At 31.7% G+C, this 57,671-nt stretch carries 49 protein-coding genes, 3 tRNA genes and 1 pseudogene (2 of these 53 cut by a window edge); 21 read left to right on the plus strand and 32 right to left on the minus strand.

Annotated elements, in window-relative coordinates; genetic code table 11:
• Both N5D46_RS01265 and N5D46_RS01270 read left to right on the plus strand, forming a co-directional pair.
• Positions 1-173, plus strand: the 3' portion of a protein-coding gene (locus tag N5D46_RS01265) for a hypothetical protein (protein ID WP_038333573.1). 22 nt of this gene lie to the left of the window's left edge; 173 of the gene's 195 nt are visible here — the last part of the coding sequence; its start codon lies beyond the left edge, outside the window; it ends in the stop codon at positions 171-173.
• Positions 157-1,098 carry a substrate-binding domain-containing protein gene (locus N5D46_RS01270; protein ID WP_280048964.1) on the plus strand — a complete coding sequence of 314 codons (942 nt, stop codon included), beginning with the start codon at positions 157-159 and terminating at the stop codon, positions 1,096-1,098. The genes N5D46_RS01265 and N5D46_RS01270 overlap by 17 nt, the downstream gene beginning before the upstream one ends.
• A gap of 37 nt (positions 1,099-1,135) precedes the next feature.
• Here the strand turns inward: N5D46_RS01270 and N5D46_RS01275 are convergent, their stop codons facing one another.
• From N5D46_RS01275 to N5D46_RS01285, 3 genes are read right to left on the minus strand one after another with little or no spacing between them, the layout of a single operon-like run.
• On the minus strand, positions 1,136-1,780 hold the full coding sequence (locus tag N5D46_RS01275; RefSeq protein WP_280037650.1) for a hypothetical protein: 645 nt from the start codon (positions 1,778-1,780) through the stop codon (positions 1,136-1,138).
• Positions 1,781-1,791: 11 nt separating this feature from the next.
• Entirely contained in the window at positions 1,792-2,751 is a 960-nt protein-coding gene (locus N5D46_RS01280) for a PorP/SprF family type IX secretion system membrane protein (RefSeq protein ID WP_221854572.1), read from the minus strand.
• A gap of 17 nt (positions 2,752-2,768) precedes the next feature.
• On the minus strand, positions 2,769-5,954 hold the full coding sequence (locus N5D46_RS01285; RefSeq protein WP_280048965.1) for a T9SS type B sorting domain-containing protein: 3,186 nt from the start codon (positions 5,952-5,954) through the stop codon (positions 2,769-2,771).
• 117 nt (positions 5,955-6,071) lie between these two features.
• On the opposite strand from N5D46_RS01285, the gene N5D46_RS01290 reads away from it, so the two are divergent.
• Positions 6,072-7,658, plus strand: a complete 1,587-nt coding sequence (locus tag N5D46_RS01290; protein WP_280048966.1) for a peptide chain release factor 3 — start codon at positions 6,072-6,074, stop codon at positions 7,656-7,658.
• Between the two features lie 55 nt (positions 7,659-7,713).
• Entirely contained in the window at positions 7,714-8,556 is an 843-nt protein-coding gene (locus tag N5D46_RS01295) for a DUF4197 domain-containing protein (protein ID WP_280048967.1), read from the plus strand.
• Positions 8,557-8,650: 94 nt separating this feature from the next.
• Here the strand turns inward: N5D46_RS01295 and N5D46_RS01300 are convergent, their stop codons facing one another.
• The 6 genes from N5D46_RS01300 to N5D46_RS01325 form a co-directional block, all read right to left on the minus strand.
• The gene (locus tag N5D46_RS01300) at positions 8,651-10,351 is read right to left on the minus strand and encodes a ribonucleoside-diphosphate reductase subunit alpha (protein WP_038335663.1); all 1,701 of its coding nucleotides are present in this window, start codon (positions 10,349-10,351) and stop codon (positions 8,651-8,653) included.
• 79 nt (positions 10,352-10,430) lie between these two features.
• A complete protein-coding gene (locus N5D46_RS01305) occupies positions 10,431-11,390 on the minus strand; it encodes a ribonucleotide-diphosphate reductase subunit beta (protein ID WP_280048968.1) in 960 nt (319 codons plus the stop codon).
• A 383-nt stretch (positions 11,391-11,773) separates the two neighbouring features.
• Positions 11,774-13,348, minus strand: a complete 1,575-nt coding sequence (rny, locus tag N5D46_RS01310) for a ribonuclease Y (RefSeq protein WP_115001244.1) — start codon at positions 13,346-13,348, stop codon at positions 11,774-11,776.
• 251 nt (positions 13,349-13,599) lie between these two features.
• Positions 13,600-13,890, minus strand: a complete 291-nt coding sequence (locus N5D46_RS01315; RefSeq protein ID WP_280048969.1) for a cell division protein ZapA — start codon at positions 13,888-13,890, stop codon at positions 13,600-13,602.
• Positions 13,891-13,897: 7 nt separating this feature from the next.
• Entirely contained in the window at positions 13,898-14,242 is a 345-nt protein-coding gene (locus tag N5D46_RS01320) for a hypothetical protein (protein ID WP_019975371.1), read from the minus strand.
• 121 nt (positions 14,243-14,363) lie between these two features.
• Positions 14,364-15,188: a hypothetical protein gene (locus N5D46_RS01325; RefSeq protein WP_147280015.1), complete on the minus strand. Its 825-nt coding sequence runs from the start codon at positions 15,186-15,188 to the stop codon at positions 14,364-14,366.
• Between the two features lie 237 nt (positions 15,189-15,425).
• On the opposite strand from N5D46_RS01325, the gene N5D46_RS01330 reads away from it, so the two are divergent.
• The 4 genes from N5D46_RS01330 to dnaJ all read left to right on the plus strand — a co-directional run bounded on the left by N5D46_RS01330 (position 15,426) and on the right by dnaJ (position 21,538).
• Positions 15,426-17,117, plus strand: coding sequence for a M23 family metallopeptidase (locus N5D46_RS01330; RefSeq protein WP_280048970.1), 1,692 nt, complete (start codon positions 15,426-15,428; stop codon positions 17,115-17,117).
• Positions 17,065-19,503 carry a carboxypeptidase-like regulatory domain-containing protein gene (locus N5D46_RS01335; RefSeq protein ID WP_280048971.1) on the plus strand — a complete coding sequence of 813 codons (2,439 nt, stop codon included), beginning with the start codon at positions 17,065-17,067 and terminating at the stop codon, positions 19,501-19,503. The genes N5D46_RS01330 and N5D46_RS01335 overlap by 53 nt, the downstream gene beginning before the upstream one ends.
• A 338-nt stretch (positions 19,504-19,841) precedes the next feature.
• The gene (locus N5D46_RS01340; protein WP_260391935.1) at positions 19,842-20,399 is read left to right on the plus strand and encodes a nucleotide exchange factor GrpE; all 558 of its coding nucleotides are present in this window, start codon (positions 19,842-19,844) and stop codon (positions 20,397-20,399) included.
• Positions 20,400-20,413: 14 nt separating this feature from the next.
• Positions 20,414-21,538: a molecular chaperone DnaJ gene (dnaJ, locus tag N5D46_RS01345; protein ID WP_280048972.1), complete on the plus strand. Its 1,125-nt coding sequence runs from the start codon at positions 20,414-20,416 to the stop codon at positions 21,536-21,538.
• 75 nt (positions 21,539-21,613) lie between these two features.
• On the opposite strand, the gene N5D46_RS01350 is transcribed toward dnaJ, so the two are convergent.
• The 6 genes from N5D46_RS01350 to N5D46_RS01375 all read right to left on the minus strand — a co-directional run bounded on the left by N5D46_RS01350 (position 21,614) and on the right by N5D46_RS01375 (position 27,930).
• Positions 21,614-23,398: an endonuclease gene (locus tag N5D46_RS01350; RefSeq protein WP_280048973.1), complete on the minus strand. Its 1,785-nt coding sequence runs from the start codon at positions 23,396-23,398 to the stop codon at positions 21,614-21,616.
• Between the two features lie 11 nt (positions 23,399-23,409).
• Positions 23,410-23,979 carry a tRNA methyl transferase PRC-barrel domain-containing protein gene (locus N5D46_RS01355; RefSeq protein ID WP_115001257.1) on the minus strand — a complete coding sequence of 190 codons (570 nt, stop codon included), beginning with the start codon at positions 23,977-23,979 and terminating at the stop codon, positions 23,410-23,412.
• Between the two features lie 122 nt (positions 23,980-24,101).
• Positions 24,102-24,467 carry a cation transporter gene (locus N5D46_RS01360; RefSeq protein ID WP_115001258.1) on the minus strand — a complete coding sequence of 122 codons (366 nt, stop codon included), beginning with the start codon at positions 24,465-24,467 and terminating at the stop codon, positions 24,102-24,104.
• 22 nt (positions 24,468-24,489) lie between these two features.
• On the minus strand, positions 24,490-26,739 hold the full coding sequence (locus N5D46_RS01365) for a carboxypeptidase-like regulatory domain-containing protein (protein WP_115001260.1): 2,250 nt from the start codon (positions 26,737-26,739) through the stop codon (positions 24,490-24,492).
• A gap of 128 nt (positions 26,740-26,867) precedes the next feature.
• Complete coding sequence (locus tag N5D46_RS01370; protein WP_280048974.1) at positions 26,868-27,314, minus strand: hypothetical protein; 447 nt, start codon at positions 27,312-27,314, stop codon at positions 26,868-26,870.
• Positions 27,315-27,411: 97 nt separating this feature from the next.
• Entirely contained in the window at positions 27,412-27,930 is a 519-nt protein-coding gene (locus N5D46_RS01375; RefSeq protein WP_280048975.1) for a hypothetical protein, read from the minus strand.
• Positions 27,931-28,135: 205 nt separating this feature from the next.
• On the opposite strand from N5D46_RS01375, the gene N5D46_RS01380 reads away from it, so the two are divergent.
• A complete protein-coding gene (locus N5D46_RS01380) occupies positions 28,136-29,671 on the plus strand; it encodes a glycine--tRNA ligase (protein WP_115001265.1) in 1,536 nt (511 codons plus the stop codon).
• 134 nt (positions 29,672-29,805) lie between these two features.
• Positions 29,806-30,147: a phage holin family protein gene (locus N5D46_RS01385; RefSeq protein ID WP_115001266.1), complete on the plus strand. Its 342-nt coding sequence runs from the start codon at positions 29,806-29,808 to the stop codon at positions 30,145-30,147.
• A 66-nt stretch (positions 30,148-30,213) separates the two neighbouring features.
• Here the strand turns inward: N5D46_RS01385 and N5D46_RS01390 are convergent, their stop codons facing one another.
• Both N5D46_RS01390 and N5D46_RS01395 read right to left on the minus strand, forming a co-directional pair.
• On the minus strand, positions 30,214-30,963 hold the full coding sequence (locus tag N5D46_RS01390) for a polysaccharide deacetylase family protein (protein WP_115001267.1): 750 nt from the start codon (positions 30,961-30,963) through the stop codon (positions 30,214-30,216).
• Positions 30,964-31,003: 40 nt separating this feature from the next.
• Complete coding sequence (locus N5D46_RS01395; RefSeq protein ID WP_115001268.1) at positions 31,004-32,023, minus strand: WYL domain-containing protein; 1,020 nt, start codon at positions 32,021-32,023, stop codon at positions 31,004-31,006.
• 944 nt (positions 32,024-32,967) lie between these two features.
• Here N5D46_RS01395 and N5D46_RS01400 point away from each other — a divergent pair.
• The 4 genes and pseudogenes from N5D46_RS01400 (at position 32,968) to N5D46_RS01415 (ending at position 37,307) form a co-directional block, all read left to right on the plus strand.
• Positions 32,968-34,059, plus strand: a complete 1,092-nt coding sequence (locus tag N5D46_RS01400; protein WP_115001269.1) for a slipin family protein — start codon at positions 32,968-32,970, stop codon at positions 34,057-34,059.
• Positions 34,056-34,811 (plus strand): annotated as a pseudogene (locus N5D46_RS01405) (nucleotidyltransferase domain-containing protein). Before N5D46_RS01400 ends, N5D46_RS01405 begins: the two are co-directional and overlap by 4 nt.
• Positions 34,808-35,875 (plus strand): nucleotidyltransferase domain-containing protein, encoded by a 1,068-nt coding sequence (locus N5D46_RS01410; protein WP_280048976.1) that lies wholly within the window; start codon positions 34,808-34,810, stop codon positions 35,873-35,875. Before N5D46_RS01405 ends, N5D46_RS01410 begins: the two are co-directional and overlap by 4 nt.
• The gene (locus N5D46_RS01415) at positions 35,862-37,307 is read left to right on the plus strand and encodes an RtcB family protein (protein ID WP_280048977.1); all 1,446 of its coding nucleotides are present in this window, start codon (positions 35,862-35,864) and stop codon (positions 37,305-37,307) included. The genes N5D46_RS01410 and N5D46_RS01415 overlap by 14 nt, the downstream gene beginning before the upstream one ends.
• A 43-nt stretch (positions 37,308-37,350) precedes the next feature.
• On the opposite strand, the gene hemF is transcribed toward N5D46_RS01415, so the two are convergent.
• Together hemF and N5D46_RS01425 are read right to left on the minus strand one after the other, a co-directional pair.
• Complete coding sequence (gene hemF, locus N5D46_RS01420) at positions 37,351-38,253, minus strand: oxygen-dependent coproporphyrinogen oxidase (RefSeq protein WP_280048978.1); 903 nt, start codon at positions 38,251-38,253, stop codon at positions 37,351-37,353.
• 76 nt (positions 38,254-38,329) lie between these two features.
• Positions 38,330-38,761, minus strand: coding sequence for a hypothetical protein (locus N5D46_RS01425; RefSeq protein WP_038334655.1), 432 nt, complete (start codon positions 38,759-38,761; stop codon positions 38,330-38,332).
• 290 nt (positions 38,762-39,051) lie between these two features.
• Here N5D46_RS01425 and N5D46_RS01430 point away from each other — a divergent pair, with 290 nt between their 5' ends.
• A complete protein-coding gene (locus N5D46_RS01430) occupies positions 39,052-40,005 on the plus strand; it encodes a 2-oxoglutarate and iron-dependent oxygenase domain-containing protein (RefSeq protein WP_280048979.1) in 954 nt (317 codons plus the stop codon).
• 61 nt (positions 40,006-40,066) lie between these two features.
• On the opposite strand, the gene N5D46_RS01435 is transcribed toward N5D46_RS01430, so the two are convergent.
• From N5D46_RS01435 to N5D46_RS01445, 3 genes are all read right to left on the minus strand, one after another.
• On the minus strand, positions 40,067-40,513 hold the full coding sequence (locus N5D46_RS01435; RefSeq protein ID WP_125349042.1) for a hypothetical protein: 447 nt from the start codon (positions 40,511-40,513) through the stop codon (positions 40,067-40,069).
• Between the two features lie 117 nt (positions 40,514-40,630).
• Positions 40,631-41,203, minus strand: coding sequence for a hypothetical protein (locus tag N5D46_RS01440; protein WP_125349041.1), 573 nt, complete (start codon positions 41,201-41,203; stop codon positions 40,631-40,633).
• A gap of 463 nt (positions 41,204-41,666) precedes the next feature.
• On the minus strand, positions 41,667-42,971 hold the full coding sequence (locus N5D46_RS01445) for a M28 family peptidase (RefSeq protein WP_280048980.1): 1,305 nt from the start codon (positions 42,969-42,971) through the stop codon (positions 41,667-41,669).
• Between the two features lie 193 nt (positions 42,972-43,164).
• On the opposite strand from N5D46_RS01445, the gene N5D46_RS01450 reads away from it, so the two are divergent.
• The 4 genes from N5D46_RS01450 (at position 43,165) to N5D46_RS01465 (ending at position 48,898) form a co-directional block, all read left to right on the plus strand.
• A complete protein-coding gene (locus N5D46_RS01450; RefSeq protein WP_115001279.1) occupies positions 43,165-44,343 on the plus strand; it encodes a thiolase family protein in 1,179 nt (392 codons plus the stop codon).
• Positions 44,344-44,500: 157 nt separating this feature from the next.
• Positions 44,501-45,454, plus strand: a complete 954-nt coding sequence (locus N5D46_RS01455; protein WP_038334644.1) for an acetyl-CoA carboxylase carboxyltransferase subunit alpha — start codon at positions 44,501-44,503, stop codon at positions 45,452-45,454.
• 99 nt (positions 45,455-45,553) lie between these two features.
• The gene (gene dnaB / locus N5D46_RS01460; protein ID WP_115001280.1) at positions 45,554-47,113 is read left to right on the plus strand and encodes a replicative DNA helicase; all 1,560 of its coding nucleotides are present in this window, start codon (positions 45,554-45,556) and stop codon (positions 47,111-47,113) included.
• Positions 47,114-47,524: 411 nt separating this feature from the next.
• Entirely contained in the window at positions 47,525-48,898 is a 1,374-nt protein-coding gene (locus N5D46_RS01465; protein ID WP_280048981.1) for an NAD-dependent succinate-semialdehyde dehydrogenase, read from the plus strand.
• Between the two features lie 58 nt (positions 48,899-48,956).
• Here N5D46_RS01465 and N5D46_RS01470 read toward each other — a convergent pair whose 3' ends face one another.
• Positions 48,957-49,355: a group III truncated hemoglobin gene (locus N5D46_RS01470; RefSeq protein WP_019975256.1), complete on the minus strand. Its 399-nt coding sequence runs from the start codon at positions 49,353-49,355 to the stop codon at positions 48,957-48,959.
• Positions 49,356-49,449: 94 nt separating this feature from the next.
• Here N5D46_RS01470 and rbfA point away from each other — a divergent pair, with 94 nt between their 5' ends.
• Together rbfA and N5D46_RS01480 are read left to right on the plus strand one after the other, a co-directional pair.
• Positions 49,450-49,809: a 30S ribosome-binding factor RbfA gene (rbfA, locus tag N5D46_RS01475; protein ID WP_280048982.1), complete on the plus strand. Its 360-nt coding sequence runs from the start codon at positions 49,450-49,452 to the stop codon at positions 49,807-49,809.
• Complete coding sequence (locus N5D46_RS01480; protein ID WP_280048983.1) at positions 49,809-50,993, plus strand: FtsX-like permease family protein; 1,185 nt, start codon at positions 49,809-49,811, stop codon at positions 50,991-50,993. Before rbfA ends, N5D46_RS01480 begins: the two co-directional genes overlap by 1 nt.
• A gap of 54 nt (positions 50,994-51,047) precedes the next feature.
• On the opposite strand, the gene N5D46_RS01485 is transcribed toward N5D46_RS01480, so the two are convergent.
• From N5D46_RS01485 to guaA, 9 genes are all read right to left on the minus strand, one after another.
• On the minus strand, positions 51,048-52,874 hold the full coding sequence (locus N5D46_RS01485) for a hypothetical protein (protein WP_280048984.1): 1,827 nt from the start codon (positions 52,872-52,874) through the stop codon (positions 51,048-51,050).
• An 8-nt stretch (positions 52,875-52,882) separates the two neighbouring features.
• Positions 52,883-53,440, minus strand: a complete 558-nt coding sequence (locus N5D46_RS01490) for a C40 family peptidase (protein WP_038334631.1) — start codon at positions 53,438-53,440, stop codon at positions 52,883-52,885.
• Between the two features lie 44 nt (positions 53,441-53,484).
• Positions 53,485-54,027, minus strand: coding sequence for an RNA polymerase sigma factor (locus N5D46_RS01495; RefSeq protein WP_038334626.1), 543 nt, complete (start codon positions 54,025-54,027; stop codon positions 53,485-53,487).
• An 81-nt stretch (positions 54,028-54,108) separates the two neighbouring features.
• Positions 54,109-54,179 (minus strand) — tRNA-Gln (locus tag N5D46_RS01500).
• 40 nt (positions 54,180-54,219) lie between these two features.
• A tRNA-Gln gene (locus N5D46_RS01505) sits at positions 54,220-54,290 on the minus strand.
• Between the two features lie 92 nt (positions 54,291-54,382).
• Positions 54,383-54,453, minus strand: a tRNA-Gln gene (locus N5D46_RS01510).
• A 145-nt stretch (positions 54,454-54,598) separates the two neighbouring features.
• Positions 54,599-55,771, minus strand: a complete 1,173-nt coding sequence (locus tag N5D46_RS01515) for a hypothetical protein (protein ID WP_280048985.1) — start codon at positions 55,769-55,771, stop codon at positions 54,599-54,601.
• A 153-nt stretch (positions 55,772-55,924) separates the two neighbouring features.
• Positions 55,925-56,494, minus strand: coding sequence for a xanthine phosphoribosyltransferase (xpt, locus tag N5D46_RS01520; protein WP_115001284.1), 570 nt, complete (start codon positions 56,492-56,494; stop codon positions 55,925-55,927).
• A gap of 73 nt (positions 56,495-56,567) precedes the next feature.
• Positions 56,568-57,671, minus strand: partial view of a glutamine-hydrolyzing GMP synthase gene (gene guaA / locus N5D46_RS01525; RefSeq protein WP_115001285.1) — the 3' portion only. 429 nt of this gene lie beyond the right edge of the window; the window shows 1,104 of its 1,533 coding nt (coding positions 430-1,533); the start codon falls outside the window, past its right edge; the stop codon is at positions 56,568-56,570.

The following is a 57,671-nucleotide window of genomic DNA, read 5'->3' on the forward strand; positions in this document are numbered from 1 at the left end:
GATTGATTGGTTTCGGTTATTTTTTGATCGGAATTTTTACTTGGAAATATCAGTTTTTCATCATCAAATTAGATGAAACAAAAGCGATGTTATTGGGTATTTTATTTATTGTTTATGGCGCTTTTCGTGTTTATCGCGGTATAAAATCTTATAAAAATGATCAAGAAAATTAGTTTACTTTCACTTTCGGCCTTTCTTATTTTTTCTACTTTTAGTTGTAAAGACAAGGAAAAACCAACAAAAGCAGAACAAAAAACTGCTGTAAAGCGCGCTTTGCACGAATATGGAGATTTGGCAATGACGGTAGATCCAAGTTTTAAAAATTTAGCGCAGTCGTTGGCAGATATGTACATGGTTGATTATCCAGATGTGAAAATTACGATTAACGAAGAAATTGAAGAAAAAGCAATCAAAGATTTTTACGAAGGTAAAATCCCTCTGTTAATGGTAAGTAAACCGCTTACAAAAGCACAACAACAACATTTATTCAACAAAACAACAACCAAATATATTTCGTCTGTAATTGCTTTGGACGCTACAGTTTTTATTACTTCTGTTGATAATCCAATCAATTCTATTACGGTAAATAATATTAAGGACAATTTATACAAAAAAGATCCGAAAATAACGTTTGTTTACGATCATCCAAACTCAGCGAATTTCAATACAATAAATGATAAACTAAAATTATCTGTAGAAAATGGAGCGAAAGTAACAGCGATGGGTGATGCTGAAAAAGTGATTGACTTTGTGCAAAAAGATAAAACTGCAATCGGAATTATTGGATTAAATATTTTGAGTGACAAAGGAAATCCAAAAGTTGAAGAATATCTTAAAAAGGTAAAAATATTATCAATTGCAGATGATAAAGGAAATTTAGCATTGCCAACTATTCCGAATTTGAAATATGGTGTTTATCCTTTTTATCGTCAAATTTATATTTTGAAAAATGAAGTTGGTTTCGGAATTGGAGCTGGTTTCACAAGGTTTGCAGGTTCGCAACGTGGACAAAAAATTGTAACACGCGAAAGTCTTCAACCTTATTATATTTATAAACGTGAAGTTCAAATTAATAATCTAGAACAACCCTTACAATAAAAACAGAAAACCTTCCGAAATGGAAGGTTTTTTTTGGTTATTTTCTATTATCTATCTCTTTTCTTAATTCTATTATATGTTTGAAATTAGACAGATTTTCTTCATTCAAACTATACCATTCAATCCAATCTATACGCATTGTTGTGTCATATTCTCCTAACAAAGCATCAAGTAAAATATAAATTGTATTTTGCATTTGTCCACTACCATCAAAATTCTTGATGTATAAATCTATTCCATATAAACCTTCATTTATAGACGATTTATAATACAAATCATCATAAGATATTTCATAATCATTGTAACGAATTCCTAAATTATCATTACCAATTCTTTGGCGAAAAGCAATAATATTCCAATTTTTGAATTTCGGAGATTGTTTAACTAGTTTTTCAACTGATACAAAACTCTCTTTTAAACCATCAGCCGAAATCGTAAATTCTCTTTTCCCATTTTCTAATATTGGACTTGAATTAAAAGCTAAATTTGAATCAACCTTTACTAATTCATTTCTAATCTTATCATACAATTCTAATTGTAATTCTTTGCTATCTATATTATCATAAATGTATTTTTCATTTTTTTTAAACCAATTCCAAAAATTAGTTTCTGGACTTGACTTACAAAAACTAAAAGATGAACAACCAACAATAAATAGGACTAAAAGTAAAATTTTATTCATTATTCATAATATTAATCAAATCTTGCTCCCCAAGGGTTTTGCAAATCGAAACCTAAACTAAATAACATTCCGTTCTTGCGACCATCAACTTGATAATCTGATAAACCAATATCGTAGGAAATTCCAGCTTTTAAAGAACCAACTTTAAACTTTAGGATTGGTGAAACAAACAACGGATTGCTATTTTTAGAATCCATTCCTTGCTTGTACCCTACTCCAATATCAACGCCTTGATTATTGTCTCCAAAACCAATATGCGACATCAAGTTTATATCCAAATGACGCTCCGAATTCGAGTTCAAATTATACACCAAAGAAGGTTCTAACGCAATTCCTTCGGAAACGTTCCATTTATATCCAACATTGAAATAATACCACGTTGGCAAAGGCTCTACATTGTTCACATAATACACATTTTGGCTTAACGGAATATCCAAAACCGACACTCCAGCGGAGAAACCAGCATATTTGAAAGATAATCCCAAATTCGCAAAATATGTAGAATATTTATCTTCTTGTAAAGCAGGGTCATTCGGATCTTCTGCGATAATTTTTGAATAATCAAAACGTTGCGAAACATTAGAAGCACCAACACCGAAAGAGAAAACATTGATTTCGTCTCCATCATAACTTCTATCATCAATAGGAATGTGATATGCTGCATTAATTCCGAAACCAGTCATTTTAACTGCCCCATTTCTATCGTTGAAAAATTGCATTCCCAACGCCAAACGATCTACAATAATTCCGTGAGCACTTACCGTTTGTGTACTTGGACTTTCAGGTAAATCGTCCCACTGATTGCGATGCGTTCCTGTTATAGAAATCACATTCGGGTCTTGTCCTGCGTACGATGGATTGATTAACATTTTATCGCTCACCAAATAATGATTGTAAAACGGTAACCCTTGTTGTGCTTCTATTTTCGAAAGTGAAAATAGTGTTAATATGAATAGTGTTATTTTTTTCATAAATATTTTTCAATCAATTATTTGATTTTACGTTTTACTAATATACTTCCAGAATATAAAACTTGCAAATCATCTGATTGCTTCGAGAATTCTAACAAATACCAATATGTCCCATCTGCAACAGGTTTACCATTTAGCGTTCCGTCCCATTTTATAATATCTGTTCCTTCTTGTGTCAATATCTGTTTTCCGTAACGGTCAAAAATAATCAATTTGTACGAATTTGATGTATCGGTAACTTTACCATCTTTTGTCATTGGTTGCCAAATATCATTAAAACCATCATTATTTGGTGTTACAACATTTGGTAAAGCAAGGTAAATAACATTTTTACGCTCCGAAACTCCACAATTATTCAATCTTACTCTTACTGTAAAATTATTATTTTTGATATTATCTGGAATAATTAATTCATTCTTTGTTTGCCAATCTACAATTACTTTTCCATCAGAATCAAACAACGCATATTCTAACTTTCCATTTCCTTTTGCAGAAACAATTATACTTTTTTCGTTGATTGTAATTTTATCAATTGTAGGCAATACTGAAAGAGAAACAACTAACGTTTTAACAATAGAACAACCCGATAATTTATCTTCAATTGTAATTTTATAATTACCTGCATCAAGCTCAAAAATATATGTTCCTAAAATTCTAGTTCCATCTTCTTTTTCTACCTCATAATAATACTTATCGTAATCTGTTTGAGTTGTAAAATCTAACTTATATTTTTCTCCTGTACACAATGGATCTGGATTTTCAACCTCGATATTAGGTAAAGAATTTTTCTTGTAGTTTAATTTTAAGGTAATCACACCACAATAGTCCAAATTATAAAAATCAACATCTACTGAACCTTGATTAGAATTAAATTGATCAAAAATTTGATCTTTTGTTTTAGAACTTGTTAAAGAATAATTAGTTTGAATGTAATCTAAAATTGCTTGAATTTGAGTTTTCGCATCATCGTTTTCACCTTCACAAAAAACAATTGGATTCGCTTTTGTATAACTTTCTAATGAAGGAACATCAACAATTAAATCTTGTTTTTCATTGATAATAATTTCTTTTTCGACAAAACACGAATTGTCTAATTTATTTTTAAAACGAACTTTAATCGTTGCTTTCCCACCTACAAAAATTAATGGCGTTGAATTATTATGCAAAATTTCGGAGTCATAATCTATGATAGAATTTGCTCCAAACAAATTACTTAATACTTGATCGTCTATTGTAATTTTATCATCACAATCTGCCGTTAATTCTTGTGTAGTATCTGTTACATTTGGTTTCGTAATCACTTGTAATTTTAATATCATTTCTTCTGACCAACAAGATTCACCCGTTTTTTGAACTTTAAACGAAATTGTTTTGGATTGATTATCTGCAAGCGTTTCATTAGAAATTCCTTGGAATGCAGAAACTGAAGTTCCTAAAACTGTTTTTAGATAACTCTCTATATCAGCTTTAGCAAACATATAACCTGCTCCTACTTCAGCACATGTAGAATTTAAAGTTGGAATATTATCAATCTTGTCGAAATTAGATTCGTCTAAATTAAATGTTAATTCTACAACTGTATCACAAATTGTATTTCCATTATCAGCTGCCAAAGCTTTTACAATGATTTTTCCATTTTTAGTTGTTTTGATATATGTAAATAAATCTGTAATTTCAACTAAACTATCTTCTTGATAATACTTTAGGTTATAGTTGTTACCATTTTGAATTCTATCAATTGTATTATCTACATGGATTTGTGTAAAATCTGCTAAACAAATATCTTTTATTTCTGCTGGAAGAATATTTGCTTTTGAGGTTTGTTTGATTATTAATGTGCCTTTCTCACCCAAACATCCCGTTCTATAATGAACTGCTTGATATGTTAAGTTTAATTGACCTGAAATTATATCTATTTCATTATTCTCATAAACTTCTGTTCCATCAGATAAATAAAATTTTAAATCGTAATCTTCATCATTAATAACCTGAGTTTTAATTCTTAAATCAAATTTATTAATAGTGAATTTAGAATTGCATGTTGTAATTATTTCTGGTGTATATAAATTATAATGTTTGACATCTCGAATATCGATTTGAAAATCATCTGTACTCTCACATAAATCAGTCCCTATATAAGTGATAGAAACATTCATTCTCACAAGATCATCACTAAAGTTTATTGTTTGACCATCAGAATATCTTACACCTCCATATTCAACATAATTAATTCTAAAATTATTCACATCTGTATAATCCGTCACGTGTTTCTCGATAATATCTTTATAATTAACAACATAATTTTTCCCACAAACTTCATACGTATAATCCGTAAAATAGAAATTATATCCTGCTTTAAAATTAATAGTAACTGTGTATCTATAAATCTCTACATTTCTATTATCATAGACTTTGGCTATATAAGTATGCCCTAATCCTATAGAAGAATTAATATCAGTTGTAATTTCATCTGTAGAAGTAACTGAATTAAATATTTTTATTTTATTTACATCAACTATTTGTGAATGATCTACTGAAATTTGTGATTTGACTTTATCTTTAACTTCTGAAATGGTATAAACTTCACTAAAACATTTACCTGACAATTCTGTATTTCCACTAATTGGCTCTGGTTCACATACAATTGCTGTACCTCCCGGAGTAACAAAACTAATTTTTGCATTAGAATCACGACTTACAAATCCTATTACAATATATTGTCCAGCAACTACATCGATTGGTTTTAATTCACCATCAGCATCATTTCCTCTAATATTATCATAATATTCACATTCATCAGTTTCAGAACTAAACAATCCTCTATCATTACTTTTATCACTAAAAGAACTTCTTACAGAATTATAACGTGTTTTATTATTAAAGAAAAAATTATTCAATTCATTTTCTGATAAAATCCAAACTTGAAAATTAACAGGATTGATTGCTGTAAAATTATATTTAAACTCAAAACTACCTCCTGAAACTACTTTATAATAATTTATACTTTTGTATTTATCATTTTCATCATTTCTACACGAAACGCCATTACTATTATCTTTTATGGCTGTTTTAAATTCAATATTCTGATAAGCTGTAGATAAACTTAAGTTAGAATTGTTTGTACATAGATTATTAAATTCACTTATCTGCCCCCAAACAATCCCACTAATCATCAACAATAAAAAGTAAAATATCTTTTTCATACGTCTTTCGTCAACTATTTTTAGAATAACGCAATTTACTTTAGAATATTCTATCAACCATAATGTTTCTAATTTTCGTGAGATAAACTATCTTTGCAACCTGAAAATTTGATTAAGATGTCTTTAGAACAAGAAATAAATAAAAGAAAAACCTTTGGAATTATCGCCCATCCCGATGCTGGTAAAACAACTTTAACAGAGAAGTTATTACTTTTTGGAGGCGCAATTCAAGAAGCTGGAGCAGTAAAAAGTAACAAAATTAAAAAAGGAGCAACTTCCGATTTTATGGAAATTGAACGCCAACGTGGTATTTCGGTTGCTACTTCAGTTTTAGCATTCGAATATAAAGGAAAAAAGATTAATATCTTAGATACGCCTGGTCACAAGGATTTCGCCGAAGACACTTTCCGTACCCTAACTGCCGTAGATTCTGCAATTGTGGTAATCGACGTTGCAAAAGGGGTTGAGGAACAAACAATCAAATTGGTAGAAGTTTGTCGTATGCGCAAAATTCCGATGTTGGTTTTCATTAACAAAATGGACCGCGAAGGAAAAGATGCGTTTGATTTAATGGACGAAGTTGAACAAAAGTTAGACTTACAAGTAACACCTCTTTCTTGGCCAATTGGTATTGGAGCAACTTTCAAAGGAATTTATAATATTTGGGAGAAAAACATCAATATTTTTTCTGGAGATAATAAACAAAAAATTTCTGAAACAACGAAAGTTGAAGATTTATCAAGTCCAGATTTAGACACATTAATTGGAACAACTTACGCAGAAAATCTTCGTAATGAAATTGATTTGATTGATGGAGTTTATCCAGAATTTGATATGAAAGAATATATGGACGGAAATTTACAACCTGTATTTTTTGGTTCTGCTCTTAATAATTTTGGTGTTCGCGAATTGTTAGACGCATTCGTTGATATCGCTCCAACGCCTCAATCTAAAGAAACAGATTTGAGAATTGTCGAACCTTACGAAAATAAATTTTCTGGCTTCGTGTTCAAAATTCACGCAAATATGGATCCTAAGCACCGTGACCGTTTAGCGTTTATCAAAATCGTTTCTGGGAAATTTGAACGTAATACCAACTATTTCCATGTTCGTCAAGGTAAAAACATGAAATTCGCTGCGCCAAATGCTTTCTTTGCTGATAAAAAAGAAGTGGTTGACGAATCGTTTGCGGGTGATATCGTTGGTTTACACGATACAGGAAACTTTAGAATTGGTGATACGTTGACAGAAGGTGAAAAATTTTCTTTCAAAGGAATTCCTGCTTTCTCGCCAGAACATTTCCGTTACATCAACAATGCTGATCCAATGAAAGCAAAACAATTGGAAAAAGGAATTGATCAATTAATGGACGAAGGTGTTGCGCAGTTATTTACATTAGAAATGAATAATCGTAAAGTTATCGGAACCGTTGGTGCACTGCAATATGAGGTTATCCAATATCGTTTAGAGCACGAATATGGTGCAAAAGCAACGTACGAACCTTTCTCTGTTCACAAAGCGTGTTGGGTAGAAGTTGAAGATGAAAAATCAGAAGAATTCTTAGAATTCAAACGTGTTAAACAACGTTATTTAGCAAGAGATAAATTCAATCAATTGGTATTTTTAGCTGATTCTGCTTTTACAATACAAATGACACAAGACAAATTTCCATCAGTGAAATTACATTTTGTAAGTGAGTTTTAAATTTTGGTCAGATAATTGAATTAACCAACTGAAATATTTTTTAGAAAAAATCTAAATGAAAAAGATCATATTAAGTTTAACATTGATTTCAGCGTTTGCAGTAAATTCAAAAGCACAAGATTTGAAATCAATTTTTGGAACATTAAAAAAAGAAGTCGAAAAAGTAAACACTCAAACGACAACACAAAATAATTCAACAGTAAAAGTTGATTCAATAAAAGTTGTAAATGGTTCAACAGAATCTAAAACAATTTCTGCAGAATCCTTAACAAAGTTAAATGGTTTATCTAACGCAACTGTTGCCTCTGGATTGAAAGAAGCTTTGTCATTAGGATTAACCGACGGAATAAAATCATTGGGTCAAAAGAATGGTTTTTATAATAATTCGGTTGCAAAAATCTTGATGCCAGAAGAATTACAAAATGTTGAAAAAACTTTGCGTTCTTTAGGAATGGGAAGTTTGGCAGATAAAGGAATCAAACTATTGAATTCTGCTGCTGAAGATGCTGTTTCTGAAGCTGCTCCTATTTTTGTAAATGCAGTTACATCGATGACCATTACAGATGCGAAAGATATTCTAGTAGGAGGAAATAATTCGGCTACAAATTATTTAAAACTAAAAACAACATCTGATTTAACAAAGGCTTTTCAACCAAAAGTGGAAGCTTCTTTGGGAAAAGTTGGTGCGGATAAAGTTTGGAATAATTTGATTACAAAGTATAATACGTTAACTGGAAACCAAATTGATCCAAATCTGAATGCATATGTAACACAACAAACAATAAATGGTGTGTTTAACATGGTTGCAGAAAAAGAAGAAGGAATTCGTGGAAATAAAGCATTGCGTACAACATCATTGTTACAGCAGGTTTTTGGAGCACAAGACAGTAAAAAGTAAATTTGTTTTGAGATAAATTTCAAGATGACTTTCAATAAAAAAATCCGCTCAAAAGAGCGGATTTTCTATTTGTAATAAAATATATCATTTCCTATTAAGCTTCACAAGAAGAACAAGAAACTAAGTTTGCAACTAATTCCTTAGAAACTGATTGTGAACGCTGATAGTACAATGTTTTTACACCTAATTGCCAAGCTTCGATCATCAAACGGTTAACTTCTTTCACAGGTAAATCTGGTGGAATATTTAAGTTTAATGATTGTGACTGATCTACATATTTTTGACGAATTGCTGCTTGTTGAACAATTTCTAATTGAGAAATTTCTTTGAATGTTTTGAACACATCTTTTTCCTCTTTTGTCAATTGCTCTAAATGTTGCACAGAACCTCCATTCAACATGATTTCGCGCCAAATATCCTCGTTATCGATTCCTTTTTCACGTAATAATCTTGTCAAATATTTGTTCTTACGCATAAAATTTCCTTTCGATAAACCTGCTTTGTAATAATTAGAAGCAAACGGCTCAATTCCTGGAGAAGTTTGTCCTAAAATCGCAGAAGAAGACGTAGTTGGTGCAATTGCACAAGTTGTCGTATTACGACGACCATAACCTTTTAAAACTTCTGGTTCTCCATAAATACGTGCTAATTCTTCTGAAGCTTTGTCTGCTTTAGATTGAATATGCTTGAAAATTTCTGTTGTGCGTAATTTCGCTTCCATCCCTTCGAAAGGAATCATGTTGCGTTGTAAATAAGAGTGCCATCCTAATACTCCTAAACCTAATGCGCGGTGACGTTTTGCAAAACGATTAGCTGATGCTAAATAATGATTTCCTTCTGTTTTTTCGATGAATTCTTGTAAAACTGCATCTAAAAAGAAAATTGCTAAACGTACTGCCTCAGTATCTTTCCATTCGTCGTATAACTCTAAGTTCATAGAAGATAAACAACAAATAAATGATTCATCAGCAGATGAAGGCAACATAATTTCTGAACAAAGATTAGAAGCGTTGATTGACATTCCTAAATCTTTGTAAACCTGTGGTTTATTTTTATTTACGTTATCTGTAAAGAATAAATATGGTAATCCTTTTTCTTGACGTGATTCTAAAACTTTCGCCCAAATTTGACGTTTATCCGCATCTCCATCAATCATTTCTTGCATCCAATAATCTGGTACACAAACACCATAAAATAAATTCTGAATTGAACTTCCGATCGATTTAATTTTCAAAAATTCTTCGATATCATCATGGTCAATATCCAAATAAGCTGCGAAAGCTCCACGACGTGTAGAACCTTGAGAAACCACATTCATCGCAGAATTGAACAATTCCATAAACGAAACAGCACCACTACTCTTTCCGTTATCTGTAATTGCTGCTCCACGCTCACGCAATTCACCAAAATAACCAGAAGTACCACCACCAATTTTAGTTTGCATGATAACTTCTCCTAATTTATGCGTAATTCCTTCAATACTATCTGGAATATGAACATTGAAACAAGAAATTGGTAAACCACGCTCTGTTCCCATATTAGCCCAAATTGGAGATGATAAACTCATCCAACCTCTTTCTATCATTTCTTTGAAAGATTCTTGCAATTCTGGTTTGTATAAACGCTTTGCAGCCGCAGCTGTAATACGATCTATAGCTCCTTCAACTGTTTCTCCTTTCAATAAATAACCTCTATTCAAAATTTGTTCTGATTCAGAGTTTTTCCACCATAATTTTGGTGCTTCACCGTCAAAAAATATGTTTTGAATGTCGTCGTGTGGTATTGGATTGTCCATAGTTTTAGAATTTATAATGATGTGATTTTGTTAAATAATTTTATTTATAGTTGTGTTTTTGATAAAAAGTTTCGACGGTTTAAAATAAATCGTCTGCCGAAATACTTTTGTCGTGTTTAGTATAATCTACTGGTCTTTTTGCGAAGAAATCGTCTAAGCTACTTGCAAAAACTTCTTCTTCAAACCAAGCCATTGGCTTATATTGTTCTTGTGAAATATGAAATATTTTTTTGTAACCAATTTTAGCAATCGCTTCATCAATACGGTATTTCATATAGTTTAATAAATCTGCTTTTGAGTAATAACCAAATTCTCCTTTCTCGAAAATCCAATCTAACATCATTTCTTCTTGATCGATATATCCACGAACAGCAGTTTCTACCCAATTTTGATCTAATTCGTCTGGTAATAATCCTTCTTCACGAATTTTATTAATCAAATAAATTCCAGCATTTGCGTGAATTTGCTCATCTGTAGATGTCCAAGCAATGATATTTGCAGTATTTTTCATTAAACCATCAAAACGTGTAAATGCCAAAATATTTGCAAATTTCGAGAACAACGAACTATCTTCAATAACCAATGCAAAGAACAATAATTTCTCTACAATTGATTTGCTCTCGTCGCGCATAATTTCGCCAACAAATGTATTATAGCTTTTGAAAATTGGATTTTGTAAGGCTACATTAAATTCATCCAAATATCCATTTACCTCCAAAATACGCGAATACGCTTCACTGTGTCTAAACTCACATTCTGCAAAAGTAGCACCTAATCCATTCAATTCTGGTTTTGGAAAATAGTGATATAAATCTCCCCAAAATCCTTTTACCGTTACCTCAACTTGCGCAATTGATAAAATAGAACGTTTGTGAATTTCGCGTTTCGCATCATCTAAATTTGCATGATAATCTTGGATATCCGAAGTAAAATCTACTTCTCCATGTACCCAATATGCTTTTTGGATTGCTTCTGTAAAGGTTAAAATTTCAGGATATTCAAATGGTTTATAATTTACCCTTTTATCAAAAATAGACATAGTTTTTTGGACTTTTTAGATTAATAAACTTTGGTAAAAACGAATTCTTTCATCAAAATAAATGAAGTTGGTTCTTTTATTTTATTTAGAAATTTGAACCTCAATAGGGTTACATTTTCGTTTCAATTACTCATCGATTCTTTCAAAATTAAGATAAGATTTTACAATTAAAAATTTTGTAATCTTAAAAATTAAAAAGGTTATCAACAAGTTGTTAATTATTTGATTATTAATTAATTATTTTTGAATTTTTATTCGTTATAATTTAATAATTTTTATCAAAATAACAACTATAACTTGGATTAATTTTCTATAATTTAACAAAAAAAAATAGGCAAGCCTTGTTGTAGACTTGCCTAAAGAATATGATTAAATTCTAAATTTTATCTTGCAATATTTACTGCACGTGTTTCACGAATTACAGTTACACGAACTTGACCTGGATAAGTCATTTCGTTTTGAATTTTATCCGAAATTAAGAACGATAATTCAGCTGCTTTTGTGTCATCAACTTTATCACTTTCTACAATCACACGCAACTCACGACCAGCTTGAATCGCGTATGCTTTTTCTACACCATCAAAGTTAAGAGCCGTAGCTTCTAAATCTTTCAGACGTTGCATATACGATTCCACAACTTGACGACGAGCCCCTGGACGAGCACCAGAAATTGCATCGGCAACTTGTATAAGTGGCGAAATTAAAGAAGTCATCTCTATTTCATCGTGGTGAGCTCCAATTGCATTAATTACGTCTGGATGTTCTCCATATTTCTCTGCCCATTGCATCCCCAAAATTGCGTGAGGCAATTCAGATTCTTGCTCCGGAACTTTACCAATATCGTGTAATAAACCTGCACGTTTCGCTAACTTAGGATTTAACCCTAATTCTGCAGCCAAGGTTCCTGCCAAATTTGCCACCTCGCGAGAGTGTTGTAACAGGTTTTGACCATAAGAAGAACGATATTTCATTCGTCCAACAATACGAACCAAATCTTTGTGTAAACCGTGAATTCCCAAATCTAAAATTGTTTTCTTACCAACTTCGATAATTTCATCCTCAATTTGTTTTGTTGTTTTTGCCACAACTTCCTCAATACGTGCTGGGTGAATACGCCCATCCGTTACTAAACGGTGCAAAGATAAACGAGCAATTTCACGACGAACAGGATCAAAACATGAAAGAATAATCGCTTCTGGCGTATCATCAACGATCACCTCAACTCCAGTCGCAGCCTCAATTGCACGAATATTACGTCCTTCACGACCAATGATACGTCCTTTGATTTCATCAGATTCAATGTTAAACACAGAAACTGCATTCTCTATCGCTTGCTCTGTTCCGATTCGTTGAATAGAAGAAATCACAATTTTACGCGCTTCATTTTTCGCATCCAATTCAGCCTCTTCCATAATTTCTTGGATATGAGCTTGTGCTTTCGTTCTTGCTTCGTCTTTCAAGACTTCAATCAATTCAGCACGTGCTTCATCAGCAGAATAGTTTGAAATTTTCTCAAGGATTTCTACTTGTTTTTTGTGCATCGTATCCACTTCTTTTTGCTTAATGTTAAGCTTCTCTGTACGTGCTTGTATATTTCCTTTCTCAGATTTAATCTGATCTTTTTGTTTCTGAATTTCTGCTAAGTCCGTTTTGATTCTCTCTTCACGTTCTTTTACTTTAAGCTCAGCATCAGCTACTTTTCTTTCACGTTGATTAACAACTTCTTCGTGTTTAGATTTTAATTCTAAAAATTTTTCTTTGGCTTGAAAAATTTTCTCTTTTTTAATGGCTTCACCATCTTTCTCAGCATCATTAATCAAATTTTGTGCTTTGCGAGTTGCTTCGTCAATCAGTTCTTGATTCTGTTTATCAACTGATTTTTTTGATAAGAAATATCCCACCGCTGCACCTATGATTAATGTAACAATTGCAATAATTATTGTCATAATTGGGTCCATAGATTATGTAATGTTTATATATAAAAAAACCTACATTAGTAAAGTATGTTTTGAGTTAACTCCTGTAAACAGGATTTGAGTTAGTCCGTCAGTCAAGTATCCGCTGTCAAATAAATGAACCTAAAAGGTTGCGGCCCGCTTTCCGAACGGTGTTCACTCGGTAACAAAACTAGTGTTGAGTTAACCAAAATAGCTAGAACTAATGTAGGAATATTGTTTAGTGGACAGTTTCACAACTGTCAGAACTTCTCTTATTTTGCGATTGACTGATCAATCAATTCTAATAACTTCGAAATGCGCTCTGTTGTCATTTCTTCGTTATCTTTCACTTGCTTTTTCAGCTTTGCTTCACGTAAAGCTAACTGAATTGTCACCATTGCAAGCGCGTCTTGTTTGTCAGAAACAGCGTACTTTTGTTCAAATTGTTTCAAAATACCATTTATTACTTCTGCACAAGAAAGTAACATTTCTTCCTCGTCAGAATTAATCGTCATTGGGTAATGACGTGAAGCAATTTTTATCTCAATTCGTTGAGTTGACATTCTTTTATTAATTATTAGTTTTAATTTGAGCGATGCACGTATCGACTTCTTTTATTAATTTGTTCATTCTTTGCTTCATCATTTGTTTGTACTCCTGATTTCCGCTCATTGCATTAACGACTTTTAATCGTTTTACTTCCTCATTTAAATTTAAGTTATTCGCTTGCGAATCTCTCAATTTATTTTTCAATCGGGCATTTTCTTCTTTTAGAGAATTGATTTCATTTTGCAATTTTTCCAATTCTTGTATCGAGTTTTCAGCGCCCTTCAATATATCTTTATAATTCCCAAGTTGGCCTAAAACACTTAAAACTTTGTTTTCAAGTTCATTAAATTTTACCATTTTTTCCATCTCCTGAGAATTTCAATTATTCTAGCTTCTATTGCAAAAATAGTATTTTTTTACTTCTAATCAATACAAAAACCTAAATATTATCAGTTTTTTCTTATTCATTTGACAAATAGAGATTTACTTACATTTTTTGTTTCGTTTCTCTATTCTTCACTACTTTCACAACATACTTGATACTAAAAAACAAAAACAATACCGAAAGAATAGTTGGCAGAAATTGACAGAAAATAATCAAAATTGATTTGAAATAATACATTCCATCTTTCCAACTTTGTTTTAACTCATATCCTAAGTTGATTTCTCTATAAGCTTTCAAATCAGTTTGTGGTAAAATATTCGTTACAACTCGTGGTTCTTCTGATAATTGATACGCAATAGTCGCATAAGAAGTAGCATCATTTATCAACGCTTTATTCACTTTATTTTCGATTTGTTTCGAGATTTTCATTGCTTTATTGTTTTCATTTTTCAACTCATTTTCATATTTCTCAAAGGTCATTTCTTCATTATTAATCAAAATATGATCGATAATAATTCCTTTATCCACTGCAAATTTGACATGCTCACGCAATTTATTTGACGGAACTTTCAATTCAATCAAATAAGAACGTTGAATTTTGTCTATTTTCTTCACGCTTTCTTCAGATAATTCAACTATATCCGAATCTAAAATTTGATTAATCATTTCACTATTCAAAACAAATCCATTCAACGAAATCGCATTTTCTTCGATTTGAACCGCATCTTTCATCGCATCTTTTACTTTCATTTCGATCAACGCATTCGATTTAAAAACCTTCCCTTCTACTTCTAAATTTGCAGCATTAGAAACCGCAACTTCTTCTTTCGCATCAGCAGCCAATTCTGCATTACTTTCTGAACCTTTGTATTCATTACAACTTACGATAGAAACAACTATAAAAAGTGCTAAAATAATTTTTCTCATGATGATGTTTTTTATGTTTGATTTTAAAATTACTTTCATCATTTCTCAATCATTCACTAAAATCCTTTTCTTTTACTTGTTTATTATTTTACAAATACAAAATATTGATAATCATTTATTTAATTTTATTTTACAAAAATTTATCTCCAAATAATTTTCAGAAATTCAAAAGATTAAGGAGGTTTGTAAAAGATTTAGTTTACTTTTAACTGATTTGTTAATTATTGAAAAGAAAAAATGAAAGTGATTAAGCCAATTTTCCTAAACTTATTACTAAGTTCTGTTGTTTTTGGACAACGATCAGAACAACCAAAATCTGAAACATATCCAAAAAACATCTTCCAAAATCCTTTAGAAATTACCAATTATTTAGCTGGTAATTTTGGAGAATTACGTGCCAATCATTTCCACGCTGGGCTTGATATCAAAACTCAACAACGAGAAGGTCTGAAAGTAAAAGCGGTTGGAGACGGTTACATTTCTCGCATTAATATTTCGCCAACAGGTTATGGAAATGCACTTTATATCGATCACCCAAACGGATATACTTCTGTTTATGCCCATTTGAGAGAATTTACGCCCGAATTGCAAGAATATGTGCGCAAACAACAATATGCAAACGAAACGTTTAAGATAGAATTGCATCCAAAACCAAACGAACTTCCTGTAAAAATGGGCGATTTGATTGCTCTTTCTGGAAATTCTGGAGGTTCTGGAGGTCCACATTTACATTTCGAAATTCGTGATACCAAAACAGAAGAACCAATTAATCCTTTTTACTTCGGTTTTGATTTACCTGATACTCGAAAACCATCTATTTTAGGCCTATATGCTTATCCAATTTATGGCGATGTGAATCAAAAAATCAATCGTGTTGTTGTGGCAAATGGAGGTACAATTTCTGCCTCTGGCGCAATAGGTTTTGGTGTAAAAGCCTATGACAAACACAATGGAGCAGAAAATAACAATGGAGTTCATCAAATTAATATTTATGTGAATGATGAACCGATTTATACGTTTACTTCTAATCGTTTTTCGTTTGATGAAGCGCGAGCTATAAATAGTGTTTGCGATTATGGCGATATTCAGAAAAATAACAGTTGGGTGTATCAAGGATTTGTGAAAGATGGAAATCCTGTTAGAATGTATTCTAACTTAAAAAACAATGGAATTTTAGAACTTGAAGATGGAAAATCGTACAAAGTAAAAATTGAAGTTTCTGATTATGCTGGCAATTTATCTTCGCAATCTTTTACTGTTAATGGAAAAGCATTTGTAGATTCTGCGAAACTTCCTGAAACAAATCCAATATTATGGAACAAAGAAAATCATTTCAAATCTGATGGAATCGAAATATTTTTCCCTAAAAATATCTTCTACGAAGATTTTGATTTAGCTTATAAATTCTCGAATGGTAAACATTGGGTGGGCGATTATTATATGCCAGTTCATCAAACTTACACGTTAGCAATAGAACCGACTGCTGACATTCCGACAGCGCAATTGGACAAAGCTGTTATTGTACGCGAATATCAAAAAAGAGGTGCTTGGAAAAAAGATTATTTAACAACAGAGCTCAAAAATGGAAAGCTTGTTGCAAATCCAAAAGATTTTGGTGTTTTTTCTATTTTAATTGACAATACTAAACCGACAATTACTCCGTTAAATATCAAATCAGATAGTCAATTTACTCAAGCTAATGCTATTATCAAATTTACAATTGATGATGCACAATCTGGGATAAAAGATTATAAAGCTTATATCGATGGTAAGTGGGTTTTAGCCGAATATGATCAAAAAATTAAACGATTATCAATTAATTTGAACAAAGAACAGATTTCGGTTGGCAACCATCAATTAGAATTAAACGTGAAAGATGAAAAAAACAACACAGCAACATACTCTACAACATTCAAAAAGATTTCTTAGTACCATAAGTTTATCTCTTTTGGGTGGAATTTTATTTGCTCAAACTGCGCAAATTAATGGTAAAGTTGTCGACGAAAATAGAATTCCAATTAGTGAAGCTGAGATTATTATCAACGATCAATCTTATTTTACGGATCAAAATGGTAATTTCAAAATAGATATTCCATCAAATTCTTCCGTTACCGTAACTTTTAACAACAATGGTTATCATTCGTTTGCACAAACGTTTACGCTAAAAGATAAAAACAAGAAAGAGATTTTTGTTCAATTAGTTCCTGATCAAACCAATGCGATCGAATTAGGTGAAGCAACAATTTCTTTTCAATCTAATAAAAATAAACCTTTGCAAAGTACTGTTTTGAGTGCTGCACAAATGCAACAAGGACCAAGTTTGACTGGCGGAGTTGCCGATTTATTGAAAACATTGCCTTTCGTAAATTCGAATACAGAATTGAGTTCGCAATACATGGTTCGCGGAGGAAATTATGACGAAAATTTAATTTACGTTAACGGAATCGAAGTTTATAAACCTCAATTGATTCGTTCTGGCGAACAAGAAGGTTTAGGTTTTGTAAATCCTGCGATGACGCAATTTATCAACTTTTCTGCTGGTGGTTGGGAAGCAAAATACGGCGACAAAATGTCTTCTGTTTTAGATGTTACCTACAAACGCCCAACAAAATTTGAAGGACAATTAGAAGCAAGTTTAATGGGCGGAAGTTTGACATTAGGCGGAGGTTCTAAAGACAAAAAACTTTCGGCAATTGTTGGAGCGCGCTATCAAAACAGAAATTTAGTGTTGAATACCTTAAAAGGTGATACCAATTTCAATCCCGAATATTACGATGTACAAGCCAATATCAATTATAAATTAAATGATAAATGGAATGTTGCATTTTTGGGGACAATGTCACGTTCGCGCTACGAAATGTTTCCTGTAAAACGTGATACGTACATCAACACAATGGATACTCCGTTGTTGCTAACTGTTTTTTATGACGGAAAAGAGGATGATAAATTTGCGACAGAAACAGGAAGTTTATCATTTACATATCAACCAAATTCTAAAGTAGATTTAGGGTTAGACCTTTTTGCTTATCATTCGAAAGAGCGCGAATATTTTGATATTCAAGGTTCTTATTTCATTTCCGAAGTAGACGAAAAAGGCCATGCTACTTCTACGAATGATGTTGGTTCGCAAATCGATCATGCACGAAATAATTTTGATGCGTTGGTTGCTGGAATTCAACACAAAGGAAAATATAAAATCAATGGAAACAATGATATTGAGTGGGGTGCAAAATTTCAACAAGAAGATATTCGTGATTTATTAGGTGAATGGCAAGCAATCGATTCGGCAGGATATGTTATGAATCCAAATCCAGGAAATGGTTTGAATTTAAGTTATTATGTCAATTCAAAAAATAATTTAAAAACCAATCGTATTTCAGGTTACGCACAATATACAAGCAAATTTATGTGGAATGATGCGAAAGTGATGTTCAACGCTGGTGTACGTGCAGCTTATTGGGATTTTAACGAAGAAACAACTGTTTCGCCTCGTGCTCAAATCGCTGTTAAACCAGATTGGGAAAGCGATATGTTGTTCCGTTTTTCGACAGGTATTTATTATCAACCTCCCTTCTATCGCGAAATTCGTCGTTTAGATGGTTCTTTGAATGATAAAGTAAAATCGCAACAATCAATTCATTTTATATTTGGAAACGATTACGAATTCAAATGGATGGATCGTCCGTTCAAATTAACAACTGAGGTTTATTACAAAATCTTAAACGATTTGAATCCGTATTATGTAGACAATGTAAGAATTCGTTATACGGCAGATAACAACTCCAAAGGTTATGCGTATGGACTTGATATGCGTTTATTTGGGCAGTTTGTTCCTGGTATAGATTCTTGGTTCTCGGCTTCGTATGCGCGCGCTTATCAAAATATTGATGACAAAGGAAATATTCCATTACCAACAGATCCGCGTTTCAAATTATCTGCATTTTTCCAAGATTATATGGAGTTTTTACCTTCTTTCAAGGTCAATGTGAATTTGATTTATGCTTCTGGATTACCAAACGGAGCACCACAATTTGCAGATCCATATAATTATCAAACAACGCTGACAGATTACAAACGTGTGGATATTGGTTTTGTGAAAGAATTGATCAATCAAAAAGAATTGAAACCATCAAAAGGAACTTTTTGGAGTAATTTCAAAGAAATTTCTATTGGTGTAGATGTTTTCAATGTGTTTGATATCAAAAATGAAATCAGTAATTCATGGATTCGTGATGTAAATTCGAACAACGTTTACACAATGCCAAATTATTTGACAGGACGTTTCTTGAATGGAAAAATTAATTTTAAGTTTTAATATAATTTTTAAAACCCTATGTCAAGTTGAATTCATTTCAACTTCGCATCCTCAAAGTAAAACTCGCAAGATGTGTTTCTGAAACAAGTTTAGAATAACACTTTGATAAATAAGAAAATATTATTTCATCTAACTTCTCGATACAATTTTCTTTGAAAATCACTCGAAGTGACGAAATTTAATTCTACTAAAACTCAAATCAAAAAAACTTTATACATTTACCGAAGCACTTCTAACGACAGAAGTGCTTCTTTTTTATTTAAAATCTGACAAAACGACACATAATGGGCATTGGCAAACTATTTGATTCAATCAGAAACAAAAAAACTAATAAGAATATGTCTGACCAAAATATACACGAAGAATTAGAGAACGAGAATCTTCAAGAAAACGTTCAAGAGAGTGATAACACTGTAGAACAGCCACAAGAAGAAACTGCTGGAAAGTCAGAATTAGAAATTGTTAAGGAACAATTAGCAAAAGAAAAAGACCAATATTTACGTTTATTTGCAGAGTTTGACAACTTCAAAAAACGTACTTCGCGCGAACGTATGGACATTTTCAAGACGGCAAATAAAGAGGTAATCACTTCATTATTGCCTGTTTTAGATGATTTTGGACGCGCTTTAAATCAAATTGAAAAGTCAGGAGACGACAGCTTACATCAAGGTGTTGAATTAATCAATAATAAATTAGTAGAAACGTTACGTGCAAAAGGTTTGAAAGAAATGGAGACTAAAGCTGGAGACGATTTCAATACTGATTTACACGAAGCAATTACTCAAATTCCTGCTCCAACGGAGGATTTAAAAGGAAAAATTGTAGACGTTGTAGAAACGGGTTATTTATTAAATGATGTGGTAGTTCGCTACGCGAAAGTTGTTGTTGGATTATAATTTAGATTAAGAAAATGTCATCAAAAAGAGATTATTACGAAATATTGCAGGTCGAAAGATCTGCAACATCAGAGCATATCAAGAAAGCCTATCGTAAACTTGCCATCAAATATCACCCTGACAAAAATCCTGGTGACAAAGAGGCAGAAGATAAATTTAAAGAAGCTGCAGAAGCTTACGAAGTTTTAAGCGACGACAACAAACGTGCACGTTACGACCAATTCGGACATGCAGGAATGGGCGGAGCTGCTGGCGGAGGATTCGGCGGTGGCGGCGGAATGAATATGGAAGATATTTTCTCTCATTTCGGCGATATCTTTGGAGGCGGAGGATTCGGTGGTGGATTTGGAGGTCAATCTCGTGGTCCACGTCGAATGAAAGGTTCTGATTTGCGTATTCGCGTAAAATTGAACTTAGAAGAAATGGTGAACGGTTGCGAAAAGAAAGTAAAAGTTAAACGTTTCAAACAAGCAGATGGCGTTACATCTAAAACATGTCCATCTTGTGGTGGTTCTGGACAACAAGTTCGTGTTACCAACACATTTTTAGGACAAATGCAAACTGCTACAACTTGTGGTACTTGTCAAGGAGTAGGAAAAGTTGCTGACAAAATTCCTTCAGGAGCAAATAATCAAGGATTAATCAAAATTGAGGAAACAATCGACCTTAAAATTCCAGCTGGAGCAAGAGAAGGAATTCAATTGCAAGTTCGCGGAAAAGGTAACGATGCGCCTTTTGATGGTATTCCTGGTGATTTACTTGTTTTGATTGAAGAAGAAGAACACGACACTTTGAAACGTGATGGAAACAACTTACATTTTGATTTGTATATTTCTATCCCAGATGCTGTTTTAGGTGCTTCTAAAGAAATTCCGACGGTTAATGGAAAAGTAAAAATTAAAATTGACAAAGGAACTCAATCAGGAAAAGTATTACGTTTAAAAGGTCAAGGTTTACCAGATTTGAACGGTTACGGAAAAGGTGATTTATTTGTGCATGTTAACATTTGGACACCAACTCATTTATCGAAAGATCAAGAAGCGTATTTTGAAAAAATGAGAGACGATGATCATTTCTCACCAGAACCTTCGAAAAATGAAAAATCATTCTTTGAACGTGTAAAAGATATGTTTCAGTAATTGAAAAATATATAACAAAAAAATCCATCTCAAATGAGATGGATTTTTTTTGTTTATCATTAAGATGATATTTTTTTAATCTACAATAATCTTATTAGATTGATTTTTCGTTTTAATAATATAAACACCTTTTGTTAATTTATTCAATTTAACTTTAGAGTTATTTGTTACATTTTGAATTGTTTGGACTAATTGTCCATTGATAGTAAAAATTTGAATAGTTTCTTTATTTTCAATTCCATTGACAACAAATTCATGATTTTTAACTGGATTAGGATAAATAACTAATTTATTATTTTGTTTTTTAACCTCATCTGTTGCTAATCTTTCGTAACAAGTCCATGATAAATTATCGAAAGAAACACGGTTATTTGAAGTTTCATCTATCAACTCAATAACAACATCTCCTTCAATATTAATATTATCAATTTTTGTTGTTTTAGCTGTTTTAGAATAAGGTATTTGTCCTTTTACTTCTCCATTAATTTTTAATGTATAAAATCCATCAGAATCTGCAAAAGGAAGATATGTTTTTACTGATAAAGAACCTATTCCTCCAGAAATTGTAGATGATTTTAAATTTCCTTTTCTAATACAAATTGCTTTATTACTATCTCCATCGATATAAATTTGCTTGTCTGTTCTTGCATTTATTGCAGTCCACACAATTCCTCTATTCGACCAAGTTCTATCTGTGTAAGATGATGCTGGAGGTGTACTTCCTGTAGATGGAATATTTTCAAAATCCTCTGTTCCACAGCTTGTTCCTTCTCCTGAACCTCCTCCTATATTAGATTCTTTTGTTGTTACTTGAATTACAGTACTATTATCCGATTTATTTCCAGCTACATCTTTTGCTACAACATAAAAAGAATAAGTTGTCGAAGGATTTAATCCAGAAACTGTTCCGTTATTACTATAAACAGTTGTATTATATGTATTGTCTACATAAATATCATATTTATTAACACCTACATTATCTCTAGAAGCTGTCCAAGTTAACGACACACTTGATGATGTAATCGTTGTTGAAGCTAAATTTGTTGGCACAGTAGGTTTTTCAGTATCCTCTTCAGAACCTCCTCCTTCACCAAAAGATTCTGGCCAATTATTTTGCGCTTTAGGACCTCCCCAAATAACAGTTGCTAAATATGGATTATCAATAAACGGATTTCTATTTCCTTGAACATTCGCTACAACATTATTTCTTTGAATTTCAAATTGCGAAACAGGATCTTCTACATTCCATTTCAAAAGAATATCAGGGAAATCTGATGAATATGTACTTGGTCCAAAAGTAATGTTAAGAGGTAAAGTTCGTTTGTCATAACGTACATACATATACATTAAAATTCTCGCAACATCTCCTTTCCATTCATCACCTGGATACCAACCACCACGACTCGTTTTCATTGCCATTGCTCCTACTCCATCATCAAAAAGCAAACTTCCACGAGTACTATTCAATGTGACATCAGCAGGACGTAAATGATGTCCATCTGATCCAGGTCCAGAAGTTCCTAAATTTGGTGTTCCTTTAGATTTTGCATAAACATGCTCTCTATTCCAAGATCCTGAAAAAGCACGACTTCTTTGATGTGTACCAGAACTCTGAGATCCATAAATCAACAATAAATTAGATGGATTTTGAGGATCGGCATCACTTGTTTGAAATAAATTTTTCAAACCTTCTGAATAAGAAACATTTTGCTTATGAGTATCAGTAATTAATTTAGCAAAATCATTTTTCAACTCATTCTTCGTTTTACTAAAATTAATGCTTGAATAATACGCAGGTGCTTTTTGAGCTTGTGCGAATAATGCTAAAGCAAATGATAAAAAAGTAAATTTCAATTTCATTTTAATAACAATTATTTGTTTAATAGTATAACTTCCTTGTTTTCATAAGAAAGCCTTAATGTGTAATTTTTCATTATCAAAGGAATTTGTTTTTCGAACTCCAAAAAATAGATTTTTCCAAATTGATAAAACCTCGCATTTATTTCTTCTTTCAAATATGTAGATGCAACATTAGCTTCTATTTCATTGATTAAAAATGGTTTTTCTAACCAACTTATATTTTGTTCTTCAAAAAAGAATACATCTGTAAAAAGGCCTGGATGATTTTTTCCTTGTCCTATAAAAATTCTGTTTTCGCGTTCATCAATTCCAATCACATAAACCGGAAATTCTTTTCCGCTAACATTTAAACCTTTTCGTTGTCCTATTTCAAATTTTTCTATTCCAGTATGTTCTCCCACAATAAAACCATCAAACAAAGAATAATTTCTTTGGTTTACCTTCCAAGAAAGTTCTTCTTCTTTTGATTGAAAAGATGGTTTTTCCATATTATAAATAGAAGAATTTTTTGGAATTTCTACAATTTGACCTATTTTCACTTCAATTAATTTATTTGTTTCTTTCCAAAAAAGGAAAGCCATAAATATAGAATGTTAATGTTAACTAAAAGTTAAAAATAAAATTTTCATTTTTAAACTATTAACATCTTATAAACAAAAAAGGGATTTCTAATTGAAATCCCTTTTTTGTATTTTAAAATCTTTTAATGACTATGCGTGTTAGCTTCCCCAGCTGAACCTTCACGATCATATGAACAACAAGAAGGTAAATTTCCGTACACTTTTTCTTCTGCACGTTTATTATCAGTATCGTGACCAACCGCTACTACAGCGTTTTCTACATCATCCACTTTACTCTTTTTCTCATTCAATATAATATGTAAATTTTGCGTATTACTATCCCATTCAGCAGATTTTACACCTTTTACACCATAAGCTGCTTTTTCTATACGATCTTTGCATTGCCTACAATTTCCTTTAACGTGTAAATCGTGTTTTGCATTTTTATTTTGTGCTTGTGCGCTAATTCCTAAAGTCGCAACCAAAGCAAAGGCTAATAATTTTTTCATTATTTTATATTTTTTATGATTTTTATTTTAAACTAAATCTTAATCCAGCGTAATACATTTGTCCAAAAATTGGCGCATAAACAATCGAACTATCGAAATTTGAACCAAAAGGATTATCTGCTCCTAAAATTACGCGATGTTGTTGATAATTCGTTACATTTTCTCCTCCAATATATACTTCAAAACGTTTTGAAAAAACACGTGTAATCTGGAAATTAATTGTCCCAAATGGATTCGAATATTCATTCAACTGATTTTCTGGTAAATTATCTGATGTATTTGGTAAACGCTGTTTTCCAATCCAATTATACGTTGCATCAAAACGCCAATTTTTACCATTTCTTTCGCGTGTTTCGTATTCTAAATTTGTAAAGAAACGATGTTTCGCTTGCAACGGACGTTCTAATTTTCCTTTTTCATAATCTGTTGCGATATCGTAATATTTATAAGATGCTCTAATTTTGAAATTTGTGAATGGATTATAATTAAAATCAAATTGGAACGAATTTGCATACGAATCTCCTTCTAAATTATAAAATCTTACTTGACGAGCCAAATAATCGATATCAGTTACGATTTGATTTTGAAAATCTGTTCGATAAAAATCTGCTGTAACATCTGCATTTTTACCAAATAATTTAAATTCTTGTGTTACGCTAAATCCATAATTCCATGCAATTTCTGGATCTAAACCATATATTTTTCCATTTCCATCGCCCAGAATATTAAATTGTCTTGAAGATGCAAATAAATTCTGATTTTCTGCAAATATATTATTGATTCGTTTTCCGCGACCAACCGACGCTTTTATTGTTGTTCCTTTTACTGGCATATAACGCGTATGCAAACGCGGTGTCAAGAAAAAGCCCATTCGATTATGATAATCTCCACGAAGCCCAGCAATCATATTGAAATTCTTCATATTATCAAACGTATATTCGAAAAATGCTCCTGCAGAATTATCAATTCGATCATAATTCGCATCCGTTGGAAGCGCTACAAATTCCTTGAATTTATCGTATGTAAAACTAGCTCCTGTAGAGAATTTATTTTTTGTATTGCTAATAATCGAACTAAAAATATAATTGGCATAAAAACTTTGTTGTTCGATATCATATTGATTCAATCCAAAGTAAGAATCTTGTTTATGATAGCTAAACGCCGTTTGTAATCCCATACTTTGATAAGGCATTTCTGGAAAAACATACCCAATTTTTGACGAAACATCCACACGATTTGTATTGATTTCTGACCCCCAATAATTTGTTGTTAATTTATCACGATCTTTATCAAAATCAACTTGTCCTGCTTGTTTTGTATCATTCAAATATCTTGCAGATAAAAATCCGACCCAACCTTTTTCTAAGTTTTGATATTGCCAACGATTCATTACATTAACTTGGTGTCCAAGCGGATTATCTAAAAATCCATCATCGTTCATATCATTCTTCGAAACGCGTGCATTTCCATGCATAAACAAAGAAGTACTCCATTTATCATTCAATTTTTTGTTCAAATGCACATTTCCTTCAAAACGAGAATCTGTCGAACCATAAAGATTCACAAACAACGGAATATCATTTGAAGGTTTTATTAATTCTGTATTAATCTGCCCAGAAATACTTTCGTAACCATTAATCACCGTTCCAGCACCTTTCGTCACCTGAATACTTTCTACCCAAGTTCCTGGCGTAAAACTAAGCCCAAAAGCTTGAGAAGCTCCACGAACATTTGGTATATTTTCTTCTGCAATCAAAATATAAGGAGAGGTTAAACCTAACATTTTAATTTGCTTATTTCCTGTCACAGCATCCGAAAAATTGACATCAATAGAAGGATTTGTCTCGAAAGATTCAGCTAAATTACAACATGCTGCTTTCAACAATTCTTTTCCAGTCATTGTCGTCATATTGGTTGCAAACTTCGATTTTTTAAGCGAACTACTTGTATCACGAACCACAACTTCATTCAACGAAGTATCCCCAAAATGATCTTTTACATTGATGGTGATATTCTGAAATTCGTCTTTTAATTCCTTAAAAGTTGTTGTTTCATTGTCATAAAAAACACCTAAAATTGAGGTTGGTTGATAATTTTCGATCTCAAAGTTTCCTTTTTCATCTGTAATAACAGTAATATCTGACGATTGCCAAAACACTTCTGCTCCAACGATTGGTTGTTGATTTTGATCTGTAATTTTTCCTTTTAAAGTAGATTGTGCGTAAGAAAACGCAGCACTTAGTATAAATACTGAAGTGAATATTTTTTTCATTTTTACGATTTAAGGCTCAATGCCTATTTATTATTGTGTACTTGTTGATTAGATTTTCATCAAATACTTTAATATTTAGATAATAGCGTATTGTTTTCTGATTAATTTAATCAAAAAATAAACGGGTATTACCCTTCGTAAAATGTTAACTGAGAATTGAGTATATAATTTGGCGGTGCATTTGACGCAACATAAAAATCAAGGAAACTAGATTGATTGCTCACCTCTTCATCTTGAATCGGAATTCTAATTTGAAGAATTTCAGAAACTATAAAACTAATCGGAATAAGTTTTTGAATTTTGACAGTTTGCTTTTCTACAAACTTATCCGAATACGAAATATCCTTACAACAATCGTCTTTTTTAGATTTATTGTTTTCTGGTAATTCGCAATGTTTTTTTTCTGTTTTTGGAGGACAACACGAAGTAGAAACTTCCATTTTGCACGAATTATTATCCAAATGATTCATCGTCACTTGTTCCATTTCTCCTTGACAAAAATGCATAGAAAATGAGTAGCTAAGATTTGAAAAAATCAAAACCACCGACAAAACATACTTTATGTACTGTTGCATTTTCATGTTGGACAAAAATAAACAAAAAATTCAAATCAAAACAAACTGAAATTTATATCATTTTCCAAGTTTATTATAGAATTTTCAGTTTCATCACTTATCTTTTTGCCTGCTTGTTCGTTGGAATATTAATAATTCCAGAACCATTTACTAACGATTTATCGTTTTCGTTAACAATTTTCAAAACAACTTCAAAATTTTGCCAATCTATCCCTTGCAAAGTCACTAAACCTGTTGCTTTATCAATCGATTTTATTTTAAATCCTTTATCCGGAAAATCTTGTCCATCGACAATCGGATCAAAATCTAAACCAACTTCTGGCTCAACTTTATAAGCAGAATCTTGCACAAATTTATATCGATCTTTAAAATTTTGCGTCAACAATTCGTTTTGTTTAATATACTCATCTTGATTTATTTTAACAATTGTATCCATAATATAATCCACATAATTATTCATAAAATCAAGCGCAACATTATAATTAACATCTGATTCTTTAACCGAATCTTTCACTTCATTTTCAACTTTATTTTCTGTAGACGAAGAAGATGAATTGTTAGAATTACAACTTGCAACAAAACTTAATAATAGAATAGGAAGAATAAACTTTTTCATACGGTTATCATTTTTTTTATGATTTAAAAGTATGTTTTTTTGATTGAAATTGAAATAATCCGATTTTATAAAATCAATCATTCCGCTAATAATCTAATCAAAAATTAGAATAAGTGCTTAAAGCCTTACGATTTTATCAAAATATACCTCAATAGTCATCAAAAATCACTAAAATTGCACTTTAAATAAGAACACACAATTAATTATGTCAGAAGATATTTTCAAGAAAGTAGTTTCTCATGCGAAAGAATATGGTTTCATTTTTCAATCGAGTGAGATTTATGACGGATTATCAGCCGTTTACGATTATGGTCAAAACGGAGCTGAGCTAAAAAATAACATCAAACAATATTGGTGGAAAGCAATGGTACAAATGCACGAAAACATTGTCGGCATTGATTCTGCTATTTTTATGCACCCTACTACTTGGAAAGCTTCGGGCCACGTTGACGCATTTAATGATCCTTTGATTGATAACAAAGATTCTAAAAAACGTTACCGTGCCGATGTTTTAATTGAAGATCATTGTGCAAAAATTGAAGGTAAAATCGAGAAAGAAGTTGCGAAAGCTGCAAAACGTTTCGGTGATGCTTTTGATAAAGATCAATTTGTTGCGACAAATCCTCGTGTTGTAGAATATCAAAATCAAATCAATACAATTTTAGCACGCATGGGAAAATCTTTGGAAAACGAAGATTTAGATGACGTAAAAGCTTTGATTGAAGAATTAGAAATTGCTGATCCTGTAACTGGTTCTAAAAACTGGACAGAAGTTCGTCAATTCAACTTGATGTTTGGAACAAAATTAGGTGCAACAGCTGATCAGGCAATGGATTTATATTTGCGCCCAGAAACGGCTCAAGGTATTTTCTTAAATTACTTGAACGTACAAAAATCTGGACGTATGAAATTACCTTTCGGAATTGCTCAAATTGGTAAAGCTTTCCGTAATGAGATTGTTGCACGTCAATTTATTTTCCGTCAACGTGAGTTTGAACAAATGGAAATGCAATTTTTCGTAAAACCAGGAACTGAGTTAGATTGGTACGAAAAATGGAAAGAAACACGTTTACGTTGGCATCAAACATTAGGTTTAGGAAATGAAAATTACCGTTTCCACGACCACGAAAAATTAGCGCACTATGCAAATGCTGCTGCTGATATTGAGTTTAAATTCCCATTCGGATTCAAAGAATTAGAAGGAATTCACTCACGTACAGATTTCGATTTGAAAGCACACGAACAACATTCAGGTAAAAAAATTCAATATTTCGATAACGAAACAAACGAATCATACACACCTTATGTTGTAGAAACTTCTGTAGGTTTGGATCGTATGTTCTTAGCAGTTTTCTCAAATTCATTGAAAGAAGAAGTTTTAGAAGATGGATCAGAACGTGTTGTATTATCTTTACCAGCTGCATTAGCGCCAATTAAAGCTGCTGTTTTACCATTGGTAAAGAAAGATGGTTTACCAGAATTAGCGAAAGAAATTTTGAAGAAATTACGTTTAGATTACAACGTAATGTACGAAGAAAAAGATACTATCGGTAAACGTTACCGTCGTATGGATGCGATTGGAACACCTTTCTGTATCACTGTTGACCACGATTCATTAAACGATAATTCTGTTACTTTACGTTACCGTGATACAATGGAGCAAAAACGTGTTAATATTAATGAGTTAGCTCAAATTATCGACAAAGAAGTCAACATGAAATATCTTTTTGAACAATTATAAAAAGAATATCTTCTCAATACAATAATACTAAAGCTCAGAAATTTCTGAGCTTTTTTTATTTTTATTAAAATTTTTAACAATTTGGCAAAGCTTTTGATTTTAATTTAGATATATTAATCTAAAAAATACAAATTATGGGCTTTATTATTAATCTTTTGGTATCAGCATTAGTTGTTTTCGGACTTGCTAACATTTTACCTGGAGTATCTGTAAAAGGATATGGTTCTGCGATTATTGTTGCACTTGTTATCGGACTTTTAAATGCTGTTGTAAAACCAATTTTAAACATTATTAGTTTACCTGTAACAATCTTAACATTAGGTTTATTTTCTTTTGTGATTACAGCAATTATTATCTTATTAGCAAGCGCAATTATGGGAGACAGTTTCCATGTTGACGGATTCTGGTACGCATTATTATTTGGTATTGTTTTAGCAATTGTCAATTCTTTAGTTGGAGGAATGATGGGAGACTAATTTATACAAATTACTACATATAAAAAGCTGTCTAATTTTGGACAGCTTTTGTATTTTATAAAAGTTTTATTGAGGATAAAATTTTATTTGCTCAAAAATATAGTTATCATGTTTTTTAAGAAGATCAACCAATTGTTTCAATTCGGACTCTTCCCATTTATTCTGAAACATCTCATCATGAATTAACACAACTATATTATTATTTGTAAAGGTTTTATTCGATTCTAATTGATTAACAATTTGTTTATAAATCGCTTGAACAGATTGCACCGGTGTTCCATCTTTTCCATGATGCGTCCATTCCAAATCCCAACCAATAACTTTATAACCCAACTTTGCTAAACCATCAGCCGTTTGTACACCAGAAGCTCCATCATTCTTCGATTTTCCGTCCAATCTCCACATGTTTCTTCCTGGTAAACGAACAATTTTATCTTGTAATTTTAGTATCGATTGGTTTTTCAAAATATCCTCAACCGACGTTTGCTCGTTACTATAAAACTTTTTGTATTGATCATTCGCATGCGTCCAACTATGATTACATTCTTCGATGTAAGGATTATCTTCGTAATATTTAAAATAATCCGTCATTGTTTTATTTTTCTCCACATGTTCTCCAACAAGAAAAACAGTCACTTTTAACTTCTCATTTTTGAAAACCTCATCAATATTTTCACTTCCATTCAAAGGTCCATCATCAAAAGTTAAATAGATATATTTTTTCACAGAATCACTCGCTTTCTGTGCAAACAAACTTGTCGAGAAGATTAATAAAAAGACACTCAAAAGTGTCATTATTCTTTTATTCCATATCATTTAAGTTAGTTTTTAATGAATTAAATGTATGAAAGAAATTCTATTTTTTATATTTTTCTAATGCTTTTTCTAATCGTGTTTTGATTCTTTTTTTCACTAATCTTGGAGCAAGAATTTCTATTTCTTCTCCAAATCCTAAAAGTTCTCGTTCCAACTCAAAATTATGTACAACTTCTATCGAAAATAAAGTTCCTTCGTCCGTCACTTCCAACACTTTTTGCGTCGCATGAATTGGTTTTGTCACCACATAGGGCGCTAATTTTTTATTCACACGAAAAACAACACGCTGCTCCCTTTCTTTCACACTTTTCGTTACGCCAATCGCATTGTTATAATACGTATCAAAATTAATTTCTTGCTCATCTACAAAAGGTTCATTTGCCAATTCATAAAACTCAACAATTCTATCCAAAGCCAACGTATACAAATTTTTATCTTTTCTCGATTTAGCCAATAAAAACCAGCGATTACGGTATTCTTTCAACAAATACGGATAATAAACTTGTTGTTTTGGTTCTTGATTTTTTGCTTTGAATGATTGATAAGAAATCAACAGAGGTTGCTTCTTCACTATTGCTTGATACAATCGATTCAAATGCTCCAAACCTTTTAACAATGGATTTTCCTCAAACTGAATATAATTTGGTTGTTGATGCGTTTGTTTGGATAAATTATTTTCGAGACGCGTAATAATCTCGTTCATATCATCAAAATAATTAAACCCATTCAATTGTTTCATTACCGAAATCACTTCTTTCATTTTATCTAAATCAGCAGAAGAAACTGGTGAATTATGAATCGAATAGTCATGATCTTCATATTCATAAAACTTTTTTTCTCGAACAACAATTGGCGCATTATAACCCAATTTATCACTTCGCATCACCTGAATGTCGCCCTGAATTGTACGTTTCGAAACACCAGAAGTTATTCCTTCATATTCATACAAAGCTTCCGAAACTTTTTCTATCAAATCTTCTAATGTCCATTTTCTGAAATGATTTTGAAGACATTTATCAATCGTTTGATAACGTATTAATGCAATTTTATTGGTTGCCATGGTTGATTTCTTTGTTCAATACTACAAATTTCAATTCAAAGTACGCAATCTATTTGCGTAGAAATTTTTATTTCAACTTTTATTCAAAATATTTTCAATATAAAATCCTCTATTCATCATCATTTACAAATTATTTCGAAAAAATATTTTATTGCGCAATTCATTCGCACACTTCTACTCCAACTTTGTCAAAGGTTTAACAACCAAACGATTTTAATTGTTCCTTGACAAATGTTTCAGTATAGCATTGTAGTAGAAAATGCTTCATCACTTCTATTCTGAATAATTAAAATCCCAATGATGCACATGGGTTCGAATCCCATTTTCAATTTCGATTGGAATAGCTAAGCGGTATAGCAATCATTAATGATGGGTCGTAGGTTCGATTCCTACTTTCAGTAAACTGAAATAACTCAGTTGGTTAGAGTAATCATTAAAATCAGACTTTTAATCTGTTTTTTATCGCCCGAAAGGGCACCATTGGAAACAAAAAAAGCTAAAAAGTTTTCTTTTCGAATAGAGAATTTATTTCATAGAAATGAATTTGAAATAAGATCAAAAACTTGCTTAAAACCTGAATTTGAAACTTTAGTTGATGATTGATTTCAAGGATTTAAACTAAAATATCAAGTCAAAATGATTTGAAAAAAATGATTAAAACAAGAAATCAAAATAAGCTGCTCAAACTTCAAATTCCGTTTTAAAAAAGAAAAATGATTTAGCTTTTTTAATTAAAAAATTTAGAAAAAGATTCTTCGATAAACTCAGAATGACAATAATTCGTCAATTCGAGTGATTTTTCGAAATGAAAATAAAGAAAAATTGTATCGAGAATAGAATTAAAAAATAGTCATCCTGAACTCGTTTCAGTATCTCATAATAAAGATTCTTCGACAGGCTCAGAATGACAAAAAAAATAGTAAAAACCTATAAAAAATAATAAAATGAAAAAATTAGCAATTAACAACCAAGAAATTGGAATCTATATCAAAAATAACGAAGTAGATAAAATTTACTCAAAAGGAAATTATTGGATTTTCTTTAATAAAAACATCGAAAAATTAAACATCAACGAAATAATTGATGAAAAATACCACACAATGTTTTTAGAAAATGAAACATTGAAATCGATGGTAGATTTTATCGAAGTATTACATAACGAAGTGTTGATTATTTACAAAAACAATCAATCGTACGATTCATTTTACAATAAAAATGTGATGATTTGGAAAAATTCGACTCAATTAAAAGCTGTAAAATTTGACTTGAATTCTACTGACGAAATTAAGAATTTAACAAAAAGAGAAATAGATATTTTAAGAAAAACTGGTGCGATTCGTATTATTTCTATTCCAACTTATCATGAAGGAATTTTGTTCAAAGACAATGAATTTAATTCAGTTTTAAAAGCTGGCGAGTATAAATTTTATAACAACGAAGTTAAAATCTCGATGGTATCTTTTGATATGCGTCCGCAAACAATTGAAATTTCGGGACAAGAAATTTTGACGAAAGATAAAGCGCAATTACGAATCAATTTTATGGTAAATTATCAAATTACTGATTTGTTAAACGCTTATCAATCGAACAAAGATTTCGAGAAAATGATTTATCAAGCCATTCAATTAGGTTTGAGAGAATTTATTGGAAACATGAATTTTGATGATTTGATGTCAGATAAAAATTCGGTAACGAATTATATCATTCAAAAATATCAAGCTCAATTCCAAGAAATTGGTCTAAAATTGATTGACGCAGGTATGAAAGACATTATTCTTCCAGGAGAAATAAGAGAAATTATGAACCGTGTTTTGATTGCCGAAAAAACGGCTCAAGCTAATTCGATTACGCGTCGTGAGGAAACTGCTTCAACAAGAAGCTTGTTGAATACAGCAAAATTAATGGAAGAAAACGAAACATTATGGAAATTGAAAGAGATGGAATACATCGAAAAAATTGCTGATAAAGTAGGAGAAATCTCAATTTCTGGTGGGTCGAATGTATTAAATGAACTAAAAACAATGTTTACAAAATGAAACCAATCATACAAAATAAATTAAAAGAAATAGAAGATAAATATAACGTCAAAATTCTTTTTGCTGTAGAATCTGGGAGCCGCGCTTAGGGCTTCCCTTCTACTGACAGCGATTACGATGTACGATTTATTTACACACGAAATATTAACGATTATCTAAAAATTGATTCTGTTGATGATTTTATAGATTTAGAAATTGTAGATGAACTGGATTTTAAAGGTTGGGATATTCAAAAGGTTTTGCGCTTAATGTTGAAATCAAATTCGAGTATCAACGAATATTTACAATCTCCAATTCATTATATTTCTAATGAGATTTTCGAAAAAGAATTGTTCAATTTAGCTGCTTCACAATTCAATTCTCAAAAAGTTACCATGCATTATTTGGGAATTACAACAAAGCGATTGATTGAAATGGAACATCAAAACGAAATTAAACTCAAAAGTTTGTTTTATACTTTACGTTCGGTTCTTTCAGCGAAATGGATTGTAGAAAATAAAACAATTCCTCCGATGGAATTTGAAAAGTTAAAATATTTAATCGAAGATAAAACAATCGAAAATCAAGTGGATAAATATCTTGAAATTAAATCTAAAGTTGATGAAAGTTTTAGAATCTCAAAAAATGAAGAAACTTTAAATTGGATAATTAATTTGAAAAATGAATTAAAAATTAAATCAGAAAAATTGCCTAAAATTGAATTTGATAAAAATAAAATCAATGCATTTTTCATTAAAACCGTAACAAAATGAAACTAACTATAGAAGATCTAAAAAGTCAAAACTTAATTTTATTTGAGTGTATAAGCGGAAGTAAAGCGTATAATTTAGCGACCAAAAATTCTGATACTGATATTCGTGGCGTTTTTTATTTGCCGAAAAATGAATTTTATGGTTTCGAATATCAAGCACAAATTAGCAACGAAACCAATGATATTCTGTATTACGAAATCGGTCGATTTATTGAATTGTTATTGAAAAATAATCCAAGTTGTTTAGAAATTTTAGCGACTCCAGAAGAATATATTTTGTACAAATCGCCTTTGTTAGATGAATTAAATTACAAAGATTTTATCACATCAGAAGTTGAGAAAACATTTGTTGGATATGCATTGAGTCAAATCAAAAAAGCAAAAGGTTTAAACAAGAAATTTCTAAATCCAATAGATAAAAACAGAAAAATAGTTCTTGATTTTTCTTATATTATTGATGACAATAAAACTATTTCTTTTGCTGATTGGCTCATTTCAAATTCTTATAAACAAGCGTTTTGTGGATTAAGTAAAATCAATCATTCAAAAGATTTATTTGCACTTTATTACAGTGAAAAATTTAATTATAAAGGAATTATAAAAGATGAAAAGAATGATGATATTCGTTTGAGTGAAATTCCGAAAAATGAAAAACCAATTGCCTATTTCATTTTCCAAAAAGACGAATATTCCGCTTATTGCAAGCAATACAAAGAATATTGGGATTGGATGAAATTGCGAAATGAAGAGCGATACACAACTAATATTGCACATGAAAAAAATTACGATAGTAAAAATATGATGCACACGATTCGTTTATTAAAAGTTGCAAAAGAATTAGTGGAAACTGGAAATCTAAATGTAAAACGAACAGAAGATCGTAACGAATTATTAGCTATAAAAAATGGAGATTTTTCTTATGAAGAAGTAATCGAAAAAGCTGAAAATTTACAACGAGAAATTGAAGAAAAATCGAAATTAAAACGTCTTCCATCCGAAATAAACTCTTCGAAAGTGGAAGAATTTTTAATTAACCTTAGAACCAAATTATATGAAAACAAATGAACAACAAAATAAACCAATCAATGGAAATGATTTGATTGCCTTGGGTTATCCTGAAAATGAAATTTTAGGAATTGCCTTAAAAATCAACAAAAAAAGAAATGGTTACACAAAAGCAGAAATGCTTGATAAATATGCGCAAGTTTTATCTTCTCCCCAAGATTTCTTAGAAGATAAAATTTTCAAAACGCTTGCAAATGGTTTTATCAATGGAATTCATTTACCTCAACAAGATGAAAACTTAATTGAATTGAATGAAAATCCAACCGATTTCAAAATTTATGGTGCGGAAAAAATTGAGGACGGCGCTTTAGAACAAATGAAAGTCGCCATGAAACTTCCTGTTACCGTTGCTGGCGCAATTATGCCAGATGCGCATCAAGGTTATGGATTACCAATTGGCGGAGTTTTAGCAACCAAAAATGCGATTATTCCTTATGGTGTCGGCGTTGATATTGGATGTAGAATGGCTTTATCGATTTATGATTTACCTGCTTCTCATTATTTTGAACATCACGATTCATTAAAAGAAACTTTGATCAAAAATACAAAATTTGGTGCAGGACATGGTTTTCATGGTCAATACAAAGCTGAACATCAGATTTTAGATGATGCAAAATTCGAGACGAATTCATTTATTCAAAATTTAAAAGATAAAGCGTGGTCGCAATTGGGTTCTTCTGGTGGAGGAAATCATTTTGTAGAATTTGGTTTGATTGATTTCAAGGAAGATGATGAAAAACTGAACATCAAAAAAGGTTCATATTTGGCTTTGCTAACGCACTCTGGATCGAGAGGTTTTGGCGCTACAATCGCTGGACATTATACCAAAATTGCAAAAGAAATTTGTAAACTACCATACAAAGCACAAAATTTAGCTTATTTGGATTTGGATTCAGCCGAAGGTCAAGAATATTGGATTGCGATGAATTTGGCTGGCGAATATGCTTCGGCTTGTCACGAAATTATTCATCAAAAAATTGCAAAATCTGTCGGTGCAGAAGTTTTAGCGAAAGTAGAAAATCATCATAATTTTGCTTGGAAAGAAATTTACAATGGCGAAGAAGTAATTGTTCATCGAAAAGGTGCAACACCAGCTTCTAAAGATGTGATGGGAATTATTCCAGGTTCAATGACTGCGCCAGGATTTTTGGTTCGCGGAAAAGGTGAAGAAAATTCTATTCATTCGGCTTCTCATGGTGCTGGTCGAAAGATGAGCCGAACACAAGCAATTAAATCATTATCACAAAACAAGATAAACGATTATTTAAATGATTTTGAAATTACATTAATTGGTGGCGGAAAAGATGAAGCGCCAATGGCATATAAAGATATTCACGAAGTAATGGCTGCGCAACAAGATTTGGTGGATATTGTGGCAACTTTTACACCAAAAATGGTCCGAATGGCAGATGACGGATCGAGAGAAGATTAAAAAAATGCCTGAACAATTGTTCAGGCATTTTATATTTTATTGATTAAATCCAATCTTTTGGATGCTTCAAAACATCAACTAATTTATATTCTTCCGAACCTTCTTCTGGCTGATGATTGTAGTGCCATTGTACATGTTTCGGCAAACTCATCAAAATAGATTCTATTCGACCATTGGTTTTCAAACCAAACAAAGTTCCTCTATCATGAATTAAATTAAATTCCACATAACGACCTCGTCTAACTTCTTGCCATTCCTTTTGTTCAGCAGAAAATTCATCATTTTTGTGTTTTTCAACAATCGGAATATACGCCTCCAAAAATGAGTTTCCTACTTCTGTTACGAAATCATACCATTGTTCAACTGTTTTTTCTGAAGTTGGTTTCAAATAATCAAAGAACAAACCTCCTATTCCACGCGCTTCTTCACGATGCGTATTCCAAAAATATTTATCACATTCTTCTTTATACTTCGGATAAAACGCCACATCATGCGCATCACAACTTTTTTTACAGATCGTATGCCAATGCATCACATCTTCTTCGTCCAAATAATATGGCGTCAAATCTTGTCCACCTCCAAACCATTGATCCACAACATTTCCTTCTTTGTCATACATTTCAAAATATCTCCAATTTGCATGAGTCGTCGGAATATGTGGACTTGTTGGATGAATAACCAAACTCAATCCACAAGCAAAAAATTTACCCGATGAAACATTCAACGCTTTTTGCATTGTTTCGGGCAATTCACCATAAACTTTCGAGATATTAACACCAGCTTTCTCAAAAACAGCTCCGTCAGTTAAAACACAAGAAAGACCTCCGCCTCCTTCTTCGCGTTCCCAATTATCTCGTAAAAATTTTGCTTTACCATCAACTTCTTCAAGTTTGGCAATAATTTTATTTTGTAAGTCTTGTATATATTGAAAAAATTGATCTTTCATCATAAATATTTTTGCAAATATAGAATGAAATCTCCTTGTGGTAAAATTAGCCTTAAGATTAATAAAACTTCAAACCTTAATTTATAATTTTAAATGGTATATCAAAAATTAATCTTGCAGCTTCTCCTTTTTCAGTAACAGCAGGAATTATTTTTTTGTTGTCTTTTTTCAATTTTACAACATAATTCACAAAAGCCTCTTCAATAAGTAATTTCTCTGAATCATTTCCAATTACTTCTAAATCTTGAAACTCACCTTCTTTATTTATCTGAAATTTAACTTTTGCATTTACATTTATTTCATTAATTGTCAAACCATTATTTTTTAACACCTGTTCAACTTCAAGCAATAGCTGTTTATTAAAATCCTTACTAAAACAGTCTGCTAACTTCTTTACACCTTTCTTTTCAAATTTTTCACAACCAGGATAAATCATCATCCTAGCCTTCCCTTTTTCTTGAGCAAAGACAATTGAACTAAATAATAAAAAAGTAAATAGTAATTTCATTCATTTTAATTTTTTGTAATATAACAAAACCCATATCCATTATCAGAATTATAAGTAATATATATTAAAATACAATTTTAAATAGTAAATGCTTATATTTATCAAAATCAATAGAACCTTCAAAATAAACTTAATATCATTAAAAATAAATATTTTAGCCAATTAAAATCATTTAAACGATTTAATTTTAAATCAAACCAATAGCAATCCAAAAAAGTTATTAACAATATTATTCACAAAAGAAATCTTTCTATACCTTTGCAGAAGAAATTTTATAAAACAAAATATAAATGTCACAAAACGGAATTCCATCGGTTAATTTAGCAGACTTTTTATCTGATGATCCTGCAAGAAAACAAAAATTTGTCAACGAAATTGGTCAAGCATACGAAGAAATCGGATTCGTTGCTTTGAAAGGACATTTTTTATCTGACGAATTAGTTGAAAATTTATATAAAAGCGTTCGCGAATTCTACGCTTTACCTACAGAAACAAAACAAAGTTATGTAGTAGAAGGAATTGGTGGTCAACGCGGTTATACAGCTTTCGGAAACGAACATGCTAAAGGTAGAACTGTTGGTGACTTGAAAGAATTTTGGCATTTTGGACAGTATTTATCTGAAGAAGATAAAGCGAAATACAACTATCCAGAAAATGTTGATGTAAACGAAGTTCCAGGTTTTAACACTTATGGTGAAGAAACATACAAACAATTAGAAAAAACTGGAGTTTACGTTTTACGTGCTTTGGCTTTATTCTTAGGTTTAGACGAGTTTTACTTTGATGATAAAGTGAAAAACGGAAACTCTATTTTGAGAGCAATTCACTATCCTCCTATCACGGAAGAACCTAAAGATGCAGTTCGTGCAGGTGCTCACGGAGATATTAACTTGATTACATTGTTAATGGGAGCGCAAGGTCGTGGATTACAAGTGCAACGTCATGATGGAACTTGGGTTGATGCAATTGCTGCTGACGACGAATTGGTGATTAATGTTGGTGACATGTTATCTCGTCACACAAACAACAGATTAAAATCAACAATTCACCAAGTGGTTAATCCAGAGAAAGAATTATGGGGAACATCTCGTTTTTCTATTCCATTCTTTATGCATCCAATTTCTGAAATGGATTTATCTGTTTTAGAAGATTGTGTAACAGAAGAAAATCCAAAACAATTTGAAGATATTACAGCTGGAGATTTCTTGACTCAGCGTTTAAGAGAAATTGGTTTAATTAAATAAGCCATATTTAATCTATTATTTCATAAAAAAAGAGAGTTGATTTCGTCAACTCTCTTTTCGTTTACATGCCTCTTACGTACATGTTGTAGTTAAAAATATCCAAACACAACAAGGTGTATTTATAATCATTTTTATTGATATCCACTTCCAAAACTGGATCCGAATTATAAAATCTAATCTTTAGATTATCATTCTTATCCAACAATAAATAAATGGACGAAATCGTTGGACGAATATCATTCATCCAGTTTTTTAAAGATTCTTTTGAATCTTTAATCAACTCAAATTTTTGAAAATATTCGTGAAAAAAATTCTCTAAACGTTGCACTTGTGTCAAACGATCCAATTCACGATATAAATCGATAAAAACGCATAATTTTTCGCGCTTTGGACAAACACATGGATATGGATGTTCTCCATTATAAAGCCATCTTTGCCACTTTTTACAAGACGTTTGTTCTATTGCTTTCTCAAATTCATCTTCGTATTTTAAAAGCCACCAATTCATACGGCAAATCCGTAAATTGCCTTTTGATAACTGCAAAAGCTCGTCTATATAAGCGCTAACGTTTAACATCAATTAAAAATTTGAGTCTTGCTAATTTACAACTTTTCTGATTGAATTTTAATGTTTTAATAATAATTTTTCAAATTTTAGAATCTTAAATTGCTCATCAAACAAAACGTTATAAAAGAACATTTTTTCCTTCATCGTTTTATTTTTCATTTGCACATTTCGAACTGGAATTAAGACGTTAAATTGAAATTCTCTATCCTTCTCAAAATGATTAACAGCCGCATAATAAATCAAATTGTACCACGAATCGATTGGTGCATAAATCCCATAAAAGTCAGGATATAACGCATCTGCTTCATCTTTGTAAACATTGGTAATCGAATAATTATCAATCTCAAATTTCGAAACGCATTTATAGGTTGTTAATTTAGAACAAATTGAAGTGTCTTGTAGATATTTCGCCGAATCTAATTTCAGCCCAAATTCGTCCATTTTATAATCTTCAAACTTATTAATCGTAGGATCTACCACAATTTTTTTGTTCGGAAATTCTAAACTTTGTTTTTGGATATCTTGTAAAATAGTATCGTAAATTTTTGTTCGAATTTGATTTGGGTTAACATTTTGCGCATCAACAAATAACACAATATGTAAGGAAAAAACCAATAAAAAAAGTCTCATTTTGGCGTTTTGGTTTAAAATTTGTTTAAATTTATGAAGTCTTTACGATTCAAAAATCAAATTTAGTTGAAAAGATTTCAAATCTTATCATTTCATCATATTTTCGTAAACAAATAGTTAAAAAGGTGTTAAAGTACGCTTTCATACAATTACACTTTAACTATTATTGTTTGTTTTTAACAAATTAATACAAAGTTTAATATCCGACAACAAACGTTTATTATAAATATTCTCTATAACTATTATAAATAAAATCTTTTACAATTTTTCCAAACAAGACATAAAAGTTAGACATTTGCAGTGTCAAATAATTTATTCATAGATAGTAAGACAAAGAGTAACAACGAGTATAACGAAATTGATTTATGAAGTTTGGAATTACTCGCACTCTTTTTACTTTTTAGAGTTTTTTATAGTAGTTTAGGTTGGTTAGTAATCCGTTCACTTTGAACGGATTATTTTTTTATAGCTTATCAATAAAAGCTTTCAACAAATTATATACTTTTTCAGAGGAACTCAAATCCAAACTTTCAGCTGTATCATTGGGATCATGATAAAAACCTTTTCCTCCTAATGTGTAAATAAAAAACGACGGAACACCTTTCAAATAAAACGGACAATGATCGGAATTACACGATTCTCCTCGAATTTTAACTTCTTTTAGGTATTTATTTGTTTGATTGAATTCAACTAATTTTTCAAATTGATTTTTAAAAACTTTACCATTCACAACTTGAATTCCTTGATCGCCCGCTCCCATAATATCTAAATTGACTAAAAATTTGATTTGATTCAATGGAAAAAGAGGATGATTAACATAATAATCTGCGCCTAAAATCCCCGCTTCTTCACCTGCAAAAGCCATAAAAACTGTTCTATAATTAGGCTGATGTTTTGAATAATACTTCATCAGCGCCATCATCATTGCAGTTCCGCTCGCATTATCACTCGCTCCAGGAAAAATAGTTTGTCCAACTTTCCCTAAATGATCATAATGAGCAGAAATCACAATTACGCTATCATTGTTCTTTCCGTCAATGTAACCAATTATATTATTTGCTTCGAATGAATTATTTAACTCTGAATCAATAGAATAATCGTTTATTTTTAAATTTTTAGAATAAAATTTATCCGAAATAATAAATTCTGAAATAGAAGATTGTCGTTGACTAAGACTTGAAGTCAATTTATCTGATGTAAATCTAAAAATCGCTCGATTTTTATTTTCATTTTTCTCATAAATATTCGCCCATTGTTTGTAATATTTCTGAATAGAATCTACAGAAGTCACTAAAGGCGGCAAAATAATATGTTTTCCTTTTTGCGATTCATCATCTTTCACAATAAAATCCCTCGTTTTATCTTTCGACTGAAAAGATTCCACATAGGCTTTTGTGTCAAAAATATAAAAAGGTGAATTGGTTTTCGAAATTGATTTAGAACTTGGCTTTACAATAAAATCAATTCCATATTTTAATTCTTTTCCATTAATTTTCAGTTTTGCATCTTTGATAATATTAATCGGAAAAGTAAATGTTTGATTATAACGATTAGAAAAAGACTTCAATCCATTTTTTTGAAATTCGTTTTGTAAATAAATTCCAGCATTTGTCATTCCATTTTCTACATAACCTCTGCCAGCAAACGAATTTGACGTAAGCGAATCTAAAATTGATTTAAAATATTTTTGATCAAAGGTTTGCGCATTTCCGATTGTAATTACAAAACACGAAATCAAACCAAATAATATCATTTTATTCTTCAGCATTTTAATCATTTTATTCTTCAAAAAATATTCTATTCTAAGATAATTATCATTTTAACAAAAAAAATCAATTATCTGTATTAAGTCAATAACAAATTTAAAAAATCTTTAAAAAGTAAATCAAATTAATACTACTATAAATTTTATATCTTGCATTATTAAGTTATCATAATAAAAACAACAAATCACAAATTAAATGAAAGAAGTCGTAATAGTTTCAGCTGTTCGTACAGCAATGGGATCTTTTTTGGGAAGTTTATCTAACGTTCCAGCTACAGATTTAGGCGCAACAGCTATTAAAGGAGCTTTAGATAAAATCAACTTAGATGGATCTTTGGTTGATGAAGTATATATGGGAAATGTATTGCAAGCTGGTGAAGGACAAGCACCTGCTAAGCAAGCAATGATAAAAGCAGGTTTACCAAATACAATTCCTGCAACAACGGTAAACAAAGTTTGTGCCTCTGGTATGAAAGCTGTAATGTTTGCTACACAAGCAATTCGTTTAGGTGACGCAGATGTTGTAGTTGCTGGAGGAATGGAAAACATGTCGATGGTTCCTTTCTATTCACCAAATGCAAGAACTGGAAATAAATACGGAAATACTGTTTTGTTAGATGGAATTGTGAACGATGGTTTACAAGATTACTACAGCAAAGAAATGATGGGACTTTTCGGAGATACTTGTGCAACTGAGTTCAATATTTCTCGTGAAGAGCAAGATGAGTTTGCAATTAATTCTTACAAAAAATCTGCTGCTGCTTGGGCTGCTGGAAAATTTGACAACGAAGTTGTTCCTGTAGAAATTCCTCAACGCAAAGGAGAACCAGTTATTTTTAAAGAAGACGAAGAATATAAAAATGTAAACTTTGATAAAGTTCCAGGTTTGCGCGCTGTTTTCTCTAAAGACGGAACTGTAACTGCTGCAAATGCTTCTACAATTAATGATGGAGCTTCTGCTTTAGTATTAATGTCTTTAGATAAAGCAAACGAATTAGGATTAAAACCTCTTGCAAAAGTTATTGCTTATGCTGATGCTTCTCAAGAACCTTCAAAATTTACAACTGCACCAGCTAAAGCGGTTGAAAAATTATTGAAAAAAGCAAATATGACAGCTGCTGATGTTGATTTCTGGGAATTTAACGAAGCGTTTTCAGTTGTTGGAATTGCAAATACTAAATTATTAAACCTTGATGCTTCTAAAGTCAATGTAAATGGTGGTGCGGTTTCTATTGGTCATCCACTTGGAAATTCTGGATCAAGAATTTTGGTTACATTATTAAATGTTTTAGAGCAAAACGGAGGAAAAATTGGTGGTGCAGCTATCTGTAATGGTGGCGGTGGAGCATCTGCAATGATTATCGAAAAAATCTAATTTTAGATCAAATACACGATGAAAGCGTCTAATCTGTAGACGCTTTTTTATCTTTTGAAATTAAAATACTTGTAAAAAATCTGAAAAACATTCGACATTTATTATAATTGGCTTAAAAACCTTTTCTATATTTGTTGGATTGAACAAACACTTTTGTATGGAATATTTAGAATTTGAACAACCTATCAAAGATTTAGAAGAACAGTTACAAAGCTGTCAAATCGTCGGCGAAGGAAGCGGTGTTAACATCAAACAGGCTTGCGTTGAAATTGAAATTGCAATTGAAAATAAAAAGAAGGAAATCTATGGTAATTTAACGCCATGGCAACGTGTACAATTGTCTCGTCATCCTTCTCGCCCTTATACTTTAGACTACGCTTACGCGATCACAGATAACACGTTTATCGAAATTCACGGAGATAGAACTTTTGCTGATGATAAAGCAATGGTTGGTGGTATGGGAAAAATCAATGGTCAAACTTTTATGATTATTGGTCAACAAAAAGGAAAAAATACCAAAGAAAGACAATATCGTCGTTTCGGAATGTCTAATCCAGATGGTTACCGCAAAGCTTTACGTTTGATGAAGTTAGCAGAAAAGTTTAATATTCCTGTCTTGACTTTAGTCGACACTCCTGGTGCATATCCTGGTTTAGAAGCTGAAGAAAGAGGTCAAGGTGAAGCTATCGCTAAAAACATCTACGAAATGTTGAAACTTACAGTTCCTATCATTACAATTGTAATTGGTGAAGGAGCTTCAGGTGGAGCATTAGGAATTGGAGTTGGGAACAAAGTGTTCATGTTAGAAAACACTTGGTATTCTGTAATTTCACCAGAAAACTGTTCTACAATTTTATGGAGAAGTTGGGATTACAAAGAGCAAGCTGCTTCGCAAATGAAATTAACTGGTCCTGATATGTTAGAATTAGGATTAATTGAAGATATCATTCAAGAACCACTTGGTGGAGCACACTACAAACCAGAAGTTGCATACACAAACTTGAAAAATAAAGTTTTAGATACTTACAACGAATTGAAAAAACTTTCTCCAAAAGAATTACAACAACAACGTCAAGAACGCTACATTAAATTCGGAGAATTTTCAGGATAAAATATTGTTTTACAATAATACTTATTGTAGAATATACGATTTTAAAACGAGATATAAAATTAGTTATATCTCGTTTTTTTATTTAATTTTGGAACTCTTATGGAACAAGCAAATTATAATCCCGAAATACCAGCTAACAAGCACAATGTCATTGGTTTAGAGAAAGGTAAACTTCCTCCTCAAGCTGTTGATTTAGAGCAAGCTGTACTTGGCGCGATGATGATTGATAAAAAAGGGTTGGATGAAGTCATAGACATTCTTACGCCGCAAGTTTTTTATCGTCCAGAGCATCAGGCGATTTATGCTGTCATTCAAAAATTATTTAACGATTCAGAACCAATTGATTTATTAACGGTTTCGAATGAGTTGAAAAGTGAGGGCAAATTAGATCGTGTTGGAGGTGATTATTATTTGATTCAATTAACGCAAAAAGTTTCTTCTTCTGCGCACGTGGAATATTATGCTCGTGTAATTCAAGAAAAATACATTCTTCGTCGTTTAATTGAAATTTCGAATCAAGTCATTGAGAAATCATACGATGACACTGCCGATGTATTTGATTTACTGGATTATTCTGAATCGAAATTATTCGAAATTACAGAAGGTGGAATCAAGCGTAGTTATTCGGAAGCAAGAGATTTAGTTACAGAAGCGATTGACAAAATTAAAGCCCAATCTACCAAAGAAGGAATGTCTGGTTTATCTTCTGGATTTACAGAAATTGATAAAATTACTTCGGGTTGGCAAGAATCGGATTTGATTATCTTAGCCGCTCGTCCTGGTATGGGGAAAACCGCTTTTATCCTTTCGATGGCGAAAAATATGACGGTGGACAAAAATATTCCAGTTGCTGTTTTTTCATTAGAGATGTCTTCTGTTCAGTTGATTACGCGTATGATTTCGGGTGAAACTGGAATTTCGGGTGAAAAATTGCGTAAAGCAAAATTAGCCGATCACGAATGGAAACAATTATATACAAAAGTAAAAGGTCTTGAAAATGCACCGCTTTACATTGACGATACGCCTGCCCTTTCTATCTTCGATTTAAGAGCAAAAGCGCGTCGTTTGGTTTCTCAACATGGTGTAAAAATGATTTTGATTGACTACTTACAGTTAATGACTGCTGGTGGAAAAGCAAATGGAAACCGTGAGCAAGAAATTTCGATGATTTCGCGCTCCTTAAAAGCAATCGCAAAAGAGTTAAGTATTCCTGTTATTGCACTTTCGCAGTTATCTCGTTCGGTAGAAACTCGTGGAGGAAGCAAGCGTCCATTATTATCGGATTTACGTGAATCTGGAGCGATTGAGCAAGATGCCGATATCGTTTCGTTTATTTATCGTCCCGAATATTATAAATTGGAATATTGGGATGATGAAAGTGAACCTTGTGCTGGACAAGCAGAGTTTATCATTGCGAAACACCGTAATGGTGCGTTAGAAAATGTACGTTTACGATTCATTAATGAACAAGCTAAATTTACCGATTTAGAAACTTCGTTTGGTGGAGATTTCGAAATTCAAAGTTCGATGAATGATGGTTCTCAAGAAATGGGAAGTGCCATGAATTTATCTGCTATTGATCCTTCTGATGCTTTTGGAGATTTCGGTGGGGAATTCACAAGTTCCATGAACAACGACGACGATAATTTACCTTTTTAGAAAATAATTTTCATTAAGTAATATTATGGTCAAGCTGAATTCATTTCAGCTTCTCATCATTATATTTTTTTATAATCAATAATATAAAAGATACCTCGACAAGCTCGGTATGACAAATCGTTATTGTTTTAAATTTATTTTACTAATTATAATATATGATAATGTGATTCTGAAACGAGTTCAGAATGACTTATCATCTTTCAAAAATATTTAAGAAATCTAAAACCTTAAACATTTCGAAAAATAGAAATTTCTTAATTCAACAAACAATCATCTAGATTAAATTAATATAAAAACTAAACAATCAACTACATTTAGTTTTATTCAACAAACTATCAGTTTTATTTATCCTAAAAGTTTTGTTAGGAACGAGAATTGCTACAACTTTGTATACATTAAATAAAGAGTGAAATGGCAAGTTCAATCAGAACATTAAATCCTGCTACAGGTAAAATCGAAAAAGAATTTCAAGCCTACACAAGCGAAGAAATCAATCAATATATAGACGACGCAAACGAATTATATCAAACATGGCGATTCGAATCTTTCGAAGAAAGAAAAGCTGTTATGAACCGTGTTGCAAACGAAATGCGCAAGCAAAAAACTCGATTAGCTGCTTTGATTACAACAGAAATGGGAAAACCATTGTATGAGAGCGAAATCGAGATTGATTATAGTGCAAATATCATCGAATATTACGCTGATAATGCAGAAGAATTCTTGGCAAATGTTCCTTTACAAACAGAAAAAGGTGACGCTTATGTGGTCTCAGAACCAATTGGTGTGTTGTTAGGTGTTATGCCTTGGAATTTCCCTTTTTCTCAAATTGCGCGTTTTGCCGGACCTCACATTATGGCTGGTAACACAGTTGTTTTGAAAACAGCTTCTAATATTCCGCAATGTGGAATCGCTTTCGAAGAAATGTTTACAGCTGCTGGCGCTCCAAAAGGTTTGTACAAAAACTTGTTGATGTCAGGAAAAGACACAGATACAATTATCAATAACCCAAAAATTGTTGGAGTTTCTTTAACTGGTTCCGAAGCTGCTGGTGCAGAGGTTGCAAGTATCGCGGGTAAAAATGTAAAACCTTCGGTTTTAGAACTTGGTGGTTCTGATCCAATGATTGTTTTGAATGATGCGGATATCGAAAAAGTGATGAGCGGAACAATTAACGGTCGTTTACGTAATGCTGGACAAGCCTGTACTTCTTCGAAACGTATTATTGTACAAGAAGGTATTTACGACGAATATTTGAAAAAAATTACAGACTATGTAAACGGAATGAAAGTTGGCGATCCTACACAAGCAGATACCAATATGGGACCTGTAAGTTCGGAAAGTGCATTAGAAAAATTAGTTGAGCAAATTAATGATTCAGCTAATAAAGGCGCAACAATTGTTTCGGGAGGAAAACGTATTGATCGTGAAGGTTTCTTTTTACAACCAACAATTTTGACAGATTTAAAACCTGGAATGAAGGCTTATGACGAAGAAGTTTTTGGACCTGTGGTTTGTATTTGGAAAGTGAAGGATGTAGAAGAAGCAATCAAAATTGCGAATGATACGCCTTACGGATTAGGTGCTTCTATTTATACAGAAGATGTTCCGAATGCGGAGAAAATCGCTCGTAGAATAGATTCGGGAATGGTTTACGTAAACAAACAAGTTTCTTCAAGCCCAGATTTACCTTTCGGTGGTGTGAAACATTCAGGTTACGGACGAGAGCTTTCTAAAGCTGGAATCATGGAATTTATTAATAAAAAATTAATCATGATTGCGAAATAATTTTTCAATCATATCTAAAATAATAAAAAAATGCAACTTTTATGAAGCTGCATTTTTTTTATTGAATAAACCCTTGTTTTTGTTCCATTTGGTCAATTTTGAAAAGAATTAAATCACGCATAATTTTTGCTCTATTTTTTGCTTCATTTGCTATTTCTCCTTCAAATTTTTCGTCAATTATTCCGTACCACAATTCAATCCAACGCTCGAAATGATGCGGTTTTAATTTCTCTTTCTGACTCAAAACCAAATGTGTTCGCATTGGCCAACCTTCAAAAGTTGCTTTTCCTAATAAAACAGTTTCCCAAAACTGAATCATATGCGGCAAATGTTCGTCCCAATTTACCTTTGCAACTTCCGAAAAAAAGTAACCAATGACATCATCTTTTTGCACTTTATCGTAAAACGTATTTACCAATAAAGCAACATCTTCTGAAGTTTCGATATCTTTTTTCATTAAAACAAATTTACAAAGAACTTAATTCAATTCATCAATGTTTTTAATCACGAAAAAATGCAGTAATTTTACAGTCTCATAAAAATGAATAGAATTGGATAGCAATAGACAACAAAAAGTAAGTAAATTATTTCAAGAAGAATTAGCAGAAGCTTTTAGAAAATGGGCTGTAAAGGAATTCCCTGGAAATTTGATTAGTGTTACAGAAGTAAAAGTAACACCAGATTTGAGCGTTTCTAAAATCTATGTAAGTATTTTTCCAAGTACTCAAAAAGACGAAATTTTCAAAGAAATTAGAGTGAATACACCATTATTTAGAGGAATTTTATCAAAAAGTGCTTCTAAGCAAATGCGTGTTACACCAGAATTAATTTTCATTTTAGATAATTCGTTAGACGAAATGGATAAAATCGACAAAGCGCTAAGAGGAGAAGGAAATAATCCAATCTTATAATGAGAAACATTTCACTTTACATTGCGAAACGCTACATTTTTTCGAAAACGAATACAAACGCTGTAAACATTATTACATCGATTGCTGTTGGTGCTATTCTGGTTGCTACAGCGGCTTTATTTATTATTTTATCCGTTTTTTCGGGATTAGAAAAAATGAATTTAAAATATTATAGCAATGTAAATCCTGAAATTAAAATATCACCTTCGAAAGGAAAAGTATTGGACAGTTTAACTTTTGTTGTGGATCAATTAAAGCAACAAAAAGATGTCAAAGCTTTTTCTAAAATCATCGAAGAAAAAGTCTACATCGATTACAAAGGAAAGCAAGATATTGCCTATTTGAAAGGTGTTGACGAAAATTTCACCAAAGTTACACGTTTAGATACGGTAATTTATGGTGGACAATATTTAGATTTTAATCGCGATGATAATTTTATTGTTTCGAATGGAATTGCAGAGCGTTTGCAACTTTATATCGATCCGATAACGCCAGCAGATTTGATGATGCCAAAAGCTGGAACAGGTCTAATAAAACAAGAAAGCGATGCTTTTACACGCAAAGATGCGTACAGTGTTGGCGTGTTTATTTTGAACGAACAATACGACAAACACATATTTACGACTTTAGGTTTGGCGCAAGAATTATTGTTGTTAAACGAAAATCAATGTTATTCGATTGAGGTAAAAACGACTGGAAAAAAATCGTTTAACGAAGTAAAAATTCAACTTCAAAAAGCATTAGGTTCTCATTATAAAATCGAAACCAGACAAGATTTAGATTCAGCATTCTTGAAAGTAATGAATATGGAAAACTTAATCAGTTACTTGATTTTTACGTTAGTCATTATCATTGCATGTTTCAATTTGGCAGGAACAATTATTATCTTGATTTTGGATAAAAAGAAAGAAATTCAGACGATGTATAGTTTTGGATTATCACGAAAAAATATTCGTAATATTTTCTTCCAAACTGGTTTTATTATCACCTTTATTGCGATGACAACAGGTTTATTAATCGCCTCTGTTATTGGATTATTACAAATAGATTTTGGTTTGGTTATGGCTTCGCCAACTGTTCCGTTTCCATTTATCTTTTCTGTCGAAAACTTTGTTGCAGTTATTGTAACTGTTTTAGGTTTGGGAAGCTTGGTTTCGTGGATCGTTTCCAGACAAGTGAAATAAAAAATATTAAGACATAAAAAAAGCTTGAAGAAATCTTCAAGCTTTTTTTATACTTTAATCCCACCTATTCCAACGAATGTAATTTGGTTTTGAGAAGTCGAAATCCATCATTTGGAAATCTCTATTATCTAATAAATTTGTCTTGATTAGATTATCACCTTGTCCAGGAATTGAAGGATAATACGACAATGAAAAACGAATATTATTAAACACAAAATAATCATTTGTCAACATCACACCCAAACTAAAACGCGAATAAATTGGGTTATTATTCAGTATAAATTTTTTGTTATCTCCAATTGCCGCAACCATCGCATTGAAAAATGGCGAAATACGAAATCCTAAAAACTCGTAAGGCGTATAAGATTGCAATTGATACTCGAACATTAATTTCTGTTGACCTGTTAATCCTCTATCCGATTTGAAACCTGCCATTCCCAAATAATCATGTTCATGAAGCGAAAGTTGATCCGCAGGAGAATCTAAAAGATCATGTCCCAAAAGATAATTAGTTTTCATGAAGTTTCTGAACTTCCATTTTCCCCAATTTATCAACTTTGCCATATATTGTAATTCTACAGACAGCGTTTTTTGTTCAAATTTTCCTTTATTAAAAAATCCTCCAAACTCAACTCCAAATCCCCAAAAACCGGTATTTAAAAAACCTCCAGCAGAAGCTTTTCCGCCAAGATAATAACGATCAGTTTGACGAATATTTTGAATTCCTCCTATAATGCCCAATGATTTCCCTATCGCAATATCTTCTTCAATATCATAATTGAAAATATATTTTGTTTTGATATATCGTTTTGAAGAAATTCCTATCCCTACTAAATAATTCGTTTGGTCAGAAAAAAAGTTCACAGGATCGTTTTCTGGAGTTGGTGTTTCGGTATAAGATCGATCATAAAATCGCCCTGAAACAATAAAATTGGTAATATTTTCTGAATGACCATCATCAATTCTAAACGCTCTTGCCAACCAATAATCTTGGTAATTATATTTGAAATGGTTATCAACCAAAATAGGTTTTTCGAAATCTAATGAATCTTTAAAATACACTTGTCCAACCGAAACTCCACCTGCATAATGTGCTAATGGCGAATAAAAAGGTCGTACAAAACTGATTGATTTTGTATAATGATTATCTTCATTTTTGAAATAACGTACATTCCCAATAATTCGAGTTTGGGCAATATTTGGTACCGTATAATTAAATTGATATAACGAATTTCCTGTTTTGTAATTGTGACGGTAACGATTATCAAACACATGTCCTAAACCTAAAAAATTTCGCTCTCTAATGCGAATTCCAGCTTTTGAACTCGAAACCGAACCTGTAATAAACATACTCCAAGAGTCAATTGAATTGACATATAAATCAACCGAATCATTCCCGACAGCTTCTTCCTTAATCTCTACTCGACGAATAGAACGATTGGTACGTATTAAACGCTCAGATTCAGCTGCTTTTACAGAATCATATTTATCTCCTAGTTTCAGCAACATATTTTGACGCAACACAAATTGCTTAGATTTCCCGTGTAGTGTATTTCCAGTTCTTTCAATCCATTTTGTCGGTTTTCTTGTCGTGTCCTGCAAAGAATATCCGAAAGGGTCTTGTGTTTTGTAGTAAATATTTCGAATAATTTTTCCTTGATATTTTCCATCACCTACATTATTATTGGGCAGAATAGGAAAACTCGTTGGTTTTTTCTTGAATAATAATTTTTGGTAAAACTTTCTAAACTTAGAATGATTTTTATTCTCAATTCTAACTGTATCAATTTTGACACTATCTTCTTGAGCATTAACAACTATGGATAAACTAAAAAATAGTAATCCAAAAAAAGTTAATAATATAGTTCTTTTTTTAAGCACACGTCAAGTTATAAAAGTCTAACCGCTTTTACAAATCTAGTTTTCCAATAATTTTCATCAAGGGAAGAAATGATGACACCTTTCGAAGTTGAAGAATGTACAAAACTGATTGATCCGTCATGATTAATACTTTCTACAATACCTACATGAGAGATTGAATTTCCTGAAGTATTAAAAAATATTAAATCACCTATTTTAACATTTTCGATTGTAATTTCTTTTCCATATTCAGCTTGATCACTCGAACGACGAGGCAATTCTAAATTCATTTCCTTGAAACTTACATAAACCAGTCCCGAACAATCGAAACCTGTTTTCGTAACTCCACCATATTTGTAAGGTGTTCCTAAGTAAGATTTTGCCGTTTTTAGAATTTTATTTATATCACGAGGCGCACTATCATCAGCATTTTTAGAACGAAAAACCTCTGTAGATTCGTTTTTTTTGGAAGAAGTATAAACTTTTTTAGAACCAGTTTTCTTATACGAAGTTACTTTACTACTTCCACAAGACGTCAAGAATAAACTTGCGATAATAATTGTTGTAAGGTATATGTGCTTCTTCATTTTCGATCCAGTTTTCTTCAACAAATTTTCAACGAATAAATTTACTAAATATTATCTTGCATCACCTCTGTTAACAATTGTTTGGCTCTTAAAAGACGAACTTTAACATTTGGTAAGGTCAAATTGAGTTCTTCAGCAATCTCTTTGTATGTTTTATCTTCGATATAACGCAATTCTATAATTTTTTGATAAGGTTCTCTCAATTTTGCAATAGCTTTTATCAGCGTGTCATTATCTTGTTTTAAAATCAAATGTTCTTCTGGCGAAGGATGATCTTCTAAAATTTCTAAAAAATTGGTTTCATCATCAAGAGAAATATTCAGTTTTGGAGATCTTCTGATATGATCAATCATCGTATTATGTGCGATAGAAATTACCCAAGTCGTAAAGTCAAAATCTTCGTTATATAATTTCAATTTTGTAAAAACCTTCGTAAACGTTTCTATAGCGATATCTTCGGCTTCTTCTTCGTTTCTAATCTTAGAAAATACATAATGATAAACTTTGTTCCACAAAACCTCTATCACTGCGTTCTGAGCATTTCGTTTCCCTTTTTTAGCTTCTAAAATTATGTCCTCTAATGTCATTTACTAAATCAATTATGATAAATATAACAAAATATATAGTATAAAAAAAGCTTCAATAAAAATATTGAAGCTTAAAATCTGTAGACCCACAGGGATTCGAACCCCAACTAGCGGCACCAAAAACCGATGTGCTACCGTTACACCATGGGTCTGTCCATGATTATTATGTTAAAAATTGAAAAGAAAAAATTGTAGACCCACAGGGATTCGAACCCCAACTAGCGGCACCAAAAACCGATGTGCTACCGTTACACCATGGGTCTGACTAAATTTTATTTCAATTTTTGCAACTTTTCTCTTAACTAGGTTAGATAAAAATGCCTCAACAATTGCTTATCGAGGCATAAGACTTTTGTAGACCCACAGGGATTCGAACCCCAACTAGCGGCACCAAAAACCGATGTGCTACCGTTACACCATGGGTCTATGTCTTAATTGCTGTGCAAATATAGAAAGGTTTTTTAATTCACCAAAACTAATTTTACAAGTTTTTAGCTAAAACAGACGTTTTATGTGATAAGCTATTGAAAATGAATTTTAAAAAATGATTAAATTTTTTACATTTTTTTTATCAAAGCTTCATACGGATGATTTCGTTCTTGAATTTACGTTTCAAATCTTGCCCACAATCAAAAATCATTTGCTCATTTGATGGAAATGGAGCTGGTCTTCTACCAATCATATTTATATAATCTCGATCCAAAGAACGTCGATCACCTTTGTAAGTTCCGTAAGAATCTCTAAAAATAAACTGACTTGCTAAATTTTTAGAATCGATGGCTTGTTCTTTTTGATTATCGATCAAATAATATTTTGCCGTAATTGCAGCTTCTTTGATACGTTGTACTTCTTCGAATCTACTTTTTACTGTAATATAACGATCTACCATCACGGGTTTTCCGTCTTTATCTTTTACCACTACTCCATTTTGCACCAATTCTTCTTTACCATCAACAATTTTTTTCTCAAAATTATGCACCTCAATTTTTTCTCGTTCAGGTGAAACATTTATCGTCTCAAAACTTAATTGAATTACATAATCATACGAGCTATTTAGTTTTCCTGTGTAAAATTCAGTCCAATTAGAATCCAATCCATATGAGTTAAAATCTAACAAATCTTTCTCTAGTAGTTTAGGAATAACAACTTCGGTGTTGTTTACCAATTGTACCAAAACTTTATACATTCCGTTTGTGCGAGCGGTATTCATCAAACTACGAGTATCTTTATAATTAGAATAAACACTTTCTAAAACTTGAAACTTTTGATAGGCCGTTTGCGCATTCAATTTTCCTCCTTGATTTAGAAAAGATTTTGCATCATCGTACAAAAATTGCGCATATTTTTCTTGAATCGTTTTATAAGCTGCTGAATAATCTTTGGTTTTGAAATTATAGGTTTTCCCGCTAATCGATCTTCCATCAATTCCAGCAATCGTTTTTTGTCTTTCTTGCAAACGATTAATAATTTGATACGCTTCCTGATATTTAGAAGGATTAGTCAACGTTTCAATTTGTTTTAATCTATTTTCATCTTCTTGCTGTCCTTTATGATAAGCTTCAAAAATTAATGGAACATATTTGATTCCATTTTTCTCCGATGGATTTTTGAAATAAGCTTGTGTAGATTGCTCAAAAGCTTGCTTAAAATTACCAGAAACTAATGCTGAATTCGCCGTTTTGTACGAATTGCAAGCTGTAAATAGTAAGATTGTAAGTGTTAAAGCAAGTAATTTTACTTTCATATGCGTCTAAATATGGTTTTTCCTAAGAAAAAGAAAATTGAGATAGTAATATTGTTGCTATAAATAAAGTTTTTTTCATAATAGTAAGTGTTTAATTTATTTCTAAGTTAATCTTTAAAATTATAAAAAAATAAATTTAACAATTTTGTCAAATTATTTGACGAATTCAATTGAATCTTCAGCAAGCCAATCAATACGAACGAGAGATTCTACTCTCACTCCCTGATCTATCAATCTCTCTCTTCCTTCTTGAAATGATTTTTCAATGATGAATCCCATTCCTACCAAATCAGAACCTGCTTGTTTTATTAAACTTTTAACACCTAAAGCTGCATTTCCATTCGCTAAAAAATCATCAATAAAAATAACATGATCATTTTCATTCAAAAATTGACTACTTACGCAAACATCGTACGTTCGGTCTTTCGTGAATGAATACACTTGCGACGCATAAAAATCTGCCATCGTTTTAGGTTTTGCTTTCTTCACAAAAACAACAGGCAAATTCAATTCTAATCCAACCATAATCGCTGGTGCAATGCCACTCGCTTCGATTGTAATGATTTTATTAATGTTTAAATCCGAAAATCGCTGGACAAATTCCAACGCAATTGCTTTCATCAGAACAGGATCCATTTGGTGGTTGATAAAACTATCAACTTTTAGAATTCCACCATCGAAACTTTTTCCATCCTTCAGAATTCTTTCTTTTAAAAGTTCCATTTAATATTTAGTTTTTTAAAGTTTACATAGAAAAAAAGCCAGCACATTGGCTGGCTTTGATATATTTTTTAGCTTATTCCCACTCGATTGTTGCTGGTGGTTTTGAGCTGATATCGTAGGCTACACGGTTAATTCCTTTTACCTCATTGATAATTCTATTCGAAACTAATTCTAAGAATTCGTAAGGTAATTTTGACCAAGTTGCTGTCATAAAATCAATCGTATTTGCAGAACGAACAACCGCCGTATATTCGTACGTACGCTCGTCTCCCATTACACCAACAGATTTTACAGGTAATAAAACCACGAAAGCCTGAGAAACTTCGTCGTATAAATTATGTGCATAAAGCTCGTCAATAAAAATTTGATCTGCTTCTTGTAAAATTCTAACTTTTTCTTCGTCTACTTCACCTAAAACACGAATTCCTAAACCTGGTCCTGGAAATGGATGACGGTAAACTAATTCACGAGGAATACCTAATTCTACTCCAACTTTACGAACCTCATCTTTGAATAATTCGCGTAATGGTTCTAATAATTGAAGTTTCATATCTTCTGGTAATCCACCAACATTGTGATGCGATTTGATTGTTGCAGAAGGTCCTTTTACAGATTGCGATTCGATTACATCAGGATAAATAGTTCCTTGTGCTAAGAATGCTGCATCTTCAAATTTATTTGATTCTTCATCAAAAACAGCCACGAAATCTTTACCAATTGATTTACGTTTTGCTTCTGGTTCATCGATACCTTTCAAGTTTGTTAAGAAACGTTCTGAAGCATCTACCATTTTGATGTTCATGTTGAAGTGCTTTCCGTAATTTTCCATTACTTTTTTCCCTTCATCTTTTCTCAATAAACCAGTATCAACAAAAATACACGTTAATTGATCGCCAATTGCACGATGAATTAAAACCGCTGCAACAGAAGAATCAACACCTCCTGAAAGTCCTAAAATTACTTTTTTATCACCAACTACTTCTTTTATACGAGCAATTTCTGTTTCGATAAAATCTTTTAAAACCCAATTCTTTTCAGCCTGACAAATATTGAAAACAAAGTTTTCTAACATTGTTGAACCATATTCTGAATGTGTAACTTCTGGGTGAAATTGTACCGCAAAAATCTTTTTATCTTCGTTTGCGATTGCTGCAATATCTATATTTGATTTTCCTGA

It is taken from the genome of Empedobacter sp. GD03865, assembly GCF_029840775.1.
GTDB lineage: Bacteria > Bacteroidota > Bacteroidia > Flavobacteriales > Weeksellaceae > Empedobacter > Empedobacter falsenii_B.

Excerpts from the sequence above, each read along its gene's own strand:
- N5D46_RS01270 (WP_280048964.1), top strand. The coding sequence starts at position 157 with ATGATCAAGAAAATTAGTTTACTTTCACTTTCGGCCTTTCTTATTTTT.
- N5D46_RS01275 (WP_280037650.1), bottom strand. The coding sequence starts at position 1,780 with ATGAATAAAATTTTACTTTTAGTCCTATTTATTGTTGGTTGTTCATCT.
- N5D46_RS01280 (WP_221854572.1), bottom strand. The coding sequence starts at position 2,751 with ATGAAAAAAATAACACTATTCATATTAACACTATTTTCACTTTCGAAA.
- N5D46_RS01285 (WP_280048965.1), bottom strand. The coding sequence starts at position 5,954 with ATGAAAAAGATATTTTACTTTTTATTGTTGATGATTAGTGGGATTGTT.
- N5D46_RS01290 (WP_280048966.1), top strand. The coding sequence starts at position 6,072 with ATGTCTTTAGAACAAGAAATAAATAAAAGAAAAACCTTTGGAATTATC.
- N5D46_RS01295 (WP_280048967.1), top strand. The coding sequence starts at position 7,714 with ATGAAAAAGATCATATTAAGTTTAACATTGATTTCAGCGTTTGCAGTA.
- N5D46_RS01300 (WP_038335663.1), bottom strand. The coding sequence starts at position 10,351 with ATGGACAATCCAATACCACACGACGACATTCAAAACATATTTTTTGAC.
- N5D46_RS01305 (WP_280048968.1), bottom strand. The coding sequence starts at position 11,390 with ATGTCTATTTTTGATAAAAGGGTAAATTATAAACCATTTGAATATCCT.
- rny (WP_115001244.1), bottom strand. The coding sequence starts at position 13,348 with ATGGACCCAATTATGACAATAATTATTGCAATTGTTACATTAATCATA.
- N5D46_RS01315 (WP_280048969.1), bottom strand. The coding sequence starts at position 13,890 with ATGTCAACTCAACGAATTGAGATAAAAATTGCTTCACGTCATTACCCA.
- N5D46_RS01320 (WP_019975371.1), bottom strand. The coding sequence starts at position 14,242 with ATGGAAAAAATGGTAAAATTTAATGAACTTGAAAACAAAGTTTTAAGT.
- N5D46_RS01325 (WP_147280015.1), bottom strand. The coding sequence starts at position 15,188 with ATGAGAAAAATTATTTTAGCACTTTTTATAGTTGTTTCTATCGTAAGT.
- N5D46_RS01330 (WP_280048970.1), top strand. The coding sequence starts at position 15,426 with ATGAAAGTGATTAAGCCAATTTTCCTAAACTTATTACTAAGTTCTGTT.
- N5D46_RS01335 (WP_280048971.1), top strand. The coding sequence starts at position 17,065 with ATGAAAAAAACAACACAGCAACATACTCTACAACATTCAAAAAGATTT.
- N5D46_RS01340 (WP_260391935.1), top strand. The coding sequence starts at position 19,842 with ATGTCTGACCAAAATATACACGAAGAATTAGAGAACGAGAATCTTCAA.
- dnaJ (WP_280048972.1), top strand. The coding sequence starts at position 20,414 with ATGTCATCAAAAAGAGATTATTACGAAATATTGCAGGTCGAAAGATCT.
- N5D46_RS01350 (WP_280048973.1), bottom strand. The coding sequence starts at position 23,398 with ATGAAATTGAAATTTACTTTTTTATCATTTGCTTTAGCATTATTCGCA.
- N5D46_RS01355 (WP_115001257.1), bottom strand. The coding sequence starts at position 23,979 with ATGGCTTTCCTTTTTTGGAAAGAAACAAATAAATTAATTGAAGTGAAA.
- N5D46_RS01360 (WP_115001258.1), bottom strand. The coding sequence starts at position 24,467 with ATGAAAAAATTATTAGCCTTTGCTTTGGTTGCGACTTTAGGAATTAGC.
- N5D46_RS01365 (WP_115001260.1), bottom strand. The coding sequence starts at position 26,739 with ATGAAAAAAATATTCACTTCAGTATTTATACTAAGTGCTGCGTTTTCT.
- N5D46_RS01370 (WP_280048974.1), bottom strand. The coding sequence starts at position 27,314 with ATGCAACAGTACATAAAGTATGTTTTGTCGGTGGTTTTGATTTTTTCA.
- N5D46_RS01375 (WP_280048975.1), bottom strand. The coding sequence starts at position 27,930 with ATGAAAAAGTTTATTCTTCCTATTCTATTATTAAGTTTTGTTGCAAGT.
- N5D46_RS01380 (WP_115001265.1), top strand. The coding sequence starts at position 28,136 with ATGTCAGAAGATATTTTCAAGAAAGTAGTTTCTCATGCGAAAGAATAT.
- N5D46_RS01385 (WP_115001266.1), top strand. The coding sequence starts at position 29,806 with ATGGGCTTTATTATTAATCTTTTGGTATCAGCATTAGTTGTTTTCGGA.
- N5D46_RS01390 (WP_115001267.1), bottom strand. The coding sequence starts at position 30,963 with ATGATATGGAATAAAAGAATAATGACACTTTTGAGTGTCTTTTTATTA.
- N5D46_RS01395 (WP_115001268.1), bottom strand. The coding sequence starts at position 32,023 with ATGGCAACCAATAAAATTGCATTAATACGTTATCAAACGATTGATAAA.
- N5D46_RS01400 (WP_115001269.1), top strand. The coding sequence starts at position 32,968 with ATGAAAAAATTAGCAATTAACAACCAAGAAATTGGAATCTATATCAAA.
- N5D46_RS01410 (WP_280048976.1), top strand. The coding sequence starts at position 34,808 with ATGAAACTAACTATAGAAGATCTAAAAAGTCAAAACTTAATTTTATTT.
- N5D46_RS01415 (WP_280048977.1), top strand. The coding sequence starts at position 35,862 with ATGAAAACAAATGAACAACAAAATAAACCAATCAATGGAAATGATTTG.
- hemF (WP_280048978.1), bottom strand. The coding sequence starts at position 38,253 with ATGAAAGATCAATTTTTTCAATATATACAAGACTTACAAAATAAAATT.
- N5D46_RS01425 (WP_038334655.1), bottom strand. The coding sequence starts at position 38,761 with ATGAAATTACTATTTACTTTTTTATTATTTAGTTCAATTGTCTTTGCT.
- N5D46_RS01430 (WP_280048979.1), top strand. The coding sequence starts at position 39,052 with ATGTCACAAAACGGAATTCCATCGGTTAATTTAGCAGACTTTTTATCT.
- N5D46_RS01435 (WP_125349042.1), bottom strand. The coding sequence starts at position 40,513 with ATGAATTGGTGGCTTTTAAAATACGAAGATGAATTTGAGAAAGCAATA.
- N5D46_RS01440 (WP_125349041.1), bottom strand. The coding sequence starts at position 41,203 with ATGAGACTTTTTTTATTGGTTTTTTCCTTACATATTGTGTTATTTGTT.
- N5D46_RS01445 (WP_280048980.1), bottom strand. The coding sequence starts at position 42,971 with ATGCTGAAGAATAAAATGATATTATTTGGTTTGATTTCGTGTTTTGTA.
- N5D46_RS01450 (WP_115001279.1), top strand. The coding sequence starts at position 43,165 with ATGAAAGAAGTCGTAATAGTTTCAGCTGTTCGTACAGCAATGGGATCT.
- N5D46_RS01455 (WP_038334644.1), top strand. The coding sequence starts at position 44,501 with ATGGAATATTTAGAATTTGAACAACCTATCAAAGATTTAGAAGAACAG.
- dnaB (WP_115001280.1), top strand. The coding sequence starts at position 45,554 with ATGGAACAAGCAAATTATAATCCCGAAATACCAGCTAACAAGCACAAT.
- N5D46_RS01465 (WP_280048981.1), top strand. The coding sequence starts at position 47,525 with ATGGCAAGTTCAATCAGAACATTAAATCCTGCTACAGGTAAAATCGAA.
- N5D46_RS01470 (WP_019975256.1), bottom strand. The coding sequence starts at position 49,355 with ATGAAAAAAGATATCGAAACTTCAGAAGATGTTGCTTTATTGGTAAAT.
- N5D46_RS01480 (WP_280048983.1), top strand. The coding sequence starts at position 49,809 with ATGAGAAACATTTCACTTTACATTGCGAAACGCTACATTTTTTCGAAA.
- N5D46_RS01490 (WP_038334631.1), bottom strand. The coding sequence starts at position 53,440 with ATGAAGAAGCACATATACCTTACAACAATTATTATCGCAAGTTTATTC.
- N5D46_RS01495 (WP_038334626.1), bottom strand. The coding sequence starts at position 54,027 with ATGACATTAGAGGACATAATTTTAGAAGCTAAAAAAGGGAAACGAAAT.
- N5D46_RS01515 (WP_280048985.1), bottom strand. The coding sequence starts at position 55,771 with ATGAAAGTAAAATTACTTGCTTTAACACTTACAATCTTACTATTTACA.
- xpt (WP_115001284.1), bottom strand. The coding sequence starts at position 56,494 with ATGGAACTTTTAAAAGAAAGAATTCTGAAGGATGGAAAAAGTTTCGAT.